The sequence below is a fragment of the Moraxella sp. K02 genome (genome assembly GCF_041154755.1).
Lineage (GTDB): Bacteria > Pseudomonadota > Gammaproteobacteria > Pseudomonadales > Moraxellaceae > Faucicola.
Genome location: NZ_AP031590.1, coordinates 980413 through 1038083, shown reverse-complemented (window position 1 = coordinate 1038083; position 57671 = coordinate 980413). Strand labels below are relative to the sequence as shown.

The window sequence follows — 57671 nt, the reverse complement described above, 5'->3', positions numbered from 1 at the left end:
GACTTTGGTCGCTTTTAGGATTAAATTGGCTTCAATCTCGATGCCACGTAAACATGCTGCGGTATCCGTAGTAAAAAACGGATTGCCGGTACCTGCGACAAACACGCACACTTCATTGTTCTGTAAATAGCGAATAGCGTTGCGGCTGCTGTAGTTTTCAGTCACTTCGCCAATTGGCAAGGCTGACATCAAACGGCATTTGATATTACGGCGCTCTAGGGCGTCACGCATCGCCAAGCCATTCATTACGGTCGCAAGCATACCCATTTGGTCGCCTGTGACACGGCCCACCAAGCCTTGTTTTTGTAGCGCAGCGCCACGATACAAGTTGCCACCACCGACCACGATACCCACTTGCACACCCAATCCTACCAAGTGCGCAATCGCAAGACTCATGTTGTCTAATACGCCTGAATCAATCCCCATATCATTTTTGCCTGCCAGGGCCTCGCCAGAGAGTTTGAGCAAAATACGTTGGTAACGGGGAGCTTTATCAGACATGGTTGACCTCTTGTTGGCTGTTGGATAGCAAATAATACAAATGGCGAAATTTTAACAAAATTAACGGTTTTTAGATAGTGTAAAGATAATTTCAACAGTCATTTTAATTTTTACCCTACTCTCACATTGAAAATTCAGTCGGTTTTAGCCATTAAGCTATCGAGTCGCTATATCCAAGGTACTATATTAATGTGTGGATTATTAAAGCGTGGATTAATGCGTGGCTGAATGAGAAAAAAGATTAATCACCATCACACCCAATACAATTAGACTCATGCCCGCGATGGCGGGTAAATCCAATTTGTTACCCAAAATAAAGTACCCAATGATAGCGGTTAACACAATACCTACCCCTGACCAAATGGCATAAGCAATCCCCAGTGGTATGATTTTTATGACTTGTGAAAGAAGATAAAAAGCAATGCCAAAACAAATCATGGTAATGATAGTGGGCAAGGGTTTGCTAAACCCCTCTGATTTTGCCAAAAAAGTTGAACCAGTCACTTCACTAATAATCGCAATCGCTAAAAGACTATACGCTAACATTGATTGAGACATGACAATCCTTATCCTTATAACAGTTCACCTGTAAAACTGGCAAAAAGGTCATACTCATTGGCTTCATCAATGGTGACGGTCAAAAATTCACCGACTTTAACTGATGCATCAATATTATCTACATACACGTGACCGTCAATTTCTGGCGCATCGGCATAGCTACGGCAAATGGCGATATTTTCTTCTTCATCAATCTCATCCACCAACACTTTTAAGGTTTTACCGACTTTCTCAGCCAGTTTTTCGGCACTGATTTGTTGCTGTAGCGCCATCAGTCGTTCATAGCGTTGTTGTTTGATAGCGTCTGGCACAGGGTTCGGTAAATCGTTTGCCGCCGCGCCTTCTATTTCTGAATAGGTAAACGCCCCCACTCTGTCTAATCGCGCCTCTTTGAGCCAGTCGAGCAAATACTCAAAATCTTCTTCCGTCTCCCCAGGGAAACCCACCACAAAAGTGGAACGAATGACAATATCGGGGCAAATCGAGCGCCAAGTTCTGATGCGCGCCAGTACGTTTTCGCTATGCGCGGGACGTTTCATGGCTTTGAGCACATTGGGGCTGGCATGTTGGAACGGGATATCAAGGTATGGCAGTAGCTTATCTTCACTCATCAGTTTGACCACAGCATCGACATGCGGGTAAGGATAGATGTAATGCAAACGCACCCAAATGCCCAGTCGATTCAATGCCTCGCACATATCGTAAAATTTGGATTTGATGGGCATGCCATTCCAAAAACTGGTTTTGTATTTAAGATCTACGCCATAGGCTGAGGTATCTTGCGAGATGATTAATAGCTCTTTGACGCCTGCGTTTTTGAGCGCAGCCGCTTCAGTCATGATACTGTCAATCGGGCGACTAACAAGGTCTCCACGAAAGCTTGGGATGATACAAAATGTGCAACGGTGGTTACAGCCTTCGGATATTTTGACATAAGCATAATGTTTTGGCGTAAGCTTAATGCCCGCATCATTGATTAGGTCGATTTTTGGGTCGTACGTTTTTGATGGCGCAGGTTTTGGCACATAATGCGACACGGCATTGACGACTTCTTCATAGGCATGTGCGCCAGTCACCGCAAGCACGGCTGGGTGCATGGTTTTGATTTTTTCGGCATCTTTGCCAAGGCAGCCGGTGACAATCACCTTGCCGTTTTTGGTAATTGCCTCACCAATGGCGTCAAGCGATTCTTGCACCGCAGATTCGATAAAGCCACAAGTATTGACCACCACCAAATCTGCACCATCATAGTCACTGGCGACTTGGTAGCCATCACGGCTAAGCTCGGTGATAATGCGCTCGCTATCCACCAAGGCTTTGGGGCAACCAAGCGACACAAAACCAATCTTAGGCGCTTTTATCGTTGCTATATCTTGAGCCAGTTGGTGCGCCGTTTGGCTGGCGCTTTGACCTAAAGTACGGTTTTCATTATGATTGGCTTGATGGTGGGTAGCAGGTTTATTGGTAGATTGGGGATTAAAAACTTGCGGTTGGCTTGGCATGACTTTCACTTTTAAAAAATTTAATCTGACTATTTTACTAAGTTTTGCTGTTTTTACCAAATCAACTTTTTAATTTTTCATCGACTCAAATTAATTGTATAGGTAAAAATTTCAAATGTTAAAAAAATCAATCTATTGTTCATAACCTATTGTTCGTAAAATACCTATCAACTGTAGCACTCCCAATCATGACTATTCAATATAAGTCATACCCTGCAAAAACACTATTAGTCATGATTTTAGTTCAAACAAAGTTTAGGGCGTGTCCCTAATTCCGAAAAAAGTATTTTTAATGGCCTAAAATGCCTAAATCTGGCAAAACTGCGTTAAATTGTTTGACAATATTCCAATATTATCTGCACAATTTGCCTTGTTTTGCTAGCGATTTAGTCTATTTTTAGCCTCATTATCCAAATAGGGACACGCCCTAGAAAAATTATTTTAAATCAATATTCTATAAAAAATCCGCCAAATTTTGACGGATTTTTTGTTAACCATTCAACTCATCCCACAATTTTTCTAGGCGTTTATCTGATACAGGCACACGGGTTTTCATCGGCTGGGCAAACAGCTGAATCCGAAACTCCTCAACCAACCAACGATACGGCATAATTGTCTCATCATTACCCTTAATAGACAGCCTCTCCATGTGCTTATCGAGCTGGTACACGGCATCAAGATCGGCATCCAAATTGTGCTCAAGCCTATCGAGTCGCACCAACAACGCCTGCAGATAACGCGGATATTGCTGCCAATCTTGATAACTCATGCGATACACAAAGTCCGACAAACTCAAATCATCGAGCTGGTCTTCGATATCTTCAATACTTTCTTCAAAAATATCACGGTCAAGTAACAGCAGTTTTTGGCGAACTTGCTGCCACTGCTCATACACTGATTTTAGCTGAACTAATACACTTTGCCCAACGCTCAAGAAATTGGTAAGCACCACGGCTTTGGCTTGGTTAAATTCATCCAACGTCAAAGGCAACTGATTGATGGCAATCACCAACTCTTTATCATGAATCCCTGCCGTGAATTTTTCATGGTCAAACTCTGCAACAAATTTTTCAAAAGTGGCATCAAGCGTGGCATGAATCAGCAAATCTTTGAGTCTATCAAGCTCACCGAGTGGGGCAAAGGCAAGTTTAAAGTTTTTATCAATTTGGCTGGTAAGCTGTCTGGCTTTCGCGCCTAATTCATTGCCGATTAGAGCAAGCAAGCCTTGACGGTGTTTGTTGAGTGCCACACTGACGTCAGTAAATTGCTGAATAGACACAGCCTTTTTATCGCTATAGCTTGGCTGTCCATCAGCAACCAGTGCCGAAAACTGCTTGATCATCACGCCTGCACTGTGACGGTTTTGCATAAAGTTAAAATGCTCGGGAAACTCGCTATGTACGCCTTTACCACTGGCGACGGCTTGGCTTGTGGTGACTTGATGACGCAGTTTTAATGCGTCAATATCTCGCCCTTTTTCAATCAGGCGGTTTTTGTCATCGACCAGCGCAATTTGTGGCTGCAAATAGGTTTCAACCTCATTTGGGTTAAAGTCTTTTGGCTCTACAAATTGATTGTTTGCCCCACGCACGCCGCGCTGGTTTAAGGCTTGGCACAGTTGCTTTAGCAGTCCGCCATGGTGGTTTTTTTCAAGCGTGTCAAAAATTTGTTTGGCGGTATCGGGCACAGGCACGATTTGACGGCGAATATCTTTGGGCAACGTCTTTAATAGCTGCAAAACCAGCTCATAGCGCCACCCTGCAATACCCCATAATAACTCAACCGCATCAACTTGAGGTAAGGCAACAAGCGGGACTTTAATGGTCACGCCATCATCGTCGCTGGTCGGGTCAAAAATATACGACAGGGGTAGTTTTAAATTACCCAGTTGCCACGTTTCTGGGAAAGCTTGGGTGGCGGGTGCTTGTTCGTTGAGCACATCTTTATCACTAAAAAATAAAAACTGTGGCTCCGTCTTTTCTACCTCTTTTCGCCAATCTTCAAAAACTTTGCGACTAGCGATATGCTCAGGCACTCGCTTGGCATAAAATTCGTATAATTGCTCTTCATCAACCAGCAAGTCTCGACGCCGCAGCTTGTCTTCAATCAACGAGACATCAGCGACTTTATCTATATTATGCTGCAAAAATGGCGGCAATTTGCCCTTTTTACCATCGCCTGTGGACGGGGCATTCAGATTGCCCAACACCAAGGCATCTCGCAAAAAGATTTCTCGAGACTCGCTAAGGTTGACCCGCTCATAATTCATCAGTTGTTTGTGTACCACAATCAGACCAAACAAGCTGATTTGGGCGTATGCCTTGACATGCCCCGTTTTGGCTGACCAATGCGGCTCAAAATAATGGTATTTGAGCAAATCCCCGGCCATCGCCAATATCCACTCTGGCTCGATTTTGGCAGCGGTACGCATAAATACCTGCGAGGTCTCAACCACCTCAAACGCCATTACCCATAGCGGATTTTGCTTAAACAAGGTACTGGCAGGAAAAATCTTGGCTTTGTGCTGACGCGCGGTGACATACTCGCCGCGTTTGGCTTTGATTAGCTTGCCGCCTTTATCGACTTCATTGACTTTTTGGGCAATGAACGACAACAGACCTGTGAGTAATGCTCGGTGAATAGGCACATAACTGGCTGGCTCTTGGTTGATTATTAATTTTAAGCCATCCACCATTTGCAGCAACTGGCTATGGGTTTGTTGCCATTCACGTAAACGCGGCGAGCTTAAAAAATGTTTTTTGGCAAAGCTTTTGCGTTGGCTGTTGGTTAATTTGTCGTTTCCATATGGGCTTTGCGCGATTGGCGCGGCTTCATCATCTAGCGTTGCATTTTTTTGACGGTCAAGATCACTGTTTTTAAATTCACTACTTTTAAATCCACCGCTTTTAAATAAAGCCCCATGAATTGCCTGCCAAAGACTGAGATAAAATAAAAAATCGCTGTCGGCTTGGCGAAATAATGCGTGTTTTTGGTCGGCTTGGGTTTGCTTATCACTCGGGCGCTCTCGAGGGTCTTGCACTGACAAGCCCGATACAATCACCAATAGCTCTTTGAGACAACCGTATTGCTCACCTGCAATCAGCATACGTGCCAAACGAGGGTCTATGGGCATTTTTGCCATCATTTGACCGACTTTGGTGAGTTGATTGGGATGGCGTTTGGATTGACCTTTGCTATTGTCATTAGATGTGCTTAGGCTATTTTCAGGTTTTTTAGTGGCAATCGCCCCCAATTCTTCTAATAGTTTACGCCCATCATTGACCAGTCGATTGTCGGGTGGCTGGATAAAGTCAAAGTTTTCTACTTCCCCCAGACCCAAGTTTGCCATTTGCAAAATCACCGATGCCAAGTTGGTACGCAGAATTTCAGGCTCGGTAAATTCCGGACGGCTGGTAAAGTCCTCTTCTGAATATAAACGGATACACACGCCTGCCGCGATACGTCCACAGCGACCTTTTCGTTGATTGGCGGCAGCTTGGCTAATCGCTTCAATCGGCAGTCTTTGTACCCGCGAGCGATAGTCATAGCGTGACATCCGAGCAAATCCCAAATCAATGACGTAGCGGATATTGGGCACGGTTAAGGCGGTTTCGGCAACGTTGGTGGCGATGATAATGCGACGGCCGCCTGTCGGGTGAAAAATCTGCTGCTGCTCGGCAAAACTTTGACGGGCAAATAACGGCAAAATCTGGGTATGACGGGGGGCATATTGGTTTAAAATATCTGCCAAATCATGAATTTGCGCTTCTGTTGCCGCAAAAATCAAAATATCCGCTTGGTCAGCATGCCCTTTGCTGGCAGCGTCTTGGTAGCACTCTTCCACCGCTGCGGTAATCGCTCGCGGCAAGTTTTCTTCGACATCATCAAAGCTGTCATCATCCGAACCTGTGACAATCTCCTCCGTCAACGGACGGTAGCGCACTTCCACGGGATAACTGCGACCTTCAACCACAAACACAGGCGCGGGCGTCGCTTGTTTGGTTTTACTATCAACGCTAGAAAAATACTGGCTAAACCTTGCTGTGTCGAGCGTTGCCGATGTGATAATCACCTTTAAATCGGGACGTTTTGGCAATAGACGCTTGAGATAACCCATGATAAAGTCAATGTTAAGACTGCGCTCGTGGGCTTCGTCAATGATAATGGTATCATAGCGGCTCAAAAACTTGTCATGTGCCATTTCAGCAAGCAAAATACCGTCGGTCATCAGTTTGACAATGGAATCCGATGAGCCTTGCTCAGTAAAACGCACTTTAAAGCTGACTGTCTGTCCGAGCGTTTCCCCTAGTTCTTCAGCAATGCGATTTGCCACACTACGCGCCGCTAATCGTCTTGGCTGTGTGTGTCCGATTTGCCCTGTTAGCCCTCGCCCGGCAAGCATGGCAATCTTAGGTAACTGGGTGGTTTTGCCTGAGCCTGTCTCCCCTGCCACGATGATGACTTGGTGGTCTTGGATGGCTTTGATAAGCCTATCGGCTTGTTGGCTGACGGGCAAATCTTCGTTGAGATGTATCGTTGGCAGACTGGCGATACGGCTTTGCACCCTGTCTTGCGAGTGTTTGAGTTGTTTTTGGTAGCGGTCAAATCTTGACGTATAGTCTTCGCTTTCTTTGTCTTTGATTTGTTTTAATTGTTGGGCAAGGCGTGACAGATAATAGCTGTCTTTTGCCATGACCGGTAATTTCACACCATGGTGCTTGTCTGTTTGAGGCTTGTCTAGTTGAGGATCATTTAATGGTACAGCAGTCGATATAAGTTCTTTCATTCACTTAGGCTATTCTTATGGTAAACATTGCCTAGATAATGTGGTATGAATAAGCTAAAATCAAGCGTTATCCCTATTTTTAAGCTATCCGATAATTATTTTTATGACATTTATTTTTTATGATATTTGCTAGTTTCACATGAAAGGAGAATTTATGAGTTTATTAAAAACGGTTGAAGTCATTCACAACCCTAATAACTTGCCGATTGACAGAGCGGTGATTTGGCTACACGGACTGGGCGCAAATGGTCATGACTTTGAGCCGGTCGTCCCTGACTTGGGACTCGATGGTAACCACGGCGTGCGGTTTGTATTTCCCCATGCCCCCGCCATTCCTGTAACCATCAACCAAGGTTATGTGATGCCAGCTTGGTATGATATTTTGGAAATGTCGCTTGAGCGCAAAATCGACACCGCACAGATTGAACAATCCGCCCGCGCGATTGGAGAATTAATCGCACGTGAAGTCGAGCGCGGTGTATCGCCAGCGCATATCGTGATTGCAGGATTTTCGCAAGGTGGTGCGGTCGCTTATCAGACGGCACTCACCTATGACAAACCATTAGCCGGACTGTTAACCCTATCGACTTATTTAGCGACCAAAGACAGCCTAACTTTAAGTGATGCCAATAAAAATCTAAACATCGCCATTCATCATGGCACACAAGACCCTGTCGTCCCAGTACAGCTTGGGCAAGAAGCCAAAGCATGGCTTGAGTCAAAAGGTTATCAGCCGCAGTTTTACAGCTATCCGATGGCGCACCAAGTATGTATGCCGCAACTCAAAATTATCGGTAAATGGCTAAATGATGTGTTGGCCTAACGATGTTTTAGCATAATTTTTTAGCATAAAAAGAGCGTACCTGACTGGGTACGCTCTTTTGGCAATTAGCCATTCATCTTTGGCAGTCGTTTTAACAAAATAAATAGCCAGTAATTGACCCATCCTAGCAAAACAAAATCCACCAACCACACAGCCATCAACCCCCAATGCGTTTGATAGCCGTATTTTAGTGCAACCATACCACTGCCGCCCAAATATACAAAAGTGAGCATACTTAGCAGCAATAGCGCGTATGGGCTTTTGCCTTTCACGATATAAGGCGTTGATAAGAGCGCAGGTATCAACCACAAAGCTTGCCAAGCAATCCCGCCGACCATAGCAGGCTTTGCACTTGCCAACCAATGCGTCAATAGCGGTACTGCCAGCAATCGAAACCCTAGCCAAACCCACCATACTATGGTTAAGCGTCGGTGGATGGGATAAATGGGTTTTGGCGCAGATAGTGAGTGCGTGGCTTGTTTTCTCATAATGCTTGTTTTCTCATAATGCTTGTTTTCTCATAACGCTTGTAATGCCTTGGCAATTTTGGCTAGACGTTTACCTTGGGCGATGGCTAATGTTTTTTCGTCCGCGCTCATGATGTGGTCATGCTTTGCGCCACTGACATGGCTTGCACCATACGGGCTGCCACCTTGGCTCGTGGTATTGAGCGCAGGCTCACTGTACGAAATTCCCACAATCACCATACCATGATGCAGTAGCGGCGTCATCATGCTAGTCAACGTCGTCTCCTGCCCACCGTGCATGGTGCCCGTACTGGTAAATACGCACGCAGGTTTGTTTTGCAAATCCCCCGCGAGCCAGATTGTGACGCTATTATCCCAAAAATACTTCATCGATGCTGCCATATTGCCAAAATGGGTGGGACTGCCGAGTGCCAGCCCCACACAGTTTTTTAACTCATCCATTGTGGCGTACAGGTCACCCTCATCAGGAATACTTGGCGCGATTTTTTCAGTCTCGCTACTGACCTTGGGTACCGTGCGAATACGAGCGGCTATGCCCGTGCCACTGTCTTCAATACCTTGTGCGACCAGATACGCCAAATCTTTGGTTGAGCCATTTTGGCTGTAATACAAGACTAAAATATAAGGTTGACTCATGGTTTTTCTCACATCACTTTTGATAATTGTTACGTCAAGCTAGTTTGGATGAATAAATTTTGCTGGATGAATTTTGATGGCAGGGTCAAGGCAATCTACTAGCCAGATTGCCAATTGCAAAACACCAAAACTGTTCACAGTAATTCAATAAACAATTTTTTTGAATATGATACCATACTGCCATACAATCACTGCCTTTTTCGCCGATTTGATGGTCAAACTTTGAAATTTTTTATCAATAAGAACTACTATGAATGAACTCATTGCCAAACTAAAAAAATTATCCATTTTTAAACATAAATGGGTGCAGTTTTTGATGTACCTTATCAAAAATTTTATCGATGATAATTGTAGCCAAAAAGCTGCATTACTGACGTATACCACGCTGCTGTCTATTGTACCGATTTTAACCTTGTTGGTTGTGATTCTCTCCACCATCCCGCAGTTAGCAGAAGCGCGTGAGCAGATTCAAAACTTGATTTTTAGCAATATTTTGCCCAGTACCGGATTACAGGTCACCAAGTATCTTAACCAATTTACCAGTAATTCATCGAACTTAACCATTATCGGTGTGGGTATTTTGTTTTTTACCACCATTTCCACTTTAACCACGATTGAAACCGCGTTTAACCAAATTTGGCGTGTTGAAAAAAAAGAGACCAGTTGGCTCAATCTTGTGCGTTATTGGGTGATTATTACCCTGTTGCCTATTGTGCTTGCCATCGTCATGATTATTTCAAGCACTGTGCAAAGTCTGAGCTTTCTAAATCAAAAAATTGGCGGCTATGGGATTGACTGGGCAATTTGGGTGCAATTCGGCTCCATTGCGATTGTACTAATGGGTTTAGTGGCGATGTATTGGTTTATCCCACGCTGCCAAGTACGTTTTAAACATGCGCTGGTTGCCGGTGTTGTGGTTGGGATTATCTTTGAAATCTTAAAACTCACCTTTGGCGCGATTGTTGACAACTTTACCAGTTATAAAGCGGTGTATGGGGCGTTTGCGATTTTGCCTTTGTTCTTACTTTGGATTTATATTTCTTGGAATATTATTCTGCTTGGCGTGCAAATCAGCTACTGTTTGACCATTTTTGAGACCAAAGAAATCTTTCCCCGTCATGCCTTGTTTAGCTTGATGGATATGCTAAACGTGTTATACCGTGAGCATAAAAAAGGCAATGTCGTCACCGAAGCCGGTCTGCGTGATGTGCTAGGTCGCCAAGAGATGCCAAATTGGTACACTTATATTAGCTTTTTACAAGATAACAATCTCATCACCACCAGTGACAAAGATGAATATGTGCTTAAACGCTCGCTCGATGATTATAGTTTTTGGGATTTTTATCAAAATATGCCCTATCCTTTACCGCATGAAAAGGATTTGCGAAAACTTAAAAATAACGCGCCTTGGACTGTGCAATGGATTAATACCTTAGCCCGTGGTGAAGCTATGCTCAAATATAATTTCGATATATCGATGGCAAGTATTTTTGATAGTATCGCACCGCGTCAGACCCCAAATGCCGAAGACATCGAGCCAGATACAGGAAAAAAAGATAAAGGTAAAGGTAACAAACTAGCCGGTCAACGCGAAGGCTCAGGTCTATCAGGCGGTCAAGTCAGTGACGTGGTTAATGAAGATAAACGCATCAAAGAAACCGACGCTGAGCAAGCGACTGGCTTTGATGGTACGCTTGATTTTAAAGGTCAAGGTAGCTTATCAAGTCAACCGCGTGATTTTAATGCTTTAAATAGCGATGAGTTATCAGATGAATTATCACATGAATCATCAGTTGCTAAGCAAGGTCATGATAACCAAAAACACTTGTCAAATGATAACGGGTTAGATGATAAACATTCGCTAAAAACGCTTGAAGAAAGTAACAGTGAATACGACAGTCATGACGAAAACAAAGCGACTCCCTCATCCACACAAAATGGCAATGCCACAGACGAGCATAAATTTGCGATTGATAATTATTTAAATGCCAATAATTTTGACAATATGCGTTGGGATATCAGTAACCTAGATGACACGAGTTTTAGCAATGAAATTACCACCACCCAAATAGTCCAATCAAAAATCCTAGCGGATGATGACAAAGCGAAAGGTGATAATACGGCAGTGATGGCTAAAATTCGTCAGATTGTGCCGGCTAGTGTACTCGATAGTCCTTACAATCCTTTTAATTTTATCAAATCAAAAATTGCAGCCAATGCGAGCAAAAAATCCCCACGTATCATTACCGAAAAAGATAAACCAGATAGCTAGACCAGACAGCTAGTTTGGCGAGTAAAAAAGGGCAGATTCTGCCCTTTTTTTATCGCTTTTTTTATCGATAGCTTAAGCCTGTGTTATCTTTTTACCCAATAACCCTTTGGCGTGCATGTTGCGATAAACCACCACAACAATGACGATATTCACTAGCAGTATCAAAAAGTTAAGCCAATTAAACCGATGGCTAAATAACTCATAAACCTCAAGCGGCAAAAACACGCCGTAGCCCAAAACACTATACCAATACGCCCATATCTTATCTCGATAAAGACCGTAGGTTTCCACAAAACGCAGCAGCGCATAGCCCACGACTATCCAAAAGGCTTTTTGCCAATTTTGGTTGGCGACCCAAGCATAGTGATTTAGCGCCTCTATTTGGTGGTGCAGTGCCATACCCATGATATGATGCAGTGCCTGTGAGACCACCCGCGCAATCCATTGCAATTTATCATGCCCTACAAAAATAATAGCCGCCACCCCTAGCGCTGCCAATCCTTTTACCAGCTCATAGATAGCGACCATGATGATGGAGTTCTTGGCATGATGGCTATTAGGCACTGTCGGGGCTAACTGCTTAAACGCCTTTGGCATGATTCATTACCATATCTAATCTTGAAACAAACCTAAAACAAGCCTAAAAATAGACTTGCTCGACTTTCCCTGTCAGCTCGCTATTGATAAATGGCGTATTTTTGCCTTGCGACATCATTGATTCTTTAGTCACCGTCCAAGTCAGACTGGGGTCAACCAGCACCGCCCCGCCCGTTTGATGGTAGCTAGCTTCAATGCCAGCGATTTTGGCAGGATTAAGTGCGATTTTTTCTACTAGCTGCTCTGGGGTCAAAATACCCTCTCTGACCAATTGACAAGCAAGCCCCATAAAAGTATCAAAATTGCTAATGCCGGGTTTACACTCCGCAAATGGCGCTTGTTTGGCGGTTTTTGCCAATGGCTCATGGTGGCTACAAATCGCATCGATAGTGCCATCTTGCAAGCCCTCTTGCAGTGCTTTTTTGTCTGTATTGGAACGCAGGGGCGGCAACACATACGCCAAGGCATTAAAACCAATCAAGGCATCATCGGTTAAATGTAACTGGTGCATCGCCACATCACAGGTCACGGGCAAGCCTCTTTGTTTCGCCCAGCGAATCAAATCAATCGATGATTTGGTGGTCAGCTGACCAAAATGTGCCGATACGCCTGTTTCTTCGACAATCAGCAGCTGCTTGGATAACGCCACGGTTTCAGCAATCCAAGGAATCCCTGCCAAACCGTGATAAGAGGCGATGTAGCCATCATGCGCGACACCGTTTTTGGATAAACTGGGTTCATCAGGGTAAAAAAATACTTTGATATCATATGTCGCTGCATAATCCAGTGCTTGCAGTAGTACATCATCATTGGCGAATTTGCGGCGAGCATTGCTGACCCCGATGATGCCACCTTGCTTCAGCCCAAGCATATTGGCGGGTTTTTCACCTTCAAGACCTGCAGTCATCGCCCCTAACACATGCAGATAGATGCCACCATCTTGATAAGCCCGCTCTCGCAAGCCTGCCAGTAACGAGCCGTTCTCAAGCACGGGATTGGTATCAGGTGGTATAACGACATGCAAAAAACCGTTTTTTCGAGCCGCGGCGCCTTCTGATTTTAGTGTACCATGCGACTGGTGCCCAGGTTCACGCAAACGCGCACATAAATCCACCAGCGGCGGTAATAGCCATTTGCCATCGCTGTCGATAGTGTCAAGCTGCGTGGTATCAAATTGCCAATTGGCAGGTAAAAGATTTTGAAGCGTCATGGTTTTGCCTACTTTGTCATTTTTTTTGCTAAATTTTAAGATGCGCTGCGTGCGGCACGTTGCCCTTGCATAGCCAGTGCCAACACCGCCATACGTACCGCAATGCCGTTATTGACTTGTTTTAAAATCACCGATTGCTCGCCATCAGCAACACTTGATGAGATTTCAACACCACGATTCATCGGTCCTGGGTGCATGACAAGCGCGTCAGGTTTGGCAAGGGCAAGGCGTTCGGTAGTGATGCCATACGCTTTAAAATATTCGGATGTCGATGGCAATAAAGGTGAGCCAATACGCTCATTTTGAATACGCAGACCAATAATGACATCACAGTCAACCACCGCCGCGTCCAAATCGTTATAGACACTGACACCATACCGCTCAATGCCTTTTGGTAGTAATGTCTTGGGCGCGACGACGCGAATTTCTTTAACTCCTAAGGTTTTGAGCGCCGCAATGTCCGAACGGGCAACACGGCTATGCTTGATATCGCCGATAATCGCTACCGTTAATTCCTCAAACGGTCTTGGCGCTTCACGATAAATCGTGAGCATATCGAGCATCGCTTGGGTCGGATGCGCGTGCCAGCCGTCACCACCGTTGATGATGGCAATATTTGGGGTGACTTCGGTTGCCATAAAATGCGCAGCCCCACTCGATGAATGACGCACCACAAAAATATCCGCTGTCATGGCTTCAAGATTCCACAGCGTATCGCGTAAGCTTTCGCCTTTTTGGGTACTGGACTTGGCAATATCGATACTGATGACACTGGCGCCAAGACGTTTGGCAGCCACATCAAAGGTGGTGCGAGTACGGGTAGAATTCTCAAAGAACAAATTCATCACCGTACAGCCTTCAAGCTCATCACTGTTACGGATGCTGTTGGGGCGACCGGCATTGTCAGTTAAGTAACCATTGGATTTTTCGATGATGGCCATCAGCTGGGCTTTGGTTAAGCCTTCTACGCCGATAAAATGCCGCAAATCACCTGCTGCGGTCAGTTCTGGCTTTGCCATCGCCTGATCAAGCTTGCTCTGTAGCGCTTCGTTAGATAAGGTTTGGGTGTTTAAAATATTCATCAGCCACCTAGATTTGTTGTTATTTGTATAAATTTTGCCTATTTTACCGTAAATCGGTTGGAATAAATACGCCAATATTTTGCGATTATCGCTGATACGACGGGTCAAAAAGTGCTACAATTTGCGGCAAATTGTCTATATTTTTTTTAATTCATGAGGTCTAAATTCACCCTGCTTAATCGTATGTGATTGGGTTAGGGTGTTAATTTATAATTTTATAATAAGGTCTACTATGTCAAATCTTGAAACTTATCTTGCCGCGCAAAATGCCCAACCTGCCGTTGCCGACATCATTACCACCATTACCAAAGTCGGCATTCAAATCAGCGACTTGCTCAAACGCGGCGCACTCGCGGATATTTTGGGCGAAGCGGGTAACCAAAACGTGCAGGGCGAAGAGCAAAAGAAGCTCGATGTCATTGCCAATGATTTGTTACTAGACGCTTTGAGCAGCAATCCGCATTGCGCGGGCGTGGCTTCTGAAGAATTAGATAACGCCACTCCTGCCAATCAAGATGGCGACGTGTTGGTACTGTTTGACCCACTCGATGGCTCATCTAATATCGATATTAATATGGCAGTCGGTACAATTTTCTCGATTTTACCCTACCACCACCAAGGTCACCCTGCGACGGATGAGGACTTTTTGCAAAAAGGGACTGCGCAGTTGGCATCGGGTTATATTTTGTATGGCACCTCAACCGTGATGTCAATCACGCTTGGTAACGGTGTCGCCATGTTTAGTCTTGACCCAGACACCAAAACGTTTGTGCAAATCAAAGACCAAGTGCAAATTAGCGCAGATACTAAAGAATATGCGATTAATGCCTCCAACTATCGCTATTGGTTGCCACCGATGCAGCGTTATATTGACGAGTTTACGGCGGGTAAAACTGGCGTGCGTGGTAAAGATTTTAATATGCGCTGGGTGGCGGCGATGGTGGGCGATATTCACCGTATTTTGTGCCGGGGGGGGATTTTTAGCTATCCATTTGACACCAAACACCCTGATAAACCCGGTAAACTGCGTCTGATGTATGAAGCCAATCCGATGAGCTTACTCATTGAGCAAGCGGGTGGTTTGAGTACCGATGCTATCAATCGTATTTTGGATATCGAGCCGACCAGTATCCACCAGCGGGTGCCTGTGGTACTGGGGGCAAAAAACGAAGTTGAGTATGTGAAAAAATTACATGAAGAAATCAAATAATGCTTATCACTTCAAAAGACAACCCGACCATCAAGACTGCCCATGCCCTTCTCACTGCCTCGCGCCAGCGTAAGAAGCTGGGCAAAACCGTGATAGAAGGCACGCATTTGCTTGAAGCGTATCTAAATGCTGGTCTCACGCCCGACACCGTGATTGTCAGCGAAAGCGGTCTGCAAAATGACGAAATCAACGCCCTGCTCGGTCGGCTTAACCAGATAAAAACGTTAACGGTCAGCGATAATTTGTATAAAGAGATTCGCACGCTGGGCGAGAGCCTGCCCATCATGGCGATGATTGACATGCCGCATTTAGACTTTGATCAGCCCATCACCAGCGATTGCTTAATCATCAATGGTGTGCAGGATAATGGCAACCTAGGCACACTGTTACGTACTGCCTCAGCGGTGGGCATAAAGACGGTGATTTGCACTCAAGGTAGTGCGGCTGCCTATTCACCTAAGACGCTGCGAGCGGGCATGGGGGCAAATTTTAGTTTAACGATTTTTGAAGGCATCAGCGTAGATGAGGTATTGATGAAGGTCAAAGTGCCGATGTTTGCCACGAGCTCACATACCGATCATATTATTTATCAGACCGATTTGAGACAACCGTTAGCCTTGATTATGGGGCATGAAGGACAAGGCGTGGATGAGAGGTTAATTAGTCAATCTGCCCCGATTGCCCTACCGCAGCCCAATGGTCAAGAAAGCCTAAACGTGGCGATAGCAGGGTCACTGTGTCTGTATGAAATGTTACGGCAAAGACGCTACGCATGATTGCCATAAATAATTGCCATAAATAATTGCCATAAATGAATGAGTGTGACATAAATGACTAGACAGCCTGTGTTTAGTTTTTTTTGTCGTCACTATCACCTGGTATCACCGCTTTGGCGACGGCTACCGTGCCTTTGACCACCCCTTTGGTGGTCTTATAGGCAACTTTGACAGGAACAGTGACAATTTTATGCACACACCCTTGTAAGATAACAGCGGTGGTCAGCACAAAAAGCAGGGTGGTTAGTTTTTTCATTCGTTACCTTTAATTGACTTTAAGATTGACTTTAAGAACGATAATCAGCATTGATTTTGACATACTCGTATGATAAATCACAGGTATAGACAGTATCACTCGCCTGCCCGCGACCCAATTCAATATGAATGGTAATTTCAGGACGCTTCATCACCTCGCTGCCACGCGCCTCGGTATAGTCATGTGCCAAGCCGCCACGCTCGCAGATACGCACCTCATCGAGTGATACCGCCACTTTTGACTGGTCAAGCAGCACGCCCGCTTTCCCTACCGCTGCCAAAATACGCCCCCAATTTGGGTCGCTGGCAAAAAATGCGGTTTTTACCAGCGGTGAATGCGCCACTTCATACGCGATTTTGGCACATTCTTCAGAGGTTTCACCGCCTGTGACTTTTACCGTGATAAATTTGGTTGCCCCTTCACCATCGCGTACAATCAATTGAGCGATTCGAATCATCACATTTTTAACTGCTTGATAAATTGCTTGATAATGCGGGTGATTTTCACTGTCAATCATCTCCCCAACTTGTCCTGTGGCAATCAACGTACAGCAGTCATTGGTCGAGGTATCGCCATCCACCGTGATGCGGTTAAATGACTGATTCACCGTGTCGGTTAAGATATTTTGTAGCAATGTTTTCTCAATGTTGGCATCGGTTGCCACAAAGCCAAGCATGGTCGCCATATTGGGGCGAATCATCCCTGCCCCTTTTGAGATACCTGTCACGGTATAGGTGATGGCATCAATCGTGACTTGTTCGCTATGCCCTTTTGGGGTTGTATCGGTAGTCATGATGCTATGAGCGGCGGCAAGCCAATTATCTTCGGTTAAATTGGCTAAGGCGCTGTCTAACCCCGCGATGATTTTATCCGCAGGCAAGGTTTCGCCAATCACCCCGGTGGAGTAAGGCAATACTTGCTCGGCTGCGACACCGGTTTTTTCTGCCAATGCCATACAAGTTGTTTTGGCACGCTGTTTACCGTCTTCACCCGTGGCAGCATTGGCGTTGCCTGTGTTGACAATCAAATAACGGGGGCTGTCTTTAGCGATAAATTCTCGCAGCAACTGCACAGGCGCGGCACAAAATTGGTTTTGCGTGGTGACAACCGCGGTATTTGCGCCCGCTATGATGTCAAAAACCGTTAAGTCTTTGCGCCCTGCGTAGCGTACATGGGCTTCGGTGATGCCAATTTTTATCCCTTTCACTGGGTTTAATTTTACAAGTTCGACATTGCCAACTGGCATAAGAGCGCTCCTTACTGTTGTTTAATTGATTAATCCAAAAAATCTGCCCAAATCGGGGCATGGTCGCTGGGTTTTTCCATAGCACGCAAATCATAACTGACACCTGCACCGTTGAGCTTATCCGCCAAATCAGGCGTCATCAAGATATGGTCAATCCGCAGTCCCCGTTTTGGCTCATCGTCAAATCCTTTACTGCGATAATCAAACCAACTTAGCGCTTGACCGTCGGCATATAACGCCCGATAAGTATCATGCAAATCTGTCGCAAGCAGGGCTTGGTACCACTCTCGCTCCTCGGGCAAAAACGAGCACGTGCCATTTTTTAGCCAACGTTTGACACTATCCTCGCTAATGCCAATATCAAAATCAAGCGGCGCAATATTCATATCCCCCATCAAAATCATACTGCGATTTTCTGCTTTAAGCTGCAAGATATAGTCGGTTAAATCGGCATAGAATTTGCGCTTCATCGGAAATTTGGTTTCATGCTTGCGATTTTCACCTTGCGGGAAATAGCCATTGAGCACATCAATATATTTGCCATTAAAATCATAGCGCGCATGGATAAATCGTCGCTGCGCATCGTCGCTATCAGTTGGAAAGCCTTTTTGTACAAAAATAGGTTTTTGTCGTGATAATAACGCCACACCATAGTGAGATTTTTGCCCAAAAAACTCGACATGATAGCCCAATTGCTGCACGCTCTGCAGCGGAAATGCGTCATCATGTACTTTGGTTTCTTGTAGCCCAATGACATCGGGCGCGATAATATCGCGAATGGCTTCAAGCTGGTGTGGGCGCGCCCGCAATCCATTGATATTAAAACTGACAAAACGCGGCATGTGTTTTCCCCAAATTGATAAATATGTCTTGGTATTGATAAATGTGGCTTGGTTAAGCGTTAAATGCCGACTATATTAGCGGATATTGCCCGCAAGCTCAATTTGAAAGCAAATTGGGTCTGCAACACTGAGGTTATGCATGATGAACCCGCAAATAGCAGGTGAAGTTTAAAAAAATTTTGGTATAATCAAAAAACCTTGCACTTTATTCACTGCCAACTTTGCAAAATATTTTTTTCAATTTTTTCTGGCGACGTGCTGACCTTAGACTTAAAAAGACAATATAATGGCTCGAGTTTCTTCTATTACCCGTGTTTTAAAAATCATCGAAGCCGTGTCTGCGGCACAGCGTCCTTTATCCCCGCTGGACTTGTCTGAGATTTTGGATATTCCAAAACCGACCATGCACCGGCTGATACAGCAGCTGCAAGAAGAAGGCTTTGTGCGGGTCGATATCAATGGTACGATTGTGCCTGCGTCGCGTACGCGGCATATGGCGATTCATCTGTGGCAAAGCCAGCAAGTGGCGATTCAGCGATTTGCGATTTTGCAAAGACTGGTGGATAAAATCGGTGAAACCTGTGGCATGGCAGTACCTTATTACGTCAACATGGTATATACCGACCGCGTACCTTGTCCTTCTGCCTTACAAGTGTATATGCCCACTGATTCTCAAGCACCCATTTGGTGTACGGCGGCTGGTAAAATCTACCTCAGTACGCTCACAAAAGATGATAGGGCCACGCTACTAAAAAATTTATCGTTAACCGCTATCACCCCTGCGACGATTACCGATAGGGAGGCGCTCAATCAAAGTCTTGAACAGGTAGCTAAGCTGCGCTATGCAATTTCTGATGAAGAATATATTGCCCAAGCGGTCTCAATTGCTGTGGCAATCAATGACACCCAAGGTCGTTACATCGGCTCACTGTACACAACTGCACCTAAAACGCGCAAATCCCTCGAGGATTTGATTGGGTTTGTACCTGATATGCAAAAAGCTGCGGATGATATTCGTGATGCGTTTTTTGGGGAAATTTAAAGGTTATCCTTGACACTTTTGACAAGGCAAAGTTAAAACGCTCAAAGCAATTTTGTTGATAGATTTTAGCTTACTTAGCTCAAATGGTGGGGCTTAGTCATTTGCAGCCTCATCAATGTGGCAACAAACCCAAATGTTGTAAGCCTTGATAGATGCCATCTTCCCACGCAGTCGGGCATACATAGTCAGCCGCCGCTTTCACATCGGGATGGGCATTCCCCATCGCCACACCAAAGCCGACTGTCTGTAACATTTCAATATCATTTACCCCATCGCCAAATGCCATCGCATCTTCAAAATCCAGCCCCAGTTTATTGAGCGCCTGCGCAATTCCTCGTGCTTTCGAGCCTGTCGCATCTAGAATATCGATACCGTTTTTGTGCCAGCGCATGATTTTTAAAGTCGGGGGGAATTCAAAATTTACCTGCGTGTTGTCAGGATGAAATGCCACGACTTGATAAATAGGTATCGACAAATCAATGTCATCATGACGGGCAGTACGGTAAGCTATTTTAAGTGAATTTAAAGCTTCTGACAGCGCCTCATCTTCCGCTAACGCGATAATTTCAGTATCGGTCATGTAGGCATAGGATAAATTGTTTGATGCAACATAATCGGTAATCAGTTTAATTTGCGCAGGCGTCATCGGATAATGCGCTAACAATTCCCCTTGGTGATGACTGCATTGACCGTTGATGGTGACAAGCACATCGATACCCACGGTCTCAATGAGCTCATACACCGCTTTGGGAAACACCGCACGACCCCGACCCGTAGCGATAGCGACCATAATGCCTTGCTGCTTTAATTGTTTGAGTGCCTCAATCGCGGATTGCGGCACCCTTTCTTGATGCTTGATGTACAAGGTGTCATCAATATCAAAAAAGACAATTTTTGGTTTTTTGGGGTGTGCTGTTGGCTTAGACATAATAACACTAATGCGATAAATTGGGATTGACGCTAATTCTACCCTATTTTTGGGTTAACTTTTTAAATTAACGAGCAGAAAAAAGCCAGAAAAAATCCTAGCTTTTTGCTAAACGCCAAAACTTATTGCAGAACGTTCGCATCATAATGCGCCATAATGCTTGAGAAATCTTTATCCCCATGTTGCTCGCTATGTTTGCTATACAGTGCCGTGGCTTGGTCTGCCATTGGTGTCACCACTTGGGTATCATCGGCTGTTTGTTTGGCAAGGTTCATGTCTTTGAGCATGAGTTTACTCATAAATCCACCGGTATAACCACGGCTTGATGGCATGGCGTCACCCACATCGGGATGCGGATTACACACTTCTAGCGCCCAGTTACGACCGGTGCTGGCTGACAAAATACTGGCTAAGACTTTTGGGTCTAAGCCGTTTTTGGCGCCCAAGTTCATGGCTTCGGCTGTCCCTGTCATAATCACGCCAAGCAGCATGTTATTACAGATTTTGGCAACTTGACCTGCACCGACCTCGCCCGCGTGAAAGATATTTTTTCCCATCGCCTCTAAAACGGGTTTGACCTGCTCAAATTGCTCAGCTTGCCCGCCCACGATAAAGCTGAGTGTCCCCGCTGCTGCCCCTGCTGTACCGCCTGATACCGGCGCATCCATGAACTGAATACCTTTATCTGCCGCAGCTTCGGCAACTTCACGCGCATCACTCGCTGCGATGGTGCTACTATCGACCAGCAAGGTGTCTTTACCCACCACATCGAGCAAGCCTTGATTACCGTCTTTACCCAGATACACCTCTTTGACATGTTGACCTGCAGGTAACATGGTGATGACCATATCCACCTCTTTGCTTGCGTCCACAGGTGAAGTCGCCACGTTTGCCCCTTGTTTGGCAAGGTCGTCTAGCACGGCGGTGTTTAGGTCAAATACGTTGAGGGCAAAACCATTTTTGATGAGATTTTCTGCCATCGGTTTGCCCATATTACCAAGTCCGATAAAGGCAATTTTTTTAATGGCTGTTTGTTGATTATTTGGCATATACAATCCTTGTATGTTGTGGTGTTTTTAAAATTTATACAGCAAGTTTGGCTAATTTTGCTGAGAGCGAATCGCTACCCAACCAAGCCTCAAAGGGATGTTCGCTATTGGGAAAAGCTGACGCAAGATGTGACTGGATATAACGGGCATCGCATTCATCAAGGGTTTTACTCCATATTGGCGATTTGTCTTTATCAATCAGTAAGGCGCGTACACCCTCACGAAAATCGGGGTAATTGACACAATGTAGCGACGCATTCATCTCCATATATAGCACTTGCTCAAGCGATAATTTGCTGGCATGTTTAAACATCTCAACCGTTAATGCTGCGCTGACAGGACAACCGTGCTGATAAGTCTCGACCGCTTTGGTAAGCCATTTATCCGCTTCACCGTTGACTTTGGTAAAGTTGTCATCGCGCAAGGCTGCATCTATATCATGCACTGAGCCTTTGTTTACTAGCACTTGGATGGTATTAAAATGCTTCATCAAATGACTGTCTGCTAAGTGCTCGGTATGATGAATTTTGGCTAAGGCTTGACTTGCGATATCATGTAAATTGCTGTCAACTTGCCAATTGGCTTGTTTTAGCGCGTCAAGCACTTTGTCGTATTCGCTGCTTGCAACGGCATACTCAGCAAGGCTAGAGAAAATCGCATCGTTGGCGTTACAGTTCGCCCCTGTCAAGCCCAAAAACAGCCCAATTTTGGCAGGCATACGCGACAAAAACCACGAACCTGTGGCATCAGGGTATAAGCCAATGGTAATCTCTGGCATGGCAAAACGGGTGGTTTCGGTGACGATACGATGGCTACACATCGCCATCAAGCCCATACCACCACCCATGACAATACCATTACCCCACAAGATAATGGGTTTTGGGTAAAAGTGCATTTGGCGGTATAGGCTGTATTCGTTTTCGAAGAATTCAACCCCATACGGATTGGGCTGCTGCATAGGCACTTGTGGCGGGGTGTCAGTCATGCTGTCGTACAATTTGCGGATATTGCCCCCTGCACAGAACGCCTTGTCGCCGCTGCCTTTGAGCAAAATGGCGACGATGTTGTCATCAGTTTCCCAATCGGTGAGCTGGCTTGCCATCAGTTTGCACATATCGACACTTAACGCATTTAATGCTTTGGGGTCGTTGAGGGTCATCGTGCCGATGTGGTGACCGCAGTGGGTGGCTATGGTTTCAAATATGACGGGGCTTTGGTTATCTTCCATTTTAAATTGTCCTTCTAATTTATCAAATTATTAACGAAAGGTTTCGGCAATAAAAACGCATAATATTCTTTAAATAAATTTCCCATATTGGTATAACTTGCATAGCGTTGAAACACTGATTCAAAGCCTAGTTGTATTGAATTATAATTATCAATTTTTACATTTAAATCTTTTGAATAACCAATAATTTGTAGTGGTAAATCAAAATCAATTAAAGCAAAAACACTTTCATCAGGGTTAAAGATAAAAAAAGGCGTGTTCAAGTGTGGCATATACAAACACTCAATTATCATTTCAGATAATTCTTCACATTCAACGACACAACACGAATCTCTATCGGTAGATGCCAAAATTATTTTGCCTTGAATATGATGATTCACAAGCTTAACAATAATTTCAGTTGGCGTTATATTGTCATAAATTATGTCATCAAGCTCATACGGTATCGTTAAATATTGAAAATCTTTACTTAAATTAGGCTTTGCGTCAATATCGGACTTTGTACAAAACTTTTCTAAACATAACTTATTCGCTTCATTTAAAGACAATAATTTGGCATTTTCTTCTAATAAATCTAATCGGTTTTCTGCCCATGTTGATGAATTAAAATAGTAATCGTCACTATTTAGTAAATAATAATTTCCCATTAAAATTCCTGACTTTACCTTTATATTATAATTATAATGGTGCGTAGAACGCACCCTACAGCGGTTTTTAGTTTAAAAAATTTTAAATTGGACGTATGCGATACATCCTTATAAAAAAAATTATTTCCACTCTGGCGGGCGTTTTTCAAGGAACGCATTGACGCCTTCTTGTTGGTTTTCGCCATCAAATAATTTGATAAATAACTCACGTTCCTTTATCCAGTTAAAACTTGGTGGTTGATAACGTGCCGACATAATCAAGGTTTTACTCGACGCAATCGCATCGGGGGATTGCTTCGCCACTTTTTGAGCCAATTCTAAAGCCTTTTCTAACCCTTTGCCACTTTCCACGACTTCTTCCACCAAACCAATTTGCAGCGCCTTATCTGCCTTGATACGCTCACCGCATAAAATCATACGTTTTGCCCAGCCTTCACCCACCAGCCACGGCAAGTTTTGCGTACCGCCTGCACATGGCAACAAGCCAACAGATAGCTCAGGGAGTGCCATTTGGGCATGGCTCTCAGCAATGCGGATATCGCACGCCAACGCACACTCAAGCCCACCGCCCATCGCATAGCCGTTGATACAGGCTATCGACACGCCACGAAAATTGGACAAGGCTTCAAATGCCTCACCAAATGCAATCGCCATCTGCGCTGCTTGACCTTTTTCACCACTGGCAAAGCTGTTCAAGTCCGCCCCTGCGGAAAAAAACTTTTCGCCATCGCCATGCACCACCAAAACGGTGACTTGCTTGTTGGCATTTAAATCGCTAATCAGTTGTTTTAAACTGGCTAAGCTGTCCTTTGTCCATGTGTGGGCAGGCGGATTATTGAGGGTCAAAACTGCAATGTGATTGTCGATTGTTAATTTTAAATTGGTGTAATTTGACATGGTAAATTCCTTTTAAAATGCCTTTAAATTCATTGCAATCTTGCTAACGTCCCAGCTTCCATCATTTTGCGAGACACAATCATCCGCATCACTTCATTGGTGCCCTCTAGGATTTGATGCACGCGCAAATCGCGTACATGACGCTCTAGCGGATATTCTTGTAAATAGCCATAGCCCCCGTGTAGCTGCAGCGCTTGGTTGGCGATATCAAAACTCAAATCCGTGGCAAGGCGTTTTGCCATCGCACAATACGCCGTGGCATCGGGCGATTTGCTATCCAAATGATACGCCGCCAATCGCACCATCTGCCGAGCCGACACCAAATGGGTGAGCATATCGGCAAGTTTAAACTGCACATTTTGGAATTGATCAAGGGTTTTGCCAAACTGGCTACGCTCCTGTACATACTGCACGGCACGGTCAAGGGCAGCTTGAGCCGTACCCACCGCGCAAGTGGCGATATTGATACGCCCACCGTCCAAGCCTTTCATGGCAAAGGTAAAGCCCTGTCCTTCTTCCCCCAGTAGATTTTCGGCAGGGACTTTGACATCGGTAAAATGCACCGCCGCGGTCGGTTGGTTTTTCCAGCCCATTTTATGTTCATTTTTGCCGTAGCTGATGCCATCGCTGTTGGCATCGACGATAAAGGCAGACACGCCTTTTGCCCCATTGTCGGAGGTGCGCGCCATCACGATAAGCACATCGGTCGCCCCTGCCCCAGAGATGAACATTTTTTGCCCAGTAATGTGGTAATAGTCGCCTTGTTTGACCGCTTTGGTTTTTAATGAACCCGCATCTGAGCCAGCATTGGGCTCTGTCAAACAGTAGCTACCCAATTTTTCGCCCGCTAATAATTCAGGCAAGTATTTTTCGGCAACCTCGGGTTTGGCAAACTCGCCAATCATCCAAGCGACCATGTTGTGAATGGTCATGAATGCGGCGGTTGAGGTATCGCCATACGCCAGTTTTTCAAAGATAATTGCCGCATCAAGGCGCGGCAAGCCCAGTCCGCCAAAATCAGGGTTGGTGTAAAGCCCCATAAAGCCCAGTTCACCGGCGGCTTTGAACACCTCTTTGGGAAAATAGCCCGTGGCATCCCATTCGGCAGCGTTGGGCGCCAGCGATTTGGCGGCAAATTGGGCAGCTAAATCGGCAAAGGCTTGTTGGTCTTCGGTGAGAGAAAAATTCATATCGTGACCCTAATTTTAAATTTGGTTAAAAACATTTGGTTAAAAACAAAGGCGCGATGGGTACGCCTTTTATGACATTGAAAATTATATTATTTTAGTGAAATTGTAGTATTAACGCCTTTACTGGCTTCATCATCAAACCAACGGGCGGTGACGGTTTTAGTTTGGGTGTAGAATTGCACCGCTTGTTTGCCATAAGGACCCAAGTCACCCAGTTTACTGGCGCGAGAACCGGTGAATGAGAACATCGGTAGTGGCACAGGAATGGGTAAATTAATACCGACTTGACCCACATCGATGTCTTGTTGGAATTTATGCGCTGCCGCACCTGACTGGGTAAAGATAGCCGTGCCATTACCGTTTGGATTGGCATTGATGATGGCAATCGCTTGATCTAGGCTATCGGCATACATGATATCAAGCACCGGCCCAAAGATTTCTTCTTTGTAGCAAGTCATATCGGTAGTGACGTTATCTAAAATAGTCGGTCCGACAAAATTACCATTTTCAAAGCCTTCCACCTTGATACCACGACCATCTAGCAGGACTTGTGCGCCTTCATCCGCGCCCGCTTGGATTAGACGTTCAACACGCGCTTTGGCCGCTTTCGAAATCACAGGCCCTAAATCTTTGTCATCTTTACCGGCTGCCACCACCAATTTTTTGGCACGTTCGACGATGTCACCCACCCAGTTTTTGGCTTCACCGACTAGAATCACCACCGACAATGCCATACAGCGCTGACCGGCGGCACCAAATGCGGCACCGGCTAGTTGGTTTAGACATTGTTCTTTATTGGCATCGGGTAGAATGACGGCGTGGTTCTTAGCCCCCATCATACATTGGACACGCTTCCCTGCTTGGCTGGCACGGTTATAGACGTGTGTACCAACTGCGGTTGAGCCGACAAATGAGATGGCTTTGATATCTGGATGGTCACAAATGGCATCAACGGTGTCTTTGCCGCCATGCACCACGTTTAATACGCCTTTTGGGATTCCCGCTTCAAGTGCCAATTCTACCAATCGCATGGTGACCATCGGGTTTTGTTCAGACGGTTTTAATACGAAGGTGTTACCGGTGGCAATCGCCATTGGGAACATCCAAAGTGGAATCATGGCGGGGAAGTTAAACGGGGTAATACCTGCACACACGCCAAGTGGTTGCTGGATATTATACATATCAACGTCTGTGGCGACATTCTCGATAAACGCGCCTTGCTGCAGGTTGCCAATGCCTGAGGCGTGTTCGACGACTTCAAGACCACGGAACACATCGCCTTTGGCATCCGCTAGGGTTTTGCCTTGTTCTTCGGTGAGCATGGCGGCAAGCTCGTCCATGTTGTCACGAATCAGTTGTTGGTATTTTAAGAAAATGCGTGAGCGGGTGTTAATCGGGGTTTTGCGCCAGGTTTTGAACGCTTCTGCCGCCGCCGCGACAGCTTGGTTGATTTCATCGTTGGTAGTTTGGGGTACTTTGGCAATCACTTCTTGGGTGGCTGGGTTGGTCAGGTCAATCCACTCGCTAGTAGTTGATTCGACAAATTCGCCGTTGATGAGTTGTTTTACAGTTTGGGTAGTCATCGTAACAATCCTTGTTTTTACCGTGTTGGGTGTATAGCGTTTCATAGCGTTAACGCGTTGCAAAACAGTGTGAATCAGTTGGGGGGTACTGTCAATAATACTTAATTACTTAAGTAGTTTTTCTGGCGTAGTTTTGCTAGAGTAGTTTTACTGGGCGGCTGCCATAGGGTTAATGACAATAATCTTTGAGGCTAGCTCACCTTTGCTGCGAGCGCCCAGTTTTTTCATTAAGTTGGCTTTATGCACTTCAATGGTTCTGGGGGATAAACCAAGCAACTTACCAATCTCTTTACAGGTATAGCCATTGACCACATATTGCGCAATTTGGGCTTCACGTGCGGTGAGCTGCGATTCGGACAGTACTTGCGGTTTTTTTTCAAAATGCCAAATTGCCAGTTTGAAGGGGTCATCTGGGGTTAAAGTGCGTCCGTGGGTGGTCGCCCAAAATATTTCCCCTGTTTTGTGACGCATAAAGCGCTCATCGCAGTAATGCCTATTGGTCTGTAATCCCAAACCTGTTAATGCTTCTTTGCCAATTTTTTCAAAATCTTCGACACTGGGAAACAATTTTTGCATCGATTGATTGAGTAGCTCATCGTGCGTATAACCGAACAAATTGGCAAAGGCATCGTTGAGCGCTTTGATACGCCGATAGCTTAATACCACTATCGGCGTGGGCGCGTGCCTAAAAGCCAGTAAGGCATAATTTTCCATCACAATTACCCCTGATTTTTAAGCCCTGACAGCTTATTGGTTGGCAATTTATTGATTGCCATTAATAATCCGCCATCGCTTGTCTGACCGCCTCAATCGCAGTTGGGTCATCCAGCGTACTCATGTCGCCTGTTTCTTTGCCTTCCGCCAGTGCCTTGATAGAACGGCGTAAGATTTTGCCTGAGCGGGTTTTGGGTAAAGCTTTGGGAAAATAAATAGCCGCAGGTTTAGCAAGGGCGCCCAACTGTCTTGCGACTTCACCCACAATTTGCTGCTCAATGCGGAAACGGTTTTCGGTTTCTGCTACTAAGTCATGATTTTTTAGGATACAAAAGGCAATGGGTAGCTCACCTTTAAGCTCGTCATGGATACCAACAACCGCCGATTCGGCGACCTCGGGGTGATGACCGATGGCCTCCTCGATTTCCTTGGTACCCAAACGGTGACCTGCCACATTGATGACATCATCGGTTCGCCCTAGAATATAGTAGTAGCCGTATTCATCCATCACCGCATAGTCTGATGTTGCGTATTGTTTGCCATCGAGTAGTGAAAAATAGCCATTGATAAAACGCTCGTCATTTCGCCAAACGGTGGTCAAACACCCAGGTGGTAAAGGTGCGGCTAACACCAGCATGCCTTTTTCATTGGCTTGGCAGGGTTCGCCTGTGGTTTCATTGATGACTTTGGCGTCATATCCAAACATCGGATAGCCGGGTGTGCCTTGTTTGTGTGGCTTGTGGTCGGGATTGTCTGCAAATTTTGGGGCATGGCTTAGGATGGGCCAGCCCGACTCAGTTTGCCAATAGTGGTCAATGATTGGCACCCCCATGTGACCTGTTAGCCACTGGGCCGTTGGCTCATCGAGTGGCTCACCTGCCAAGAAGAATGCTTTTAGGCTTGAGATATCATGACGGCTCATCCACATTTCGTCTTGTTTACGTAGCATCCGCACGCCTGTCGGTGCGGTTAACAAAATATTGACTTTATTGGCTTCGACGATTCGCCACCAAATCCCCGGGTTTGGCGTGGTTGGCAAGCCTTCATATATGATACTGGTCATGCCTGTCAGTAAAGGGGCATAGATGCTAAACGAGTGACCCACTGCCCAACCGATATCCGAAATCGCCCAAAACGTCTCACCCGCTTTACCGTTATAGACAAAATCCATCGCGGTGGCAAGGGCTACTGCATGACCGCCTGTATCGCGTTGTACGCCTTTGGGTGTGCCTGTCGTGCCCGAGGTATATAATAGATACGATGGCGCATTGGACTCTAGCCAAACACAATCGACTTTGGCATTGTTGTCGGCACTTATCGCCCGCTCGGTGGCATAGTCGATGTTTTGTGGCTCAGCCGTGTATCGCATAATGCCACGGTCAATCACCAACACCTTGGTTTTGACTTTGGCTTCTTCCACCGCTTTATTGACCAAGTTTTTATAATTAATGAGCTTGCCACCACGCAGCCCTGCATCGACCGTAATCACCATTTTGGCTTCGGCATCATCCATGCGTACGGCGAGGTTATGCGAGGCAAATCCGCCAAATACCACCGAGTGAATCGCCCCGATACGCACACAAGCAAGCATGGCATACGCTGCTTCCAAAATCATCGGCATATAGATGACAACACGGTCGCCTTTGTCGATGCCATGACGTTTTAGCACATCGGCAAAATAATTCACTTCTTTGTATAAATCGTTGTAAGTTAAACGGCGTTTGGCATAGTCGGTATACAGTTCAACAGGGTTGCCGAGTGCCTTAAAAGCTTTCTGAATATTGGGGTAATTATCAATCATTTCAGCATTGATTTCAGTAGACACCCACACAAAGGCATCTTGCTCTGCCCGGTTTTCAAGGTGGCGATCGACCATGTTATAACATAAATTGGTTTCCCCACCGACAAACCATTTGGCAAAGGGCAGCTTGCTATCGTCTAAGATTTGGGTAGGTTGTTGATGCCAATAGATTCGCTTGGCTTGCTCGCCCCAGAAGGCTTGTTTGTCGTTGATGGATTGATTGTATAAGTCAGAGAAATTCATTGGCTGTCCTTAGCTAGAATCTTAAGGGATGGTGAAAGTCGCTTGCAGGTTTGGTTTTCAGAGGCTGGCAAAACATCTCATTGTTTAGCAAAGCCTATCATTGTACTCATTGCATGAATTCACTCCTTGAATCCATTTTATAAATTCAAATGATACGTTTTGTATCGTTTTGAATATAGCAAATAGACTCGCTAACGTCAAGCCTCGCCAAATTAATTTTAAATTTTTTGTATTTCGAATTTTTAACGATTAGTATTTCTTATGGTGATAATAGTTTGTGCTAACATAATTGTCCTGTTACACTTTTTAGACTAAAGCAAATAAGGGAAAAGTTATGAGCCAGACCAACGCCAGCCCAGCTGAAAATGAAAAAAGCCTTGCACCGCCTCACGTTTTAAGCTTAAACCCTTTAAACTCGCATCCGTCAAATACGGCACTTGTTGAGCTTATCGACAATGATAAAGACTCTCCTTTGCTAGCGGACACCCAGTTACTTAGCCGCGTGCTGATAACGGTCGTTGAGCAGCAAACCTCAGAACCGGTCAAACAAACCATTAATAAACTGTTAAATGGCGAAGACCCCCAAAAGACTATTCAAGCCATTTTGCCAACGCTCAACCATCAACAGCGCAAGAATCTCATTCGGGCTTGTGGCTTATTTGCGCAAGTGTTTAACATCGCCGAAGACATGCACCATGAGCGTCGCCGCCTTGCCCACGAACAAGACGAATCTGCCTCAAAAAGTAGTTTTGCCCATGTGATTGATGAATTAAAAGCCCAAGGGATTGACAGCGATGAGTTGCAAGCACAGCTTGATGATACCTATATCAGTGCGGTATTGACCGCGCATCCGACCGAAGTGCAGCGTCAAACGATTTTATCACTGCGCCGTCAAATCCGTGCCTTACTTGAGCAATACCACACCGCGATTGGCTACCAACGTCATCGTATCGAGCAGCAACTAGAAGCCACGTTATTGTCGCAGTGGCAAACCAATGAAACCCGCCATTTTAAAATTACGGTCAAAGATGAAATCGACAATGGCATTGCCTATTTTGATTTAAGTTTTTTTGAAGCCTTGCCAAATTTATATCGCAAATTAGATTATCAGTTAAAAGAGCGTTTCCCCGATACTGACATGCCAAACTTACTTAATATCGGTGGTTGGATCGGTGGCGACCGTGATGGCAATCCGTTTGTGTCAGCCGATACCCTTCGCTATGCCTTCAAACGCCAAGCGGCGACGGTGTTTTACTTTTATCGTGACCAACTGGGCAAGCTGTATCAAGAGTTGCCGCTATCTATCCGCCATGTCAAAGTGAGTGATGCGGTACTGGCACTCTCCGAGCAATCCAAAGAAGATAATATATCTAGAGAAGAAGAGCCTTATCGCCGCGCCATCGGGTTTATCTCATCACGTTTAGTCGCTACCTCGCATACGTTTGATTTGTCTTACGGTTGTCGCTTTGGACTTAGTGAGCCCTACGCTGATTGTGACGAGTTTTTAGCTGATTTGTACGTTGTTTATCAGTCATTGGTCGACAATGGCAGTGAGTTGCTGGCTAACGAACGACTCACCGATATCATCCGCGCGGTGGAAGTATTTGGTTTTTATTTGATGCCATTGGACTTGCGCCAGTTTTCAGGGATTCATGCCGAAACGGTTCATGATTTGTTCAAACATGCCGATTTAGAAGATTATCTTTCTTTGTCTGAGTCCGCGCGTCAACGTGTGCTACTGCGTGAATTGGCAACTGCGCGCCCTTTATACAACCCTTATATCACTTATGAGCCACAAACCCAGCGTGAGCTAGAGATTTTTCAAGCCGCAGCCGATATCAAAAATCGCTTTGGTGACAAAGCGATTACCCAAAGCATTATCTCCAATGCCGAACAAGTAAGTGATTTGTTGGCACTGGCGTTGTTATTGAAAGAATCAGGGCTATTATTGGTCAAAGATGGCGTACCCGTGAGCCGTATCAATATCGTGCCTTTGTTTGAAACCATTGAAGCGCTGCAAAACAGTACCCGCATCATGAGTGAGTTACTGGATAAACCTTGGTATAAATCGGTGCTAGCCAGTCGTGACAATCTGCAAGAGATTATGCTCGGTTATTCAGACAGTAATAAAGATGGCGGTTATGTCACCAGTCAATGGTCGCTATACCAAGCTGAAATTCAGCTGGTGGAAATGGCAGAAAAATATGCCATTCAGCTGCGTCTGTTCCACGGTCGTGGCGGTAGCGTCGGTCGTGGTGGTGGTCCGTCATTTGAGGCGATTTTGGCACAACCCGAAGGCTCAGTGGATGGTCAAATCCGTATTACCGAGCAGGGGGAAGTTATTACCGCAAAATATGCCGATGCGGGCAACGCGGAACGCAACCTTGAGACGCTGATTGCCGCAACGCTCAAAGCGAGCCTATTGCCAAGCCATAGCGAAAGCCCTGATAGCGACCTAATGAATCAATTATCGCATGAAGCGTTTAATTGCTATCGCGCGCTTATCACTCAGCCGTATTTTATTGATTATTTCTTGCAGACAAGTTTGGTTAAAGAAATTGCCAGTTTAAATATTGGCTCACGTCCTGCTAGCCGCAAGTCTTTGGCGCGTATTCAAGATTTGCGCGCGATTCCTTGGGTATTTTCTTGGATGCAAAATCGCTTGATGCTGCCAGCGTGGTATGGCTTTGGCACCGCAGTCGAAAAACTGATTGCAGATAACCCAGACAACTTAGCAAAACTGCAACACAACGCCCAACACAGCGCCTTTATGCAAGCCATGTTATCGAATATGGCACAGGTCATGGCAAAAACCGATATCGAAATCGCCCAAGCCTATGTTGAGCTCGCCAACGATGCCACTGAAGCCAACGCTATTTTTGCACTTATTACTGCAGAATATCACCGCAGCCTTAAAGCCTTGCTGACACTGACTAATAAAGAGACGCTACTGGATGACAACCGTACATTGGCACGCTCACTTGCGCTACGCTTGCCGTATTTGAATGCGTTGAACTGGTTGCAAGTGGCTTTATTAAAACAACTTCGTGAAGCGACGACTGATGAAGCGACTAGCGATAATGAAGCGTCTTATACCGCAGTGCTTAACTTGGTTCATTTAACTATCAATGGTATTGCCCAAGGCTTAAGAAATACCGGTTAGTAAGCGTTCAAAACAGCCTTAACTTACCTTTTTAAAAAAATCGCTGGTTGTGTACTGGCGATTTTTTTATTGACGTTTTTTGATTGATGATAATTAACCCAAATAAAGCTTATCAAAATCCAAATGGTGTACCCATTCTCGTAACAGCAATACCTTTGCATAAAACGCTAGGTCGTTGGGCATAGCAGGCAAATCTCGCAGCGAGCGATAGCCCGCCAGCACCGCAAAAGCTTTTTCTAGCATCTCAGCGCGAATATAGTCGCCATTGTCATCTTGCTCAAACGCTAGTAAGCGTAAATCCTCTGCCCCTATCACCTTTAATAACTCATCTTTGGGAAAGCTGGGTTTTAGCGGTGAAATAGCATCTTCTATGCGCATAATTGCCGTTTCCCAAGACAATTCAGTGGGTGGCAACACGTGCAATGTCTCTGTAATTACTTTTAGCGTAAGCCCAATATCCCATAGGTTATCTTGCAACCTTACACTGATATGGTCAGGATTTAGTATTAACACTAACATAGCACGCCCTTTTGTGATTTTGATTGATTATAACTGGATTGTGATTAAATAGCTTGATTGTCATTAAAATGCGCTCGTTTAACCGGTGGATTTGATTTTATAAAAAAAACCCTTATCTAATAACCATATAAATAAGGGGATAGCCATGTCAGAAATTCAATTTAATGCCAACTTAAAAAAAGCCGAAAGCGATGAGCCACTGACTGAGCAGCAGTTAGAGGCACTGGCACAAAAACGCGCCTATTTGCAAGAGCAGGCTGAAGACATCATTGCTATTGCACAATTACAAGATAATTCTGCGCTCAACTGTTTACACAAAATCAATGTCTTAGGCGGTACCTCAGAAAAAGCTTATAGAGCCGTAAATACCCGTATCGTAACCGACCAAGACCCACATGGCGCTTATCATGCGGTGGCAATGGCACAATCAACTTCGGACTTGCCTTTTGATGTGCCTACCCTCGTAGATATTGTCATTGAGCAAGGTGAGCCAGCATTACAATTGCGATTGTTAAAGCTATTTGATAGTCAGCCGATTGCTGCTGAGCCGATTCCAAAAATTCGTGATAGTATCAATCAATTAGGCGATAAAGCGGTGATTGCGCAGCTCAATCAGCATTTGTTAAATCGCCAGTGACACAAAAACAATAAAGGTTAGGAGCATTCCTAACCTTTTTTTATTGATAGATGATTTGACTTTGACAATTAGGGGCATTTAAAGGTGATGGTATATTCGTAATCATCATCGCGGGCAATGGTTTTTTTGCTGCCAAACACACTACCAATCATGCCTATGGCTTGGTCAGCCGCGCGTCCCATGTTTTCATCCAACACGCCGTTATACTGGTAGCTATCGGTCAATACGATGGGCGATTTTCCGCGGCACTGCTCGGTGGCGATACGTAACGCGTTTAATTTGGCGGTATTTTTGCTTTTGCCTAACCCAGTGGTTTCTAGGGTGTTGTTCGCGCGCTGTAGCACGGGTAAATTAGTGGGTGTACTTTGACAAGCAGATAAGCTCACTGCTGCTAGCAGCGTGATAGTAGTGTTTTTTAGTAAAGACGGTTTGAGAGATGATTTCATGATCTGCAGGCTGTCCCTTTTCAATAGCGGTGTTAAAGTTCTCATCATGTTAAAGTTCTCATCAATTATCAACAATACAGGCAAATTCACCATTTTAACAATAGAATTTGGTTGATGGCTTGTATTAGTGTGTGGTAAAAATTAAGCCGCCGCAAGTGGTCTTACAAATCATAAAATCTGCGCAACAATTGGCTGGTTTGTTGATTTTCAAACTAGCTATTTTGGGTGAAATTGGTTAGCATGATGGGTGGTTTTTTTAAAGTTTTTTGCTTAGATTAGGACGATTATGCTCTCACCTGCCCATTCACCATTAACCCATTCGCAATTAATAGATGCCCCTTGCGGTAAGCTTGAAGTTGACGCGCTTTGGCAAGCTGACTCAACAGGCGTTGCTAACCCAAACGCTGCGTCGGTTGAGCGTGTTGCCATTCTTTGTCACCCAAACCCATTGCAAGAAGGCACGATGATGAATAAAGTGGTGACCACCATGTATCGTTTTGCCCGCGACCAAAACATGCATGTGGTACGCTTTAATTTTCGCGGTGTGGGTCAGTCAACGGGCGAGTATGGCAATGTGACAGGTGAAATCGAAGATGCCTTAACCGTGCTTCAATGGATTCATAGCCAAACCGAGGCGCGCAAGCTATGGATTGGCGGATTTTCGTTTGGCGGATTTGTCGCCGCCAAGCTTGCCCAGCTTGTCAATGAACAAGGCGCATTTTTGGGCGTGGATGATTTTGACATCACGGATTTGGCACTCATTGCCCCTTCTATCGAAAAAAACGACACCTCAGATTTGCTACTGCCCACCGCACAAACCTTTATGATTTATGGCGCGAATGATGAAGTGATTGCGCCAAGCTCGCTACAACAATTTGGGGAAAACTTTGGTATTCAAACGCACATCATTGACGATACAGGGCACTTTTTTCATGGTAAATTAGGGGAATTAAAACAGCTGCTTGAAGCGTTAAGTAGCAAATAACGCAGTTTTTATTCTATCCTTAGTTTCTGATTGGTGTTTTTGATGGGTGTTTTTGATTCAAATTTTTGCTGTATTTGACATCGTGCGCTATTTGGCACTTTAATGCCGTCTATTTAATCGCACCCATTTAATGGCGGCTACATCAAAGCACGTTGAAATGGAATTTTGACAACTTTTTAATTTACGCTAAGAGACAACATGCCCAACTCAAATTTACGACCCCTACAACGCTATGAGCTTGCGCTAAAATCTGGTGAGTTTAGCGAAGATGCACAGCAGCGCGCTGCGATGACTTATTTGGACAATGTCTATGAACAAATCATGGACAACCGCGCCAAACAACGTGGGCTGTTTAGCTTTTTAAGACGTACTGATCCGCCCAAAGGGCTGTATATGTGGGGCGGCGTGGGTCGTGGTAAGACTTGGATGATGGATATGTTTTTTGAGTCGGTGCCTGCCGACAACAAAATGCGCCAGCACTTTCATCACTTTATGAAACGGGTGCACGCCGAACTCAACAAGCTACAAGGTCAACCAGACCCACTACAAAAAGTCGCCGATATCATCCATAATGAAGCAGATGTGATTTGTTTTGATGAATTTTTTGTCTCCAATGTCTCCGATGCGATGATTTTGGGTGATTTATTTACCATGCTATTTAAAAAAGGCATCACCTTGGTTGCCACATCAAACATCGCACCAAATGGCTTGTATAAAAATGGTATTCACCGTGACCGTTTTTTACCTGCCATTGCCGAAGTTGAAAAAACTGTACGGTTATGAACGTTGACAGTGGCATCGACTACCGTCTGCGCGTATTGCAGCAAGCCGAACTTTACGTGTCTCCGTTGACCAAAGAAAACATCCACTGGCTTGCCAACCGCTTTACCGCGCTAAGCAACAATCAGCACATTATCCAAGACCCCATTCGTATCAATGGTCGTGATATCGCCATCAAAGGGCGCACCGAAAACACCTTGTACATTGATTTTCGGGCATTATGTATGCAGCCGCGCTCAGCCAGCGATTTTATTGAAATCGCCAACGAGTTTAGCACGGTCTTGGTGGATGATGTGCCCATACTCAACGATATTATCGCTGATCCGACAAGGCGCTTTATTTACCTCGTCGATGAGTTTTATGATCGCCGCGTCAAGCTTTTGGTACGTGCAGAACAGCCGATTTTACAACTGTATGATGGGCAAAAATTGGCGTTTGAAATTGAGCGCACGCGCTCACGGCTGTTAGAGATGCAATCAGAAGAATATCTCAAAGCGGAACATCGTTTGGATGAGATAAAAAAAGAAGATATGACCATTTAAATAATCCAAAGCCTTAATTGTTATGCAGGTGAGTGGCTTTAACGATGTATATTCCCAAAGATTTTTCCCAAACCGATTTTGAAGCCGTTAAAGATTTTATTGCTCAGTCGCCATTAGCAAATATAATGGCATCAAACGGCGAATCGATTGAAATTTGCCCTGCTCCGCTAGTTTGGCAAGTAGATGAACAAAATCCGCTTGGCTATTTGATTGGGCATGTGGCAAAAGTAAATCCGATTGTAAAGATTGACGCTAAAAACTGGAAAGTTGCTTTCACTAGCCAAGGTCATTATATCAGCCCAAATTGGTATCCTACCAAGGCGATTACCCATAAAGAAGTGCCGACGTGGAATTATCAATCGGTGATTTTTTCGGTGACACCACAGCTAATCACAGACGCAACTCAAATCAAGCAGATTGTCGCGAAGATGACGGATTTTTTTGAACATCAGCTTAAACAAACTAATCCCAGTCATGAGCCTTGGTCTTTAAGTGATGCGCCAAATGACTATATCAACGCCATGTGCCGCGCGATTGTGGGGGTTAAATTGACCATTCATAATTTTGAAGCCAAATTTAAACTTAGCCAAAATAAAACTTTGGCTAATCAGCAGGGCGTGATTGACGGTTTAACACAACTGCAATCAGCTTCAGAGGATAATATGGCAACGCTAATCAACAACCTCTTTAAGGAATAACAATGACAAATTCAGCAATTTTAGACTTTATCAAATCGCGCCGTTCAATCGGCAACCTTGTCGCCCCTGCCCCGAACCGCGCGCAAGTCGAACAAGCGATTGAAGTCGCCCTATCCGCTCCCGATCACAAGGATTTAAACCCGTACCGTTTTATCGTACTTGAAAACCAAGCGCTCAACACCTTAGGCACGGCGTTAAAAAATGCCGCGATGGCACAAGGTGAAACTGACGAGAAAACCCTCAAAAAAGCGGAAAATATGCCGCTGCGTGCGCCGATGATTATCGCGTGTGTGACCGATTTTAAACCCCATGATAAAGTCCCCCATTGGGAACAAATAGCAGCAAGTAGTTGTGCTGTGCAAAATCTCCTACTTGCCTTGACGGCACAAGGGTTTGCCACCGTATGGCGCACCGGTCCACTTGCTAATGCGCCTGCAATCAAACAACTGTTTAATGTAACCGCTGATAACCAAGTCATTGCCTTTGTCTATGTTGGCACAGCCGTGTCGACCATCCCACCGCGTTCTAAGATAGACGTCACACCATTTATTGTTTATGATAATGGCACAAACTAACGGCTAAAGTAGCCGTTTATATTTTGCTCATGTAAAGGGTGCCCTGTTGTCAGTATTTGCAGGACAAGTGGATTCAAGGATTTTCAATGAAAAAACCCCAGTTAGCAACCAATCTAAGTGAAAATTTAGAAAAGCTGAATGTCAATCGTGAAAAAGCCAGCAAGCTGTTTGCCGACGTCATTGAAAAAGCGGTCAAAAAGTCCAAACCTGACACCACAGCGCTATTAGAGAAAGACTTAGACATAGAGACAGCCTTAGACAATCAGCTCGCCAACGAGCCTACCCCCCTCAAAATTGCCGTGCTGGGTGGTGGTAGTTTTGGTACGGCAATGGCAAATTTATCGTCCAAAAATGGCTGCCAAGTCACGCTTTGGGTACGCGATAAACGCAGCGTCAAATCGATGCAAAAAACCCATATCAACAAAAAATATTTGCCTGACCATAAGCTTGATGAGCGTCTGCAATTTACCCATGATTTGCAAGCAGCCGTTAAAGGCAAAGATTTGATTTTTGTGGCAGTGCCGAGCTCAGCGTTTCGCGAAACCTTACAAAAAATTGCGCCTTTTATCAGCGCTCAAGCCATCGTGTCTTTAACCAAAGGTATGGAAAAAGATACCTTTGCGCTAATGAGTGATGTGATCGCGGATGAATTGCCCAATGTGGCTTTTGGCGTGATGAGCGGCCCCAATCTCGCCAAAGAAATCATGAATAATATGCCATCTGCCACCGTGATTGCCAGCCAATCTGCAGCGCTAAGGCTTGCGGTACAAAAAGCGCTGCACAGTGCATTTTTTCGCGTGTTTGCCAGTGATGATTTAATTGGCGTCGAGCTTGGTGGTGCGCTCAAAAATATTTATGCCATCGCCATGGGCATGGCGGCTGCCTATGACATCGGGGAAAACACCAAAGCCATGATTTTAACCCGCGCATTGGCTGAGATGAGCCGATTTGGCGTCCAAGCGGGGGCTAATCCCCTGACCTTTTTGGGGTTGTCAGGCGTAGGTGATTTGTATGCAACTTGTTCATCGACCTTAAGCCGTAACTACCAGATTGGTAATATGCTAGGGCGTGGCATGAGCCTTGACCAAGCCATCAAAAAACTGGGGCAAACCGCGGAAGGTATTAATACTATCCAGCAGGTGAATGAAAAAGCCATGAAAGAAGGTATTTATATGCCAATTACCCATGCCTTGCACGATATTATCTATGAAGACAAAGCGCCGCTCGGGGTTGCGTTAAACTTGATGGAAGCAGGATTTAGAAGTGATGTGGAATTTGTCATGCCGCATCAAGTGCAGCCAACGCATAACTGACAAACATAACTTTAAATATTTTTAGGTAAATACATGCAATTAATTTTAGTTCGTCATGGCGATGCAGGCGCTTATACCCTGCCAGACCATGAAAGAAATTTATCAGCACTGGGTCAAGCCCAAGCTTCACAGACCGCAAAGTGGCTTGCCGAAAACTTTGAGCCCGATCATTTTATCGTCAGTCCTTACAACCGCGCCCAGCAAACCCTTGCCCAAATCCAGCAATTTTTTCCCCATGTCCCTGTGACCACGTATGAGGGCATCACCCCCGATAACGATGCAGACATCGCCGTGGATGCGCTAGGCGAATTGGTTGGCGACTGCATGGTGGTGGTTTGTCATATGAATATCATTGCCAAAATCGCCCATATTCTCACGGATGATCCCCTAGAGGGTTTTGCGCTGGCTGAAGCGCGTGTGTATGATATGGGTATATTGGCACCCAGTCTTGCCTCTGAGATCAAACGTTTTGTTCCCACCTGTTAGGTGATTTAATTTGTCAATTTTGTGTAGGACACTTCTGTGATTCATATTTGGTTGCCAACTCAGCATGCTGCCTTACGTTTATGGCAACAAACCACCCAGACTTGGCAAACGGCTGACAATTGGCAAACGCTTGCGACCCTTGCCAATCTTCTGCAAACCACGCAATCAGCCAAGCTGCAAGCCTGTCTCTATTTTCCTAGTGTCAGTTTATTAACAATCCAGCCTACCCTTTCAGCAAGCCAGCTCAACACTTTGGGCGACACCGGCAGACGCTATTTATTTGAAGATATCAGTATTGGGTCGGTAGAAGATTTACAAGTCAAAATCCAGCCGACCGCTACCAACAGCGAGTTACCCGCGTTATTTGGGCTTCATGCTGCCGATGTTCATTCATGGATCAATGCTGCCTCGTTGGCGGGTATTGAGATAGTCGCTTTACTGCCAGATTTCTTATTGCTGCCGACCATAGATAATAGAATAGATACTAGTATGAATACTAGGGCTATACCTACTACAAGCGCGGTGTATTACCAAGATGCAGATACCCAGTTATTAAAACTCCATACTTATCACGGCATGGCAGTTAGTTTTTTACCGCTGGTACTCACCAAATTACCCATGCTAGAAACGCTATTTTTAACCGGTTTTCACGATGAAACCGTTGCCCAGCAATTAGCCAGTATGCCTAATTTATCCATTGCATCGTCTGAGTTGTTGCCTACCCCAATCAAAGACCCGGTCAGACATTTTTTTAACTTTGCGACAATCAAAGGTAAAACGACGCTTGCGCCTTATGCCAAAGTCATCGCCCTAGTCAGTGTTTGTGCGCTGCTAACAGCCTTTGCGGTCGATGCGCTTCGTTGGTATTATTACAACCAAGCACAAAAACAAGCCTCAACTTTGCTGGCGCAGCAATACGCGCAGTGGTTTCCCAATGAGCCGCTCAGTAGCAAACTCACTCTACAACGACAGTTATCTGGCAGATTAACTACCCAGCAATCAGCCACGCCAAACGTACTTCAGACATTGTCGTCGATACAGCCGGTATTGCAGCAATACCAACTGACTGCCAAGCAGCTTAATTTTCAAAATAATCACTTACAACTGCAGCTTTTATCATCAAGCGCCGACTCGTTAAACAAAGCCGTCAATGACATGGTAAACAAAGGGATTAAAGCCAAGCTAGGGTCTGTCGATGCTGCGATGCCCGCTGCGATGTCTTCCAATACTGCCAGTGCGGTTTCCAGTGCAGGGGCGCCAACTTCTGCTGGCAGTGCCCTTGCCATGATAGATATTGAATTGGCAGACTAAACCTACGACTGAGATGAATTTATGAAACCGCACGCCTCACTGAGCCAATCCCTGCAAAAACTAACCACGCCTTTGGGTCATGCCTTTCAAAATTTATCACGTCGTGATCAGATTGCGCTGCTGATATTGGCAATGTTCTTGCTTTTTTTTGTGGTCGGTGTCGGTGGTTGGACGCTACACAGCAAAGCCAACCTGGCACAAAAAAAATACGATGACACCATGGCAGATGTGTTTTGGCTACGCAGTCAAGCAGGCAACATCAATCCCAACCAAACCCAACAAGTCAATCAAGCCGATGCTATCAAACAAATACTCACCCAATCAGGTATTATCAATGCGCAAGTGGTCGAGAATGGCAGTACTATCCAAGTTGCTTTTAGTCACGCGCAGGCCAGCGTAATCACCAATATATTTAATCAGTTTCAACAACAAGGTATTCGCATCCAGCAACTACAAATCAACCAGCCAGACCTCGATAAGCTTGAAGTACAATCTGTCTTATCTATTAACTAATAGTAAAAGTAAGTAATAGTAAGACCATAAAAAACGATGCACTTGGCATCGTTTTTTTGGCGCATGGGGGCGCATGGGGGCGCATTGGGTGATTATTTTTGCACCCACTGACGAATTTTATCACGCTCTGCTGGCGTGGCTCTCAACCATAACTGCATAAATTGATCGAGATTATCGGTTGAACTGACTGTTGTCACAGGTTGATTGCCAGATTGATTACTAGGTTGATTGATAGCGGGAATCGCGCCCCCTGATTGTCCTAAGGCATTGATGGTTTGCTGATTGGCTTCAACCGCTTTTGAGCTACCACCAAACACACCGCCTAACGCATTACCCAAGCCGCCAAAAATGCTTGAACTACTGCTGGATGTGGCTTTCTGACTTGCAATGATTTGCTTGCCTTGTAGCACCGCTAGTGTCGGTTGTTTGACATATTCTTTGGCGGCATTATAGTCTTCTGGTTGACCTAGCATATCCAAAACATACGTTTGATTGTCGGCAAGCTCTACCGGAACGCTAATATTGCTTGAACGTAACACATCGTGATTGTCACCGCGCAGCTCGTACAACCGATTGTACTTGGCAGTAATCACATGTTTGCCTGGCTCAAGTTTGTAGGTTTTTTGCGGTTTTGAAAGCAAGCCGTTTTTGACTTCTTGACCATTAATGGCAGTCACCACGGTATTATCAGCAACATTCAAGGTGACTTGGGCAAATGTTTGTGTGGTTGCGAACACGCCCGCAGTCAACACGGCAGCCGTCCATAAGTACTGTTTATTCATAGGATATCCTGTTGTTTTACATCAAACTGTTGATGGATTCTAACCCATTTATCACGCAATTCCTATGACAAACCCGGTCAAAAATCTAAAAAATTTTCATTTTCTGCAATTTCATCAAAATCCGCCAATTCAAAATTGAGCGTTAAATTATCAATAATATTCATCGCATCTTGAATTTTGGCTTTGCTCACTTTGTTTAATGGGGTGCGTTCCATGTTGGAAAACAATGGCTGCAATTCGTTTAACACTGCCAACATCGCGCCGATGCGGTGTGGACCTTCGTTGAGCAAATAGTCAATAATGCGCGGGTCAAAGTGCCAATGACGACGGCGTAATACCGATTCCAAAATTAGCTGTCTATCAAGCCTATCACTGCCCGTCGGCAACTGAAAAGTCGCGGCTCGCGCAAGCCTTGATAGCAAATCTCGCAGCTCAAAATTTAACGACTTTACTGGCAACCGACTGGCAAAAATAATTTTATTACCGTATTCTTGCGATAAATTAATCAGATGAAAAACTGCTTCTTGCCACTCAGGATGACCTTGAATTGCATCCATATCATCAAGCGCAATCACCGTAGTATTCTCTAGCGATGACAACACCATGGCATCCATATTGGCATTTATCAGCTCACGCAGCGACAGATAAATAACAGATTGGTCGATATCACGGAAGGATTCGCAGATAGCGTTTAGTAGATGGGTTTTACCTGTATCGCGCTCGCCGTATAGATATAGCTGCGTCAATAGCCCTACATGCATTTGGCGCACCACATCGATGATGGATACCCAGCCTGGACCACTAAAGTCACTGATACTCGCGGACTGCTTGATATTTAAGTTTAGACTTAATTGTTCCGACATTCATGCACTCGCAATCGGTAAGATATCCCTTTTTGAAAATAAATCATAAACCACTATACACATAGTGCTGCCCAGTTAGCCGCCCTATGCTTAAAAGTTTAAAAGTTTAAAAGCAAAAAATTCAAGCGTCTAACTAAATTTTGACTATTATAACCTAAATTTATGAAATAGCTACTCACGCGCCTTTTGCCCCGTGTTGGGTTATTTCAAATTTACTTACCTTTCTTATTTACTTTTTAAAACACTCAAGACAAAAACAGTCAATGCCATTATAGCGCTGAATGCGATGATATAACCAAAGATTGTACATGTCTTATCATTTTAGTAGTATATTTGATTATCTTTGTAATGGAGACCCCTATGTCTTTTGTTAACCAATGGCGTAATGCGAATTTTTTTAGACCATTACATATCACTATAAGCACCTTGAGCGCTATGTGGCTAGGCTTGGGACTTACCGCCTGCCAACCCACCCCTGAGACAACTAACCGAGCCAGCGACGCCCCTTCACCGTCTAACGTACCTGAAGTCATCATTGCCCAAACCCCAGCCAGTATCCCACCTGCCACAGTCGGGTTAAAACGCATGGATTTTCCGGTGTATTTGGCAGGTGTGCCAAGCCTACTGCATCCGATTATTCCATCAGTGCCTATCAATCGCAAAGTTGAAAGCGATGCCAGTGATGCTAAAAAATCACCCGTCAGTTACTTTCAAGAAGTTACTGCGTATGAATTTCAAAGCAGTGTTTACAATATTGTGTTTGAAGGGCTAAAAACCGGGCAAGTACACCGGCTATTTCCACAAGATAATTTTGTGATAAGAGCGGTGCACACGCCATTGGTAGATTTAAGCCAAGATGATAAAACAGCGCAGAAAAAAGCTGCCATCACGCAAACTGCACCTACCCAACCGCAAGCTGCGAAAGAAGCAATCAACCCATTGGCAGTCAAAGTCGGCAATACCTTACTGCTAGGCTATTTTATCTATGAAGTCAAAGAGATAGCTGACGATGATGACAATAAAACCAATCTTGATCAGCAGCTTACCTTGTATTTAAGCGATTTAAATGGCAAAAATTTATTGAAACTCACGCCCAATAATCAATATTTTAAACATTATAAATGGCAGCCTGAGACCAAACGTTTTTACTTCTCAACCCAAGCCGATACCAACGGCGATCGGGTGATTGATGAGAATGATAAATACTTCTATTATTTCATCGATTTTACCAAAAACGCGCAAATAGTCACGGCGTATGATTTTAGTAAGCCAAAAGCATAAAGCTTTGATAAATTGCGCCATTAAGCGCGTTTGAGACGTAACGCATTGAGCACCACAAACAGTGAGCTTAATGACATACCAAACGCAGCCAACCAAGGCGGCACATAGCCTAACGCAGCGGGTATCAGTACGATAAAGTTATACCCGAGTGCCCATTTGAAGTTTTGGGCAATAATGTGATCGGTCTTGAACGCCACCTCACGCGCTTTTGCCACGGCTTGGATTTGACCATTAAGCACCAAGGAGTCACTGGAGACTTGCGCCAAATCTGCTGCCCCTGCCATGGCGGTTGAGATATTGGCAGCGGCAAGTACCGGTGCATCGTTCACCCCATCACCGACCATTTGCACGATGTGTCCCTGCTGCTGCAGCGCTTTTAAATGTTGTACCTTATCATTCGGGGTAAGACCTTTATAAACCGTGTCAATACCAAGCTCGCGCGCTACTTCAAACGCCTGAGCACTTGGGTCACCGGTGAGCATTAGCACCTGCGCGCCTTGTTCTTTAAGATGTTTAATGGTAGCTAAAGCGCCTTCTCGGACTTTATCATGAAAATAAAAATGCGCCAGTGGCTGCCATTTTTTGCTTAGGCTATCTTGTCTTGATAAGGTCACACTGGTGCTGGCTTGGTGCTTGGTGAGATTTGGCAGTAACCCATCGTCTAATCCTGATGGCACTGCAAAACCGTGATGACCTAGACGGTAACTTAGCCCATCAATCGTGGCTTGCAGACCGCCCCCGGGAATGTGCATCAAATCGCTGGTAGCGGGCAAATGCATTTGCCGAGTCATGGTCAATAACGCATGGGCAATAGGGTGACGACTACCCACTTCAAGGCTCGCTGCAATACTTAAAAAATGGTTTTTTGTCTCGTCTTCGTTTTTAGCGTCATCTTCAGTAAAATCCACTGACGGATTTTGTTTAACACCATACGGTACATCCAGCGTTTCAATCGCCATCAAATTGGGTTGACCGTATGTCAATGTACCGGTTTTATCAAACGCCACATGGGTGACTTCAGCGAGTGTGGTAATGGTATGCCCGCGCGTCGCCAAAAACCCCAAGCTTGCTAGTCGATTGGTAGAAACGGTTAATGCGATGGGTGTGGCCAATGATAAGGCACAGGGGCAAGTAGCGACCAATACGGCAACCGTTGCCCAAATGGCATGACTCGGCTCGATAAAATACCATGCCAAAAACACCATACTGGCAATCACCAGTACCCGCGCGACAAACCAGCGTGCCAGTTTGTCTGCTTTTAAGGCGATTTGCGGTTTTTCACTGAGCGAGCGATTCACTAACCTGTCAATCACCCCCATTTGGCTGTCATTGGGTAATGTGGTGATTTGCATCACAAACGGCTGACTGTCATTTTGGCTACCGCCCACAATGCTATCGCCCAAGCGTTTGATGATTAAGTCACTCTCCCCGGTCAATAAACTTTCCGACACCGTGGCACTATCCGACAGCAAAATACCATCACTGATGATACTGCTACCAGCATCAATGCGGACAATATCACCCACTTTTAGCGACTGCGCCGAAACCATTTGCTCATTATCACCCCTATTGGCAGGGTCTATACTAAGTGACTGATAAAAAAGGTCTTTATATTGACTGGCATAGCGCGTCACTTGTGAGACATCCCTATTCTCTATCGCTAACGGCGCTTCATGACCCAGCTTTGCGACCAACACAGGTTCGACGACCACCAAATCATTGGCTAAATTGGCAGCCTTTAGCCTGGCATTGTGCTCGACAAATTTGCCCGCCAATAAGAAAAATATCAGCATACTAACCGAGTCATAATAGGTCTCGCCCGTGTTGGTCAATGTCGCATATAAACTTGCCAAAAAGGTAATGACAATGGCGATACTAATCGGCACATCCATATTGACTTGCCGGGCTTTAATCGCTGACCACGCCGATTGAAAAAATGGCAAGCCTGCAATCAAAAACACAGGAATACTCACAAACAGCGATACCCAGCGTAAAAATTGCCGATCGTTGACGCCGATACCTGAATATTCCCCAAAATATAGCGCCACTGCGAACATCATCGCTTGCATGGCACCCAATGCCGCAATGCCCAATTGAAACAACATACGGCGATTATCTCGCTTGAGCATCGCCTCATGGGTATCTTGCCGATAGGGTTTGGCATCATACCCAATGGCTTGCACATTTGCCAAAATTTGGCTAATCGGCAATTTTTTGTCATCCCATACCACGCGCATCCGTTGATTGGTGAGATTGACTTGGCAAGTGTCCATGCCATCAAGGCGATATAATTGGGTTTCAATCAGCCAACTACAGGCAGCACAGCGCAAATTGCTGATTGACAGCTCAGCAACGCTGTGCCCTTGCTGATGGTAAATAAATTGCGATTTGATATCGTCGTGGTCATACGCTTGCAGCTGATATAACGAATCAGGGAGACTGGCGGTACGATTAATTTCACTGCGGTCAAGATAGTATTGCTCAAGCCCCGCCTCGATGATACTTTGCGAAGCAAGCTGGCAGCCCATACAGCACATCGCCCGCTCTTCACCCAATACATGGGTAAAAAATGGCGGGCTTGGTAGCGGGTCGCCGCAATGAAAACAATGCCCTTCTGCCGGCAACACCAGCTCCACATCTTGATACGTGGTAGTAAATTTGCTATCCGCCTCACTATGCGTACGGCTAGGCGCATCGGTCACAACCGACTGCCCAATATCCGATTGTTTTGCCCCAAATTGGCTATTGTTTGGCATCATCAAACCCCCTAGGGCAAAAACCCTAACTCACCCAAAAATGACTGTTATTGTACTCCAAAACCGTGTATTAAAGTTCAAAAATCCTCTATAAACGTGGCAAAATAGCACGATGTTGACATTGTATTTTGGCGTATTTTGGGTCATGATAAAGCACTTTTTTATACCCTTGATCGTGACGCATTTTTGTATGAATTCAACCGTTATCTCTGCCGCTAAAAATCGCCAAAACTCGCCTAAATTCCAGCATGACTCAAACCAACAAGGGATGTTTATCCTGAGCTTCATCTTTGTGGTGACAGTATTGGGCGGCTTGGTGTTGCTTGGGTTATATCTGGTGCGCCAAGATAATATCATCACCCAAAAATTTGAGGGCAAACGCTGGAACATCCCTGCAAAAGTCTACTCGCAACCATTAACGTTAGCGGTGGGTAATCCCCTTAGCGATGATGAATTGGAAAATTGGTTAAACTTACTCACCTATGCCCCTGACAAAAACTATGACAATGCCGGGACTTATAGCAAAAAAAATGGCGAATACTATATTCATACCCGCGAATTTAAATTTGCCGCCAACGATACTGAGCCATCGCAAATTATTAAGGTCACGCTCAAAGATAACCAAATTGAAAAATTACAAAGTACCCGTCCCAATCCATCGGGTGTGGCGCGGGTTGAGCCAATTTTTATTGGCGGTATCTATCCAGACAACAATGAAGACCGCATCGTTTTAACCATCAATGACTATCCGCAGCCATTAATTGATGCGCTGGTGGCAACAGAAGACCGCAGTTTTTATCAGCATCACGGCGTGTCTATCCGCGGGATAGGACGTGCGATTTATAGCAATTTTATGGGCGGTTCACGCCAAGGCGGCTCCACCATCACCCAGCAACTGGTTAAAAACTTCTATCTCAACTCAGACCGTACTATCAAACGTAAAGCCAATGAAGCGGTGATGGCGATTTTGCTTGAAATGCATTACAGCAAAAGTGAGATTTTGCAAGCCTATATGAATGAGATTAACTTAGGTCAAAATGGCAATCACTCCATTAACGGGTTTGGGCTTGCCTCGCAGTTTTACTTTAACCGCCCGCTAAAAGAGCTTCGACTCGACCAAATGGCGATGCTGGTAGGGCTTGCCAAAGGCCCTACCCAGTACAATCCGCTACGCTACCCCGATGCTGCCCTAAAACGCCGTAACGTGGTACTGAGCAATATGCTAATAACCGGTAAAATCAGCCAACAGCAATATGATGAAGCGGTGCAACAGCCACTGAGCGTGTCTTACAATCCTGTGATTGGTAAAACGCGTTTTCCAGATTATCTCGATGTGGTCAAGCGAGAACTCACCCGTACCTATGATGCCAACGATCTCAAAAACGAAGGCTTAAGAATATTTACCAGTTTTGACCCCAATGTTCAAAAAACCGCGACCAATGCGGTCATTCAAAGCATCAATCAGTTAAAAAAAAGTAATCCCAAACAGCTCACTAATTTGCAAGCCGCCCTAGTTAGCGCCAACCCCAACAACGGTGAACTACTCGCTGTGGTGGGAAGTAGTCGTGATTTTACCGGTTTTAATCGCGCCGTCGATGCCAAGCGCCAAGTTGGCTCTTTACTCAAGCCGATTATTTACTTAACCGCATTTGAGCAGGGTCGTTACAATTTATCAAGTAGTGTCGATGACAGCCCAATTGTGCTAAAAATGACCGATGGTAAGACCTGGACACCCAGCAATTACGGTGGCGGCAGTCATGGTATTATCCCCCTCACCAGCGCTTTAGCCAATTCCTATAACCAAGCCGCAGTGCGTGTGGGCATGGAAGTCGGTATTCCCAATTTTTTAAATCAATTGTACCGTATGGGTATCAGTAGCCCATTGCCCAATTATCCCTCTACCTTGCTTGGCGCGGTAAATCTATCACCCATGGATATGTTGGGGATTTATCAAGTGCTAGCAACAGGTGGCTTGCGTCATGAAATTCATACCATTCGCACGATTATTGATGACCAAGGACGAGTGGTTCAGGGCATGGAACAAAAAAATCAGCAAGTCATCAACCCTACGGCTGCCTATCTCACCAATTATGCGATGCAGCAGGTCATCAAGCAAGGTACTGCCAAAGCGGCGCTGGCGCTCGGTGACAACCTCAATCTTGCAGGTAAAACAGGGACTACCAATGATTATCGCGATGCGTGGTTTGCAGGCTATAGTGGCAATGTGGTCAGCGTTGTTTGGGTCGGTTTAGATGACAATAAACCCACAGGCTTAAGTGGCGGCAATGGCGCTTTGCCGATGTGGATGAATTTTATGAAGCAGCAAAAGCTTACGCCAGTTAATCTCATCGCGCCAGGCAATATCGAATGGCTATGGATGGAAAACGGCAAATCACAATTATCCAATGAAAAATGTCCAAATGCCATCTATGTACCTGTTGATACCGACAATCTACCGCAAGATAGTAGTGAATGCGCGGTACAACTATACCAAAGTGAACAAGAAGCAAGATTTGCCGCCCAGCAACAACAGGCAATGAGTGAGTTTGGACAGAGCCAACAACAGCGCTATGACAATATTGAGCGTAGACAAACCGATGAAGATACCATTGGTAATAACCCACCTGCACCCAATCCCTACCAAAATGAGGCGACTAATACGGGCAATACCCAGACTAACCCTAATAACCCTAATAACCCTAATAATAGCGGCGACCCGACCCATACCAACCAACCACTCAATGCGGCGCCGCGCTCGCAGTCTTGGTTAGAAAAATCGGTCAAAGAAATGTTTTAGAGACGATAACAGGCAAACCTTCTTATTTGTCCTTGCCCTTGCCTTTAGGTGTTTTGGCTTGGGTGCGTCAAGCAATAAATGGGCGTTTTCATTTTTGAGTCACATCGCATTTTTGGCTAAATGCGTTTATACTACCAAGCCAGCGCGCTCGCCTTTTATCGTTTCATTATTCTATTTTTTCATTATTTTATTTGTTATTTTTAAGGACTGTTTATGCCTTGGCAGCAATTACATATTCGATGCGAAAAATCGCAAGCCGAACTGGCGGAAACCTTGATGCTCGAAGCCGATGCGCTCAGTATTAGTTTAGATGATGCGGGTGACCAACCGCTATTTGAACCATTGCCCGGTGAATCGCCACTGTGGGATGATGTGATTGTGACTGGGCTATTTGATGGCGATTGTAATTTGGAAACTTTGAGTCAAGCTATCGCCAATGATGTGGTGGCGACACGCGTGTGGACCAGCCGAGTGGATGACAAAGATTGGGAACGTGAGTGGATGAAGAATTACCATCCCATTGAATGTGCCAATGGACTTTGGATTGTGCCCAAATGGATGTCACCCCCTAACCCCAATGCGATTAACATCATCATGGATCCAGGCTTGGCATTTGGCACAGGTTACCATGCAACCACCCGTCTTTGTATTGATTGGCTAACAGAACAACCTTTGCAAGATAAAGTGGTGATTGACTATGGGTGCGGCTCAGGTATTTTGGGCATTGCGGCGCTTTTGCTAGGGGCAAAACAGGTGTACGCGGTCGATATTGACCCCCAAGCGGTATTGGCCACCCATCAAAATGCCGAGCGCAACAAGGTAGCCGATCAGCTTCAGGCATTTTTACCTGAACAATTTAGTGACTATTGTAAAGAGCAAGCTATTTTGCCCGTGGACTTGATAACCGCCAATATTTTAGCCAAACCACTAATGAGCCTTGCCCCTTATTTTGCGACATTATTGAAATCTCAAGGTAGCATTGTGTTGGCCGGTCTGATTGAAAACCAAGTGGAAGATGTAAAAGCTGCCTATCAGCCTTATTTTGAGATGGATGGCGAATTTACCTTTAGCGCGCAGGAAGATAGACATTGGCATCGCCTCTCGGGTTTTCGCCGCGATTAGGACAAGTCGCGATTCGTATAAAAAGCCTTACAGGGAAGTAAGGTCGTCTTTTCCCCGTCGAAGCATAGTAACAGCCTAGTAACATAGCTAGCAGCCTAGTGAATATAAATTCTAGAAAATTTGTTGACTTTATTTTTTATTCGTCATTAAATGATTTAACACACGACATTATTAAAAATCAAAGACGCAAACTAAAAATGCTAAAAGGGAAGTGATGTTGCGATGAATTTGTACAATGCCAAATGCCCAGACTGCCAACATGCATTTAAAATCAATGATGAACAGTTAGACGTTAGACATGGGTACGTTCGTTGTTCCCATTGCAAAACCACTTTCTCAGCTACTGAACAACTAGAACAAAAAAAATTTGTTAACAACAATCCACTCTCAAGTCAAAACCATCAGATGCCCTCGGTGCTCATTGACGATAAATCTGAGGATATTTTATTTGATGATGAGTCAGGTCTTGATGAAGCTGGTAATCCCATTGTCAATGAACCCGTTAAACCCACCTCACCGTATGCCTTGTCAAAATCTTCGACCACATCAGCCAAAGCTAAATCAACCAGCCAATTAGATGACTTTGAGATTATAGACAATTTTGAGCAACTGCCAAAAGCCAAAGATAGCAAGCCTAAAAAGCCAATCATTGACGATAAGGATGCCGCTGAAGCAATAGAACTCGCCAAAGATAAAGACACTTCAGGCGATGAGAATGCTTGGCTACAAAGTTTAATGGCGCAAGCGGATGATAACGAAGCAATGGACGACTCATCCGCCACCCACACTAAACCCAAGCGAGGCATAAATACTGTGTTTAACACAGATATTTTTGACCAAATTGCGATTGATACGAGTAACGAGCAGCAAGCAGATTTATTAGCGTATCAAAAAAAGATTGATGAGCGCTTGTCGCAACAAGTTTCCTCGCAGCAATCGCTGAATGCAAAATCTTTTAATATGGGCATCGTTTGGGGATTAGGCAGTTTACTATTAATCTTTTTGTTAGCCGCGCAATATATTATTTTTAACATTAACACCTTAATCACGTCAACAACAAACGCCGCCCTGCTATCAACTATTTGCCATAAAATACCCGCCTGTCAATTGCCTCTGGCTGATACCGAGCTTATTGATGTGCAGATGCTAAAGCTTGCGCATTCATCCAAACAAGCGGGGCAGACTGACGTGGTATTTACCCTGACCAATACCACAGACAATAATATTATCTACCCGAGTGTTAAGGTTTCGCTGCGCAATGGCAATACCATACTTGCGCAAACCCTACTCACCCCTAGCCATTATTTGAAAACCGGTAACAATTATTTGATGCCGCATCAAATAAAACCCATCAAATTGCGGATTGATTTTCCAAAAACTAAAGTCCAAGCCGCTAACATTGAGCTGGTTTATTAAATTGTTTTTAGCTTGATTACAGCGTTGCTAATGTCAATCTCATACAGCCCCCACGATTTATCGCAGAATTTTACATATTACAAACAACTTACGCTTGCTATCGCTTTTATAATTGTTTTAGTATAAGTATCAATAACTTTATTATCCGTCCATATATTTAAGTTTTATTTAATCTATCAACTAACGAGTTATTCGATAAATTTGTCAGCAAATTTATTTTGAGAATCTGTTATGCCCAATTCTATTGCTTTACAAAATCGCGCCAAGTATTCCAATATGTCAGATAGCCCATCTAACCCATACACTACCCATACCCCATCGCAAACTTCTCCCAGCGCAAGCTTAGCTCATCATATTGAGCTTGTGGTACGAGAGTATTTCGATAATTTAAAAGAACAACAACCGACCCAGCTTTATGAGCTTATGTTGTCACAATTTGAAAAACCGCTAATCAGTGTCGTCCTTGAACACACCCGTGGCAATCAAACCAAAACCGCAGAGATTTTGGGACTTAATCGCGGTACATTGCGGAAAAAACTCAAAACCTACCAATTATTATAATTGATAAAAATACCCGCTGTTTTATGATAAGATATCCCCATATTTAGGGATTTATAGAGTTGGGGTATGAAAGTCAATCAGTCAGTTCGTCATAACTGACTTTTTGTTTTTTCTGCACCCAGTGTTTTTTTGTCAACGAGTCGAGTCAATTATGAATCAAGCTTATGCATTGCTCTCTGTTTCTGATAAATCGGGTATTGTGGATTTTGCCAAAGGTCTAATCACCCACGGTTTTCGTCTACTATCAACAGGTGGCACCTACAAACTACTCAAACAACATGACTTAGCAGTGACTGAGGTCGCAGAATACACAGGTTTTGCAGAGATGATGGATGGTCGGGTAAAAACCCTACATCCAAAAATTCATGGCGGTATTTTAGGTCGCCGCGGCACTGATGATGCCATTATGCAAGAGCATGGCATCGACCATATTGACATGGTCGTTGTCAATCTCTATCCATTCGCCCAAACCGTTGCCAACCCGAATGTCACCAAAGAAGACGCCATCGAAAACATTGATATTGGTGGACCTACCATGGTGCGTGCCGCGGCAAAAAATCATGACCATGTCAGCATCGTGACAAGCCCCAACGATTATGCAGCCATCTTGGGCGAACTAACAGCAAACGGTCGCATCAGTGATACCACTCGTTTTGATTTAGCGGTAAAAGCATTTGAGCATACAGCACATTATGACGGTATGATTGCCAACTTTTTAGGCAATCGCCTGCAAAGCTTTGAATCGGCTGACCAATTCCCGCGTACTTTTAACGTGCAAATGGACAAAGCGCAAGACTTGCGCTATGGTGAAAACCCGCATCAACAAGCCGCTTTTTATGTGGAAAAAGCCCAGATAAATGGTCAAAAAGAAGCCAGTATTGCCACCGCCAAGCAATTACAAGGTAAAGAACTATCTTACAACAACATCGCAGATACCGATGCGGCGTTAGAATGCGTGAAATCGTTTGATATGCCTGCGTGTGTCATCGTTAAACACGCCAATCCTTGTGGCGTGGCCGTGGATGCCGATTTAACCAATGCTTATCAAAAAGCCTTTGCCACTGACCCAGAATCTGCGTTTGGCGGTATCATCGCCTTTAACCGTGAATTAGATATCAAAACAGCAAAAGCGATTGTGGATCAGCAATTTGTTGAAGTCATCATCGCCCCAAGCATTGCCGATGGCGTACTTGATGTCACATCTGCCAAGAAAAATGTGCGCGTGTTAGTCTGCGGTGAATTACCAAACCCAAGTGAGCGCCAAGCCCAGTTTGATTTCAAACGCGTCACTGGGGGTTTATTGGTGCAAGCGCAAGATTTGGGCTTAATTACTTTAGATGATTTAAAAGTGGTGACAAAAGTACAGCCGACTCAGCAACAATTCGATGATTTGCTATTTACTTGGCAAGTCGCAAAATATGTGAAATCCAACGCGATTGTGTATGCCAGAGATGGGCGTACCATTGGGGTAGGTGCAGGGCAAATGAGCCGTGTCAACTCAGCCCGTATTGCCGCGATTAAAGCTGAGCACGCTGGTCTATCGCCTGTGGGTGCGGTAATGGCATCAGATGCCTTCTTCCCATTTCGTGATGGTATTGACAATGCTGCAGCGGTGGGGATTAAGGCGATTATCCAGCCCGGTGGCTCCATGCGCGATGACGAAACCATCGCCGCAGCCGATGAACATGGCATTGCGATGGTGTTTACCGGTATGCGTCATTTTAGACATTAATTTTTGTTAGGCATCAAAAAGGCGAAACTGATTAGGTTTCGCCTTTTTTAATTGATAACTTTTTTCGTTTGATTGCTTTGTCAATGCTTAAATCTCAGCTTAGGTTTAGATTTTGGCTAAAGTTTGGCAAATATCGAGCATGCGATTGGCGTAGCCCCATTCATTATCATACCAAGCAAACACTTTAAACTGCCGCCCGACACTCATGGTCTGTAAGCTATCAATCACCAATGAATGCACATCATGGATAAAGTCACTGGACACCAATGGCTCATCACTATAATCCATGATACCCAATAAATCTTGTTCACTGGCATGTTTTAACAGCTGATTGATAGCGGTAACATCCGTGGCTTTGTCAAAGGTAAATGTCACATCAATTGCCGCGACATCCATGGTCGGGACGCGAATAGAATACCCATTCACCTTGCCTGCCATATGCGGCATCACCCGATTGACCGCAGCGATACTACTTGATGTGGTTGGGATAATGTTATGCCCAGAAGCCCGTGCACGGCGCAAATCACGGTGCACTTGGTCAAGCACGGTTTGGTCAGCAGTCACCGCATGGATTTCGGTCATCATTGCTGATTCGACGCCATAGGCATGATGCAATACATATAGTAAAGGCACGAGCGCTTGGGTGGTACACGACACACTGGATAAAATCTTTTTATCACGGCTAAGCTCATGGTCATTGACGCCCACTACGATACTGGCATCCACATAATCAAACGGGGCAGCCCCGATCATCACCTGTTTGGCGCCCGCCATAATATGCTGTGACGCCTGTTCATAGCTACGAAAATGACCCGTGCTCTCAAGCACCATATCAATGCCCAGTTTTTCCCAAGGTAATTTGGTGGCAAGGGGCTGCTGTATCAACGCAATTTTTTGCCGAAACTCCCCTTGGCTTAATAGCAAGAAATGCTGTTGTTTTTCACCCAAATCCACTGTTTTTAATTCAATATGGATATCACTGACCGCCGATAATCGGCCGTGGGTACTGTCATATTTGAGCAGATGTAGCAGGGTTGCTGGCTCAGCAATATCATTGATGGCGACGATATTTAACGGCTGTAATTGTGAAGGATTTTGACAAAACCGTTCGATATAAGCACGGAGCACGTTGCGCCCAATACGACCAAAGCCATTAATAGCGATGTTAAAAGGTTTGATAGTGGAAGCATTCAATCAGGGATATTCCTTACTAGACAAGTGCTCAATTGCCATGCGGTTTTAAAAATAACAAGGCAAGTTTCACATCATTATAAGAATAGGCGTTTCTTAACTCTTGGACAATCGCACGAATTTTGATGTTGCCATCGTTATCTTTATCGCGTTTGTCATCACGTTTGGCTATTTTTTGATACGCCTTATCAATCGGTTGTAGCCATTCGTCCTCAGGTCGTAGATGCGCTATGTTGGCGCGGGGAAAATGCTCAGCAATTTTCTCGATATGCCCCATCACGGTTGATTGGGCGAGATTACGGGCTTGCGCAATTTCTGCGATAGTCAAACTTTCATCCAACAAGGCTTTGGTTTCCAGCACCGTGGGAGTGATAACGCCCGCCGCATCATCCGCCAAAGATTGCAGCTGCTGTACAGCATGGCGACGTTTTTCAAGCAGTTTTTGCTGTTGTTTGGCGCGATTTTCATACGCAGCGATTTTTTCTTTATCCAGCGTACCCCGGCATTGAATGATAAATTCACGATGAAGGTCATTGAGCTGTTTTTTACTGCGCGTCAAAAATTCACCTTCTTGCTCTGCACTGATCGCCTGAAATCGCTGATCAGCCCCGCGCGCTAAGGGATCAAGCTGTAAGCTTAATTCATTGACGCCCAGTAATTGTAGTCCAGATAGCTGCTTTAACCGTGATAAAGCCACATAGCCCTGCCCTTTTTCAAAGGTTTTGGATAAATCCACTTCTGCCGCATCCAGCGTCATGCCTTGGCTTTTGTGAATGGTAATCGCCCATGCCAGCGTCAAGGGGATATGATAATAGGCAGCCAGTATTTCGCCGTCTTCATCATCAATACGCCATGAATCATATTCAGCGATGACTTTGCGGCCGTCATTGAGCTCAACCAAGGGATACAGTAACTCCGATAATTTGTCATCAGCCGTGTCTGTCGGGGCAGCATCATCCTCATCCCTATCCTCATCAGTGGGGTGAGTTTGTTGTGATTCACCGCCATTCACTTCATCCAGCAAGTCTGCCATATCGGCTTGTTGTTCTTGTTCGATGGCATCGAGCAAAGCACTTGCATCTGCTGCTAGCGCTT

48 protein-coding genes and 1 pseudogene (2 of these 49 only partly in view) are annotated in these 57671 nt (G+C 45.0%); 21 read left to right on the top strand and 28 right to left on the bottom strand.

Translation table 11 applies throughout. The features are described 5' to 3' along the window. From pyrH to hrpA, 4 genes are all read right to left on the bottom strand, one after another. Positions 1-501, bottom strand: the 5' portion of a protein-coding gene (gene pyrH / locus ACAM39_RS04755; RefSeq protein WP_219298637.1) for a UMP kinase. The gene continues 228 nt to the left of window position 1, outside the view; the window shows 501 of its 729 coding nt (coding positions 1-501); its start codon is at positions 499-501; the stop codon falls past the left edge of the window. Positions 502-714: 213 nt separating this feature from the next. Further along, positions 715-1059: a DMT family transporter gene (locus ACAM39_RS04750; protein WP_369628405.1), complete on the bottom strand. Its 345-nt coding sequence runs from the start codon at positions 1057-1059 to the stop codon at positions 715-717. A 14-nt stretch (positions 1060-1073) separates the two neighbouring features. After that, positions 1074-2561: a 30S ribosomal protein S12 methylthiotransferase RimO gene (gene rimO, locus ACAM39_RS04745; RefSeq protein ID WP_369628404.1), complete on the bottom strand. Its 1488-nt coding sequence runs from the start codon at positions 2559-2561 to the stop codon at positions 1074-1076. Positions 2562-3051: 490 nt separating this feature from the next. After that, positions 3052-7254: an ATP-dependent RNA helicase HrpA gene (gene hrpA, locus ACAM39_RS04740; protein ID WP_369628578.1), complete on the bottom strand. Its 4203-nt coding sequence runs from the start codon at positions 7252-7254 to the stop codon at positions 3052-3054. 247 nt (positions 7255-7501) lie between these two features. Between hrpA and ACAM39_RS04735 the strand changes: the two genes are divergently transcribed. Next, positions 7502-8170, top strand: a complete 669-nt coding sequence (locus tag ACAM39_RS04735; RefSeq protein ID WP_369628403.1) for an alpha/beta hydrolase — start codon at positions 7502-7504, stop codon at positions 8168-8170. 65 nt (positions 8171-8235) lie between these two features. Here the strand turns inward: ACAM39_RS04735 and ACAM39_RS04730 are convergent, their stop codons facing one another. Beyond that, on the bottom strand, positions 8236-8658 hold the full coding sequence (locus ACAM39_RS04730) for a hypothetical protein (protein WP_369628402.1): 423 nt from the start codon (positions 8656-8658) through the stop codon (positions 8236-8238). Positions 8659-8688: 30 nt separating this feature from the next. Next, positions 8689-9294 carry an NAD(P)H:quinone oxidoreductase gene (gene wrbA, locus ACAM39_RS04725; RefSeq protein WP_369628401.1) on the bottom strand — a complete coding sequence of 202 codons (606 nt, stop codon included), beginning with the start codon at positions 9292-9294 and terminating at the stop codon, positions 8689-8691. Positions 9295-9544: 250 nt separating this feature from the next. Between wrbA and ACAM39_RS04720 the strand changes: the two genes are divergently transcribed. Further along, the gene (locus tag ACAM39_RS04720; protein ID WP_369628400.1) at positions 9545-11566 is read left to right on the top strand and encodes a YihY/virulence factor BrkB family protein; all 2022 of its coding nucleotides are present in this window, start codon (positions 9545-9547) and stop codon (positions 11564-11566) included. A 72-nt stretch (positions 11567-11638) separates the two neighbouring features. On the opposite strand, the gene ACAM39_RS04715 is transcribed toward ACAM39_RS04720, so the two are convergent. Genes ACAM39_RS04715 through ACAM39_RS04705 form a run of 3 tightly spaced genes read right to left on the bottom strand, consistent with a single transcriptional unit; the run spans position 11639 to position 14392 of the window. Then, positions 11639-12163 (bottom strand): DUF2127 domain-containing protein, encoded by a 525-nt coding sequence (locus ACAM39_RS04715; protein ID WP_369628399.1) that lies wholly within the window; start codon positions 12161-12163, stop codon positions 11639-11641. 43 nt (positions 12164-12206) lie between these two features. Then, positions 12207-13373 carry a dihydroorotase gene (locus tag ACAM39_RS04710; protein ID WP_369628398.1) on the bottom strand — a complete coding sequence of 389 codons (1167 nt, stop codon included), beginning with the start codon at positions 13371-13373 and terminating at the stop codon, positions 12207-12209. A 35-nt stretch (positions 13374-13408) separates the two neighbouring features. Beyond that, on the bottom strand, positions 13409-14392 hold the full coding sequence (locus tag ACAM39_RS04705; RefSeq protein ID WP_472828271.1) for an aspartate carbamoyltransferase catalytic subunit: 984 nt from the start codon (positions 14390-14392) through the stop codon (positions 13409-13411). 295 nt (positions 14393-14687) lie between these two features. Here ACAM39_RS04705 and ACAM39_RS04700 point away from each other — a divergent pair, with 295 nt between their 5' ends. Both ACAM39_RS04700 and ACAM39_RS04695 read left to right on the top strand, forming a co-directional pair. Beyond that, complete coding sequence (locus ACAM39_RS04700; RefSeq protein ID WP_369628396.1) at positions 14688-15665, top strand: class 1 fructose-bisphosphatase; 978 nt, start codon at positions 14688-14690, stop codon at positions 15663-15665. After that, positions 15665-16441 carry a TrmH family RNA methyltransferase gene (locus ACAM39_RS04695; RefSeq protein ID WP_369628395.1) on the top strand — a complete coding sequence of 259 codons (777 nt, stop codon included), beginning with the start codon at positions 15665-15667 and terminating at the stop codon, positions 16439-16441. Before ACAM39_RS04700 ends, ACAM39_RS04695 begins: the two co-directional genes overlap by 1 nt. Positions 16442-16514: 73 nt before the next feature. On the opposite strand, the gene ACAM39_RS04690 is transcribed toward ACAM39_RS04695, so the two are convergent. From ACAM39_RS04690 to xthA, 3 genes are read right to left on the bottom strand one after another with little or no spacing between them, the layout of a single operon-like run. Next, positions 16515-16697, bottom strand: coding sequence for an NF038104 family lipoprotein (locus ACAM39_RS04690; protein ID WP_369628394.1), 183 nt, complete (start codon positions 16695-16697; stop codon positions 16515-16517). Positions 16698-16728: 31 nt separating this feature from the next. Next, positions 16729-17943 (bottom strand): bifunctional glutamate N-acetyltransferase/amino-acid acetyltransferase ArgJ, encoded by a 1215-nt coding sequence (argJ, locus tag ACAM39_RS04685; RefSeq protein ID WP_369628393.1) that lies wholly within the window; start codon positions 17941-17943, stop codon positions 16729-16731. 29 nt (positions 17944-17972) lie between these two features. Further along, positions 17973-18785 (bottom strand): exodeoxyribonuclease III, encoded by an 813-nt coding sequence (xthA, locus tag ACAM39_RS04680; protein WP_007116821.1) that lies wholly within the window; start codon positions 18783-18785, stop codon positions 17973-17975. Positions 18786-19071: 286 nt separating this feature from the next. Between xthA and ACAM39_RS04675 the strand changes: the two genes are divergently transcribed. Further along, complete coding sequence (locus ACAM39_RS04675; protein ID WP_369628392.1) at positions 19072-19827, top strand: IclR family transcriptional regulator; 756 nt, start codon at positions 19072-19074, stop codon at positions 19825-19827. A 112-nt stretch (positions 19828-19939) separates the two neighbouring features. Here ACAM39_RS04675 and ACAM39_RS04670 read toward each other — a convergent pair whose 3' ends face one another. From ACAM39_RS04670 to ACAM39_RS04630, 9 genes are all read right to left on the bottom strand, one after another. Then, entirely contained in the window at positions 19940-20755 is an 816-nt protein-coding gene (locus tag ACAM39_RS04670; RefSeq protein WP_369628391.1) for a Cof-type HAD-IIB family hydrolase, read from the bottom strand. A gap of 122 nt (positions 20756-20877) precedes the next feature. Next, complete coding sequence (gene mmsB / locus ACAM39_RS04665; protein WP_369628390.1) at positions 20878-21804, bottom strand: 3-hydroxyisobutyrate dehydrogenase; 927 nt, start codon at positions 21802-21804, stop codon at positions 20878-20880. Positions 21805-21838: 34 nt separating this feature from the next. Further along, positions 21839-23032 (bottom strand): enoyl-CoA hydratase/isomerase family protein, encoded by a 1194-nt coding sequence (locus ACAM39_RS04660; protein WP_369628389.1) that lies wholly within the window; start codon positions 23030-23032, stop codon positions 21839-21841. Positions 23033-23046: 14 nt separating this feature from the next. Next, positions 23047-23679 (bottom strand): hypothetical protein, encoded by a 633-nt coding sequence (locus ACAM39_RS04655; RefSeq protein ID WP_369628388.1) that lies wholly within the window; start codon positions 23677-23679, stop codon positions 23047-23049. Between the two features lie 120 nt (positions 23680-23799). Continuing rightward, a complete protein-coding gene (locus tag ACAM39_RS04650) occupies positions 23800-24576 on the bottom strand; it encodes an enoyl-CoA hydratase (RefSeq protein ID WP_369628387.1) in 777 nt (258 codons plus the stop codon). A 29-nt stretch (positions 24577-24605) separates the two neighbouring features. Then, the gene (locus tag ACAM39_RS04645; RefSeq protein ID WP_369628386.1) at positions 24606-25766 is read right to left on the bottom strand and encodes an acyl-CoA dehydrogenase family protein; all 1161 of its coding nucleotides are present in this window, start codon (positions 25764-25766) and stop codon (positions 24606-24608) included. 89 nt (positions 25767-25855) lie between these two features. After that, positions 25856-27349: a CoA-acylating methylmalonate-semialdehyde dehydrogenase gene (locus ACAM39_RS04640; RefSeq protein ID WP_369628385.1), complete on the bottom strand. Its 1494-nt coding sequence runs from the start codon at positions 27347-27349 to the stop codon at positions 25856-25858. A gap of 147 nt (positions 27350-27496) precedes the next feature. Further along, positions 27497-28063 carry a LuxR C-terminal-related transcriptional regulator gene (locus ACAM39_RS04635; protein ID WP_369628384.1) on the bottom strand — a complete coding sequence of 189 codons (567 nt, stop codon included), beginning with the start codon at positions 28061-28063 and terminating at the stop codon, positions 27497-27499. Positions 28064-28124: 61 nt separating this feature from the next. After that, positions 28125-30107 carry a propionate--CoA ligase gene (locus tag ACAM39_RS04630; RefSeq protein WP_369628383.1) on the bottom strand — a complete coding sequence of 661 codons (1983 nt, stop codon included), beginning with the start codon at positions 30105-30107 and terminating at the stop codon, positions 28125-28127. Positions 30108-30441: 334 nt separating this feature from the next. Between ACAM39_RS04630 and ppc the strand changes: the two genes are divergently transcribed. Continuing rightward, positions 30442-33270 (top strand): phosphoenolpyruvate carboxylase, encoded by a 2829-nt coding sequence (ppc, locus tag ACAM39_RS04625; protein WP_369628382.1) that lies wholly within the window; start codon positions 30442-30444, stop codon positions 33268-33270. A gap of 93 nt (positions 33271-33363) precedes the next feature. Here the strand turns inward: ppc and ACAM39_RS04620 are convergent, their stop codons facing one another. Further along, positions 33364-33789 (bottom strand): hypothetical protein, encoded by a 426-nt coding sequence (locus ACAM39_RS04620; RefSeq protein WP_369628381.1) that lies wholly within the window; start codon positions 33787-33789, stop codon positions 33364-33366. Positions 33790-33934: 145 nt separating this feature from the next. On the opposite strand from ACAM39_RS04620, the gene ACAM39_RS04615 reads away from it, so the two are divergent. Further along, on the top strand, positions 33935-34426 hold the full coding sequence (locus tag ACAM39_RS04615; protein ID WP_369628380.1) for a hypothetical protein: 492 nt from the start codon (positions 33935-33937) through the stop codon (positions 34424-34426). Between the two features lie 68 nt (positions 34427-34494). On the opposite strand, the gene ACAM39_RS04610 is transcribed toward ACAM39_RS04615, so the two are convergent. Then, a complete protein-coding gene (locus ACAM39_RS04610; RefSeq protein WP_369628379.1) occupies positions 34495-34872 on the bottom strand; it encodes a hypothetical protein in 378 nt (125 codons plus the stop codon). A gap of 286 nt (positions 34873-35158) precedes the next feature. On the opposite strand from ACAM39_RS04610, the gene ACAM39_RS04605 reads away from it, so the two are divergent. The 8 genes and pseudogenes from ACAM39_RS04605 (at position 35159) to gspM (ending at position 42075) form a co-directional block, all read left to right on the top strand. Then, the gene (locus tag ACAM39_RS04605) at positions 35159-35857 is read left to right on the top strand and encodes an alpha/beta hydrolase (protein ID WP_369628378.1); all 699 of its coding nucleotides are present in this window, start codon (positions 35159-35161) and stop codon (positions 35855-35857) included. A gap of 198 nt (positions 35858-36055) precedes the next feature. After that, positions 36056-37179, top strand: a pseudogene (zapE, locus tag ACAM39_RS04600) (cell division protein ZapE). Positions 37180-37223: 44 nt separating this feature from the next. Further along, on the top strand, positions 37224-37877 hold the full coding sequence (locus ACAM39_RS04595; RefSeq protein ID WP_369628377.1) for an FMN-binding negative transcriptional regulator: 654 nt from the start codon (positions 37224-37226) through the stop codon (positions 37875-37877). 2 nt (positions 37878-37879) lie between these two features. Further along, a complete protein-coding gene (locus ACAM39_RS04590) occupies positions 37880-38452 on the top strand; it encodes a nitroreductase family protein (RefSeq protein ID WP_369628376.1) in 573 nt (190 codons plus the stop codon). Positions 38453-38538: 86 nt separating this feature from the next. After that, positions 38539-39765 (top strand): NAD(P)H-dependent glycerol-3-phosphate dehydrogenase, encoded by a 1227-nt coding sequence (locus ACAM39_RS04585; RefSeq protein WP_369628375.1) that lies wholly within the window; start codon positions 38539-38541, stop codon positions 39763-39765. Positions 39766-39798: 33 nt separating this feature from the next. After that, the gene (gene sixA / locus ACAM39_RS04580) at positions 39799-40251 is read left to right on the top strand and encodes a phosphohistidine phosphatase SixA (protein WP_369628374.1); all 453 of its coding nucleotides are present in this window, start codon (positions 39799-39801) and stop codon (positions 40249-40251) included. Between the two features lie 36 nt (positions 40252-40287). Continuing rightward, the gene (gene gspL, locus ACAM39_RS04575) at positions 40288-41562 is read left to right on the top strand and encodes a type II secretion system protein GspL (RefSeq protein ID WP_369628373.1); all 1275 of its coding nucleotides are present in this window, start codon (positions 40288-40290) and stop codon (positions 41560-41562) included. A 21-nt stretch (positions 41563-41583) separates the two neighbouring features. Further along, a complete protein-coding gene (gene gspM, locus ACAM39_RS04570) occupies positions 41584-42075 on the top strand; it encodes a type II secretion system protein GspM (RefSeq protein ID WP_314026858.1) in 492 nt (163 codons plus the stop codon). Positions 42076-42167: 92 nt separating this feature from the next. Here the strand turns inward: gspM and ACAM39_RS04565 are convergent, their stop codons facing one another. Together ACAM39_RS04565 and ACAM39_RS04560 are read right to left on the bottom strand one after the other, a co-directional pair. Beyond that, a complete protein-coding gene (locus tag ACAM39_RS04565; protein WP_369628372.1) occupies positions 42168-42857 on the bottom strand; it encodes a DUF2057 family protein in 690 nt (229 codons plus the stop codon). Positions 42858-42934: 77 nt separating this feature from the next. Then, entirely contained in the window at positions 42935-43720 is a 786-nt protein-coding gene (locus ACAM39_RS04560) for a DnaA ATPase domain-containing protein (RefSeq protein WP_095355572.1), read from the bottom strand. A gap of 360 nt (positions 43721-44080) precedes the next feature. Between ACAM39_RS04560 and ACAM39_RS04555 the strand changes: the two genes are divergently transcribed. Continuing rightward, positions 44081-45001 (top strand): hypothetical protein, encoded by a 921-nt coding sequence (locus tag ACAM39_RS04555; RefSeq protein WP_369628371.1) that lies wholly within the window; start codon positions 44081-44083, stop codon positions 44999-45001. Between the two features lie 20 nt (positions 45002-45021). On the opposite strand, the gene ACAM39_RS04550 is transcribed toward ACAM39_RS04555, so the two are convergent. Continuing rightward, the gene (locus ACAM39_RS04550; protein WP_369628370.1) at positions 45022-47760 is read right to left on the bottom strand and encodes a heavy metal translocating P-type ATPase; all 2739 of its coding nucleotides are present in this window, start codon (positions 47758-47760) and stop codon (positions 45022-45024) included. Between the two features lie 187 nt (positions 47761-47947). On the opposite strand from ACAM39_RS04550, the gene mrcB reads away from it, so the two are divergent. The 5 genes from mrcB to purH all read left to right on the top strand — a co-directional run bounded on the left by mrcB (position 47948) and on the right by purH (position 55385). After that, on the top strand, positions 47948-50554 hold the full coding sequence (gene mrcB, locus ACAM39_RS04545; RefSeq protein WP_369628369.1) for a penicillin-binding protein 1B: 2607 nt from the start codon (positions 47948-47950) through the stop codon (positions 50552-50554). A gap of 213 nt (positions 50555-50767) precedes the next feature. After that, complete coding sequence (gene prmA / locus ACAM39_RS04540) at positions 50768-51676, top strand: 50S ribosomal protein L11 methyltransferase (protein ID WP_369628368.1); 909 nt, start codon at positions 50768-50770, stop codon at positions 51674-51676. 222 nt (positions 51677-51898) lie between these two features. Next, positions 51899-53092: a DUF3426 domain-containing protein gene (locus ACAM39_RS04535; RefSeq protein ID WP_369628367.1), complete on the top strand. Its 1194-nt coding sequence runs from the start codon at positions 51899-51901 to the stop codon at positions 53090-53092. A gap of 231 nt (positions 53093-53323) precedes the next feature. Next, entirely contained in the window at positions 53324-53653 is a 330-nt protein-coding gene (locus ACAM39_RS04530) for a helix-turn-helix domain-containing protein (RefSeq protein ID WP_472828245.1), read from the top strand. 151 nt (positions 53654-53804) lie between these two features. Then, positions 53805-55385: a bifunctional phosphoribosylaminoimidazolecarboxamide formyltransferase/IMP cyclohydrolase gene (purH, locus tag ACAM39_RS04525; RefSeq protein WP_369628366.1), complete on the top strand. Its 1581-nt coding sequence runs from the start codon at positions 53805-53807 to the stop codon at positions 55383-55385. 105 nt (positions 55386-55490) lie between these two features. Here the strand turns inward: purH and ACAM39_RS04520 are convergent, their stop codons facing one another. Then, positions 55491-56579 (bottom strand): type I glyceraldehyde-3-phosphate dehydrogenase, encoded by a 1089-nt coding sequence (locus ACAM39_RS04520; RefSeq protein ID WP_369628365.1) that lies wholly within the window; start codon positions 56577-56579, stop codon positions 55491-55493. Between the two features lie 28 nt (positions 56580-56607). Continuing rightward, on the bottom strand, positions 56608-57671 hold the 3' portion of the coding sequence (locus tag ACAM39_RS04515; RefSeq protein WP_369628364.1) for an AAA family ATPase. Its footprint extends 1024 nt past the window's final position; the window shows 1064 of its 2088 coding nt (coding positions 1025-2088); its start codon lies beyond the right edge, outside the window — the gene reads right to left on this strand; its stop codon occupies positions 56608-56610.

Coding starts and splice junctions, on each gene's coding strand:
- ACAM39_RS04750 (WP_369628405.1), bottom strand. CDS start 1,059: ATGTCTCAATCAATGTTAGCGTATAGTCTTTTAGCGATTGCGATTATT.
- rimO (WP_369628404.1), bottom strand. CDS start 2,561: ATGCCAAGCCAACCGCAAGTTTTTAATCCCCAATCTACCAATAAACCT.
- hrpA (WP_369628578.1), bottom strand. CDS start 7,254: ATGGCAAAAGACAGCTATTATCTGTCACGCCTTGCCCAACAATTAAAA.
- ACAM39_RS04735 (WP_369628403.1), top strand. CDS start 7,502: ATGAGTTTATTAAAAACGGTTGAAGTCATTCACAACCCTAATAACTTG.
- ACAM39_RS04730 (WP_369628402.1), bottom strand. CDS start 8,658: ATGAGAAAACAAGCCACGCACTCACTATCTGCGCCAAAACCCATTTAT.
- wrbA (WP_369628401.1), bottom strand. CDS start 9,294: ATGAGTCAACCTTATATTTTAGTCTTGTATTACAGCCAAAATGGCTCA.
- ACAM39_RS04720 (WP_369628400.1), top strand. CDS start 9,545: ATGAATGAACTCATTGCCAAACTAAAAAAATTATCCATTTTTAAACAT.
- ACAM39_RS04715 (WP_369628399.1), bottom strand. CDS start 12,163: ATGCCAAAGGCGTTTAAGCAGTTAGCCCCGACAGTGCCTAATAGCCAT.
- ACAM39_RS04710 (WP_369628398.1), bottom strand. CDS start 13,373: ATGACGCTTCAAAATCTTTTACCTGCCAATTGGCAATTTGATACCACG.
- ACAM39_RS04705 (WP_472828271.1), bottom strand. CDS start 14,392: ATGGCAAAGCCAGAACTGACCGCAGCAGGTGATTTGCGGCATTTTATC.
- ACAM39_RS04700 (WP_369628396.1), top strand. CDS start 14,688: ATGTCAAATCTTGAAACTTATCTTGCCGCGCAAAATGCCCAACCTGCC.
- ACAM39_RS04695 (WP_369628395.1), top strand. CDS start 15,665: ATGCTTATCACTTCAAAAGACAACCCGACCATCAAGACTGCCCATGCC.
- ACAM39_RS04690 (WP_369628394.1), bottom strand. CDS start 16,697: ATGAAAAAACTAACCACCCTGCTTTTTGTGCTGACCACCGCTGTTATC.
- argJ (WP_369628393.1), bottom strand. CDS start 17,943: ATGCCAGTTGGCAATGTCGAACTTGTAAAATTAAACCCAGTGAAAGGG.
- xthA (WP_007116821.1), bottom strand. CDS start 18,785: ATGCCGCGTTTTGTCAGTTTTAATATCAATGGATTGCGGGCGCGCCCA.
- ACAM39_RS04675 (WP_369628392.1), top strand. CDS start 19,072: ATGGCTCGAGTTTCTTCTATTACCCGTGTTTTAAAAATCATCGAAGCC.
- ACAM39_RS04670 (WP_369628391.1), bottom strand. CDS start 20,755: ATGTCTAAGCCAACAGCACACCCCAAAAAACCAAAAATTGTCTTTTTT.
- mmsB (WP_369628390.1), bottom strand. CDS start 21,804: ATGCCAAATAATCAACAAACAGCCATTAAAAAAATTGCCTTTATCGGA.
- ACAM39_RS04660 (WP_369628389.1), bottom strand. CDS start 23,032: ATGGAAGATAACCAAAGCCCCGTCATATTTGAAACCATAGCCACCCAC.
- ACAM39_RS04655 (WP_369628388.1), bottom strand. CDS start 23,679: ATGGGAAATTATTATTTACTAAATAGTGACGATTACTATTTTAATTCA.
- ACAM39_RS04650 (WP_369628387.1), bottom strand. CDS start 24,576: ATGTCAAATTACACCAATTTAAAATTAACAATCGACAATCACATTGCA.
- ACAM39_RS04645 (WP_369628386.1), bottom strand. CDS start 25,766: ATGAATTTTTCTCTCACCGAAGACCAACAAGCCTTTGCCGATTTAGCT.
- ACAM39_RS04640 (WP_369628385.1), bottom strand. CDS start 27,349: ATGACTACCCAAACTGTAAAACAACTCATCAACGGCGAATTTGTCGAA.
- ACAM39_RS04635 (WP_369628384.1), bottom strand. CDS start 28,063: ATGGAAAATTATGCCTTACTGGCTTTTAGGCACGCGCCCACGCCGATA.
- ACAM39_RS04630 (WP_369628383.1), bottom strand. CDS start 30,107: ATGAATTTCTCTGACTTATACAATCAATCCATCAACGACAAACAAGCC.
- ppc (WP_369628382.1), top strand. CDS start 30,442: ATGAGCCAGACCAACGCCAGCCCAGCTGAAAATGAAAAAAGCCTTGCA.
- ACAM39_RS04620 (WP_369628381.1), bottom strand. CDS start 33,789: ATGTTAGTGTTAATACTAAATCCTGACCATATCAGTGTAAGGTTGCAA.
- ACAM39_RS04615 (WP_369628380.1), top strand. CDS start 33,935: ATGTCAGAAATTCAATTTAATGCCAACTTAAAAAAAGCCGAAAGCGAT.
- ACAM39_RS04610 (WP_369628379.1), bottom strand. CDS start 34,872: ATGAAATCATCTCTCAAACCGTCTTTACTAAAAAACACTACTATCACG.
- ACAM39_RS04605 (WP_369628378.1), top strand. CDS start 35,159: ATGCTCTCACCTGCCCATTCACCATTAACCCATTCGCAATTAATAGAT.
- ACAM39_RS04595 (WP_369628377.1), top strand. CDS start 37,224: ATGTATATTCCCAAAGATTTTTCCCAAACCGATTTTGAAGCCGTTAAA.
- ACAM39_RS04590 (WP_369628376.1), top strand. CDS start 37,880: ATGACAAATTCAGCAATTTTAGACTTTATCAAATCGCGCCGTTCAATC.
- ACAM39_RS04585 (WP_369628375.1), top strand. CDS start 38,539: ATGAAAAAACCCCAGTTAGCAACCAATCTAAGTGAAAATTTAGAAAAG.
- sixA (WP_369628374.1), top strand. CDS start 39,799: ATGCAATTAATTTTAGTTCGTCATGGCGATGCAGGCGCTTATACCCTG.
- gspM (WP_314026858.1), top strand. CDS start 41,584: ATGAAACCGCACGCCTCACTGAGCCAATCCCTGCAAAAACTAACCACG.
- ACAM39_RS04565 (WP_369628372.1), bottom strand. CDS start 42,857: ATGAATAAACAGTACTTATGGACGGCTGCCGTGTTGACTGCGGGCGTG.
- ACAM39_RS04560 (WP_095355572.1), bottom strand. CDS start 43,720: ATGTCGGAACAATTAAGTCTAAACTTAAATATCAAGCAGTCCGCGAGT.
- ACAM39_RS04555 (WP_369628371.1), top strand. CDS start 44,081: ATGTCTTTTGTTAACCAATGGCGTAATGCGAATTTTTTTAGACCATTA.
- ACAM39_RS04550 (WP_369628370.1), bottom strand. CDS start 47,760: ATGATGCCAAACAATAGCCAATTTGGGGCAAAACAATCGGATATTGGG.
- mrcB (WP_369628369.1), top strand. CDS start 47,948: ATGAATTCAACCGTTATCTCTGCCGCTAAAAATCGCCAAAACTCGCCT.
- prmA (WP_369628368.1), top strand. CDS start 50,768: ATGCCTTGGCAGCAATTACATATTCGATGCGAAAAATCGCAAGCCGAA.
- ACAM39_RS04535 (WP_369628367.1), top strand. CDS start 51,899: ATGAATTTGTACAATGCCAAATGCCCAGACTGCCAACATGCATTTAAA.
- ACAM39_RS04530 (WP_472828245.1), top strand. CDS start 53,324: ATGCCCAATTCTATTGCTTTACAAAATCGCGCCAAGTATTCCAATATG.
- purH (WP_369628366.1), top strand. CDS start 53,805: ATGAATCAAGCTTATGCATTGCTCTCTGTTTCTGATAAATCGGGTATT.